Raw genomic sequence first — 57671 nt, forward strand, 5'->3', positions numbered from 1 at the left:
TGAATGTGGGAGGTGTTCGGATAAAGTCGATAATCAAGGTCGCCCTCGATGGCGAGCTTTGAGGCCTTGGAAGGCGGGCTGCTGCGGCGGCTATGGTTTATACTAAGGCGGTTGCTATCGAGTAATTCATACTTGGTTTGATTCGATTGTGAATGCGTAACTAGGATGGAAAGCAAAGGAAACTCTATGGAAACAGAGGATGCTGTTTGCTTGATGACTTCGATTGCCTTGATTGTCCTTTCAATCCAATACCGAAGAGGAAGATGGCTCTGCTCAATTGCTGGATATGATGTCACAAAAAGGGAGAGCGAGATTGATATACGCCCTTACGCAAAGCTGATTTCTTCTGTGACGTTATGGATGGGGCTGCTGTTTTTCTTGTGGGCGGTAGAGGGCTGGGTACGCGATTGGAATACCAGCGTTTTTGAAGTTTTGGTTCTACTTCTGTTCAGCTTGGCCTCTTTGTCGTTCGTGCGGCTCGTTAGGTTTGTGTTTATGAGGCGATAGCCAGCGGAAGTGGCTGGACGACAAAATGGACCAATGCAGCCAATTGTCAATAGAATTTGATAGGCTTGGCTTAACAGATTTACTCGAGGGCATATCCGTGGCGGGGGATAGGTTCTATCTTGTTGAGCACTTATTTGCATCAGGCAAAGTAAACCAAGAGTATCGAAACGGTGCCCCCGGGCCCCGGGAGGGACTGAGGGGACGTTCGGCTAACTGCGGGTACGACCTATTTGCCCAATGTGTTCGGTTGAGATCGGAAATTAACCATCATGCGCCCCATAACGCTAGTCCAGCTTGGTGCCCGGTACCTGCGGCGCCTCTTTAATCAGCGCATTAAGTTCGTTCAAAATGGAAACGGGCTGTCGGTCGACGGCGTCCAGATGAAGCGTCGCCACACGAAGGGGCGGCTGATATTCAAATGAGCCAAGGAGCACGGGCGATCCCAAGAACCGTTCGATTTCGTCTGCAACCGCGTCGGTCTCTTCGGGATCAAAGTCGTCGAAGAGCGCCACGAACATCGGTCCGGTCGAGCGGAACAGACGACCCTTGCCGCGCGAGCAATCCATGAGGCAGGCGGCGCTTTCTGCCAAAACGCGGTCGCCTGCATCAAAGCCAAAGCGGGCATTGACCTGTGCGATTTCGTCGATTTTAATGGCGATCAAGCCCGCGTTTCGTGCCACGCGACGCATCTCGCCAATGGCGTTGACCAGGGCGTGGATATCGCCCAGACCGGTCACGGAATCGGTCGTATCTGCCAAGCTTCGGTTGGTGACAATGCCCACATACATGTTGGGCTCGGTATCGGTGCCGTCCAGGCGGTAACCCGTGCAGTCGCAAAGCGCGTATTTTCCGGCGGTATTCATGACGCGATACTGCATGCAGTGGAAGTGCCACGTGCCGTTTACCACCATATCGAGCTCGGCACGTACGTTGTCGCGGTCCTCGGGGTGAACACGGGCAAGCCATATATCGAGCGAGTTGTAGGGATGCTGGGAGGGTAGGTCAAAATCGCGCACGGCATTAACCGACCATTGCGATTCGCCGGTGTCGAGGTTAATGATGAACGGATAGCGTGTTTCGGAGCTCATGGAGATCGCTTGAAACACTCGGTCGTTGCAGGGGGGGGGTTGTTCGGTGATCGGGCGTTGCAGCGCATCGCCTTCTTCCGGTTGTTGCACACGGTACATGAGCTTGTAGCGATACATTTTGCGGTCGGCGTCCTTTGTCATCTGGCGACGCGTATCGCCTGCAAGCGGGTCGACGCGCGAGCAGCCAAAGCTAAAGCTGGCGATCATGGGCGCCTTGCCGTCCGATGTTGCCTCGATAAGATTGGCACGCGTCCACTCTAGGCGCTGCTCGAGCTCGGCTTCGTTTGTCGTGGGGGATATAAGTACAAATTCGTCTCCACCGATACGGAACAGCAACTCATCGTGCTCCATTGTCTCGGTGAGTGCGCGGCAGATGCTCAGAATGTAGCGATTGCCCTCGGCGTGGCCAAACTTATCGTTGCAATGCTTGAGGCGATCGATGTCAATATAGGCACAGGTGAAGGGGGTGCCTTTGCGCCAGAGCTGATCGACATGGCGGTCGAGTCCGCCACGGTTGCCAAGATTGGTGAGCGAGTCGATATAGGCGCCGTGCTCAAGCAACTCACGTTCTTGTTGCAGGATGGCGAGCGTTTTCTGCAGTTGCTCACCGATGGCACGCAGCTCCGGGGGCAGCGCGGCAACATCGAGCTCGGTGGTTGAGGCCCCGTTCGCAAGTCGCTGAAGATGAGCGATGATTGATTGCTCGCCCAGGCGATACGACTCGTTCATGATGGATTGCCTCCTTGGATGGAACAATGGTTTGTATCTTACTCCCAATTCGGTTTAGATTGGAGTATTAGTTAGCTCATGGGAACAAACGCTCCCCTCGACGGTGGCGTTTTGCGTGCGAGCGTATTAGTTGTCGTTGCCACCATCGAGCAATGCCTCAAAATCCTCCGCCTGCATGGGGCGGTAGTAGAGGAATCCCTGAGCGTAGCGGGCGCCCATGTGGCGCAGCATGTTTGCCTGCTTGTCCGTCTCGACGCCTTCGATCACAACGGGCAGATGGAGTGACTGCGCCATCTCGAGCATTGATGAGATGATTTGCACGCTGCGGCCCTCATCGCCGTTATCGGGCACAAACGTGCGATCGAGCTTGATGACGTCGACGTTGACGTTCTTGAGCATCGCGAGCGTGGACTGGCCGGTGCCAAAATCGTCCATATAGGTCGAGAAGCCGCGGGTGTGCAGGTCGGCCGTTAGTTTATCCACGGCCTCGGACTCTCCCGTATAAGCTGTCTCGGTGATCTCGATGCGCATGAGCTCGGGCGGCAGGTTGTATTGGGCGGCGAGCGCTCCCATATGCTCGGCAACGTTGCAGGCGAGGATATCCACGCGCGACACATTAAGCGAGATCGGAACCACGCGAAGCCCCCGATTGATGCGCTCGCGCAGCCACAAGGCAACGCCCTGCCAAACGTATTTGTCGAGCGTCACCACAAAACCGCTTTCTTCGAGAGCGGGGATAAAGGTGGCGGGCGAAATGAGGGAGCCATCCTTGTCGATCCAGCGCGTGAGCGCTTCGGCGCCAATGATCTCGCCGGTTTCCATGTCGACCTGGGGCTGCAGGTAGTAGGTAATACGGCCGTTGGAGAGCGCGTACTGGAATTCGGTCAGCGTGCGGTGGAACGCGATTTCGCGCTCGTACTCCTCGGGGCGGAAAATGGCAATGCGCTCCTTAAAGTCGTTTTTTGCGCGCCGATTGGTAAACATGGCCTTGGCCTGCGCATCGATGGTGATTTTCTCGTTGGAGTCGATGGGGTAGACGCCCATGGACGGCCAGAATCCCACGCCGTCATCATACTTGGCCACGGCCTGGCGAACGCGGCTATAGATCTGATGGACGGTGTCGTGTTCAAAGGGGATGAGTATGCAAAAGTCGTCTTGGCCCCAGTACCCTGCGACGCCCATGTTGGCATTCTCGATGTCCTTGAGGACCGTGCCCACATCGGCGAGCATGCGGTCGCCCTCGGCCTGTCCGTGCCATTCGTTGAACAGTCGCATGTGTCCCATATCGACGGTGGCGATACACCAGGCGCCGTTGCGCCTTGTCTCGAGAAATTCGTTGGCGCGGCGCATAAACACGCTGGGTCGATAGAGACCCGTGAGCGGATCGATGCGTTCGGCGATGGCGCTTTTGCGCTCCACCTCGGGTATGGGGAGGCTGTCGTTGGGAACAAGCCCGCCGGCCGTGCGAATGCGACGGTCGAGTTCGCCTAAAACGGCGGCCGTTTGATTGGTCAGGTGCTCGTAAAAGGCCGGAACGACAAGACAGACGGGGGTAATGGTGTCGTCCGCGATTCGAACGGGAGCGAAAACGGCCTCTTTGAGATGTTGGATCAGTTGCTCGAATGCTTCGTGATCCAAATTGTTGCTAAGCACGACGAACTGGGCGTTGCGTGAGCGGAAGACGCGACTCCTGCCGCGAGTAATCGACAGCATGCGGCCTGCGTATTCGGCGAGCATGTTGTCGACGGCCTCGGCCCCGTAGAGCTCGTTGAGCTTTGCCGTGCCGCGAACGCGCACTGCTATAAGCCCCGTCTTGCAACGGTCGCGACGGCAGGCATCGATAGCGTTGATCAGCGTGCGCTGCGTTCCGAGGCCCGTGGCGGCGTCGACGGTCTCGGCAAGCGAGTGGTTGACGAGCTCGCCGACATAGAGCGAGGGGACATTTCCGTCGCCGTCGATACGAAACCCGCGAGCACGGCCGAGGATGTAGTCGCCGGCGGCGTTGCGCACGCGGTACTGCATGACGTGGCGATGTTTGGAGCCGTCATAGATTTGGTCGATGTCGTTGGTATAGGCCTCAAGGTCATCGGGATGGACACGCGTTTTCCAGTAATCGTGGCAGTTGTCTATATGCTCCGAAGGAAGACCAAGATCGCGCAAGGCGCCTTGTGACCAAAGGGTTCGATGTTTGTCCAAGTTCTCGATAAAGAAATATCGGCCTTCGTTGAGCATCGAAAGGGCGTCGAAAATGCGATCGCTTATTTCGAAGTCGTCGGTGTGGGCTTGTGCGATATTGCGTCGATCAAGGTGCACGGCATGACGTAGCTTGTAGTCGTACATGCGATGATCGGCATCGTTCGTCAAGCGATTGGGGGCTTCGCCCAGGGCGGGGTCGGCGTGTGCCACTCCGTAGCTAAACGAGTGAGGCATCTTGGAAGCGTTGTTTTCGAGCAGTACCGTTCGGCAGTGTTCCAGACGTTCGGCAAGGTCGTCCTCGGTCGCAATCGTAGATAGGATGGCGAACTCGTCGCCCCCCAGACGAAATGCCGCCTCGTCCACCTTCATATACAGTTTGAGATAGAGGCTCACCTGCAAGATATAGCGGTTGCCCTCGTCATGTCCAAAGATGTCGTTGCAGTGCTTAAGGTTATCGATGTCGATAAACGCCATGGTCACGGGCAGTTCCTGCTCCCAGAGTTCCTCTAAGGAACGGGTAAAGCCGCCGCGGTTGCCAAGTCCGGTGAGCTCGTCGGTAAAGGCGGTCCTGATCAGATCGTCCTGACGCTCCAGAAGGTCACGGATGGTCTTTTCGAGCGTTTCGGTATTATTGCTGGCGTTATCCATACTGTAAGCGGCTTTCTGAGGTCGGGGCGGATTGCGTCGGGCGAGCTCGTTGTGCACATGCGTTGCTGCTCAACGCCTTGCGTGTTTCCAAGCCCCCGCCTTGCTGCGTCGTTGGGTTTATTTGTCGGCTGACGTTCGTTGCTGATAACTACTGAGTAGTATAAACAAGTGTATGGAATTATGTAGGGGTGCCCATGTTGCGGGCGGCCATTATTCGCCATTATTCGCCAAACGGTAACGCGACGATGTTCGATGAAAATGCGACTGAGGCGATATATGTTGACGGGTATACTTGTTTCGTTTTAAAACGCAGGAACGGAGATGGTCGCATGGCACAGCCAGATACGACGCCCACGGTGGGGCTTGCGCTCGAGGGAGGCGGCTACCGCGGTATGTATACGGCGGGCGTGCTCGACGTATGGATGGAGTGCGGCCTGACCTGTGACCATATGGTGGGCGTCTCGGCGGGCGCGGCGTTTGGCTACAACTTTAAATCGCGCCAGATCGGCCGTGCCATTCGCTACAACAAGGCCTATTGCGCCGACAAGCGCTATGCGAGCGTGACGAGCTGGCTGCGAACCGGCGACATGTTCAATGCCGAGTTTGCCTATCACGAGGTTCCCATCGATCGCGATCCCATCGACCTGGAGGCTTATCGTGCCTGCCCCATGCGGTTTACCTGCGTGTGCACCGATCTTAAGACGGGGCGGGCCGTCTACCATGACCTGCCTTACGGTGATGAGCATGATATCGAGTGGATCCGGGCGTCGTCGGCGATTCCCGTGGCAACACGACCCGTTGCCATTGAGGGGCACAAGTACCTGGATGGCGGCGTTGCCGATTCCATTCCCAGCGCATGGCTGTTTGCGCAGGGCTATGACCGCAACGTGGTGGTGCTGACGCAGCCGGCGGGCTTTGTAAAGCAGCCCAATAGCGTGATGCCTATGCTGCGTCGCGTGTATCGTCACTATCCGGAGTTTGTTGCGGCGCTTGAGCACCGGCACGAGGTATATAACGCCACGCTCGACGACCTGGCGCGTCGCGAGGCCGCTGGCGAGATCTTTGTGGTGCGGCCGAGCGAATCGGTGAAGGTGCCGTCGCTGTGCCGCGAGCCCGAGGAACTCGAACGCATCTATCAGATCGGCCGTCGCGATGCGGAGGCGACCTTGCCGGCACTGGAGGCATATCTGGCAGGGTAGAGGCTGCTGCCGCCATCTCGGCGGAAAGCGCATCCCAGAATGGACGTCCAAACTGGGATGCGCTTTCCGCTGTCGAAGGTATGAGGCTGCGGAGCAGCTGCTCGGCATAGGCCTATGCCTGCTGCCAGGTGTCGACGAGCTCCTTGGCCGCGGCGTAGGGATCATCGGCGCTGCAGACGGCGCTCACCACAAAGAAGCCGTCGACGCCGGTGGCCTTAAGCTGCGGCAGGTCGGCCGTCTTGACGCCGCCGCCCACCACGATGGGCACGGGGCTTGCCGCGTGGAGTGCGGCCAGGTCCTCAAAGCTTTTGGTGATGATAGAGCCATCGGCCGCGCGTCCGCAGTCGCGCTTGGTCTCGGTCTCGTGGAGCGGGCCGATGCCAAGGTAGTCGACCAAACTCATGTCGGCGGTCTTGACGTACTCGAGCATCTCCTCGCAACGGGCCGAAAGGCCCACGATGGCATCGGGGCCCAAAAGTTTGCGGCAGACCTCGACGGGAATATCGCTCTGGCCCACGTGCACGCCGTCGACAGCAATGCCCTGCTCGCGCGCGGCGAGTACGCAGTCCAGGCGGTCGTCGATCAGCAAAGCGACCTGACCGGTCTTGCCAGCCTGTGCGATTGCCTGCGCGGCGCCGCCGGTCAGCGCGATGATCTCGCGGGCGCTTGCCACCTTGGAGCGCACCTGGATGCAGGTAAAGCCGGCATCGAGTGCCTGGGCCACCACATCGCCCACGGGGCGCCCGAGCGTGTTTTCGGGGCCGAGTACCAGATAGGCCGAGATATCAAGGTTGTCGCGGATGCTCATCGTGCTTCCTCCTGCTTTTTGATCTGTGCTTCCATGCGCTCGAGTTTGCCGGTCATGGTGTCGGTAAATCCGGGTCGAATATCGGCTTTGAGCACGACTTCGGTGCGGATGCCCTTGCTCGCCAACACAAAGGTCGCGTCGCGCACGACCTGCATGACCTCGTCCCAGTCGCCCTCGATCTCGGTGAACATCGAGGTGGTGCGGTTGGGAAGGCCGCTCTCGCGAATGACACGCACGACCTCGGCGACCTCGGCGGACAGCTCATCGCCGGTACCGCATGGGGCGATGGCCACGGCGACGAGTGTGTTCATGCCGGCATCGGTTGCGGGCTCGGACATGGCTTATGCCTCCTCGAGCTCGAGTCGGTTATCGGCAATGTCCTGGGCGGTCGCGCGGTAGAGCTCGTCGATAAAGGCGACCTTAAAGCTTGCCGGGGCATCGGCGACGGCGGCGGCACGCGTGCCGGCAACGTTGTAGACGGCGGCACCGCAGACGGCTGCCGTAAACGGATCGGCGGCGCAGGCATACACGGCCAGCACGCCGCCCTGCGAGCAGCCGCAACCGGTGATCTTGGACATGAGCGGGCTGCCGCCGTGGGACTTGGCCACGGTTGTGCCGTCGGTAATCAGGTCGACTTCGCCCGAGACCACAACGGCGCCGCCGGTGTAGCGGGCGAGCGCCACGGCGGCATCGCGGGCAGCGTCTACCGTGTCGGTGGTATCGACACCGCGCACGCGGCTCAGATCGGCCGCCTCACCCTCAAGACCCCACAGGCCGGCGAGCGCGATGATCTCGGAGGCGTTGCCGCGCACGATGGCGGGCTTGTACTGCTTGAGTTCGTTTACCAACTGGGTGCGCAGGCTACCGATGCCCAGGCCAACCGGATCGAGCACCCAGGGCTTGCCGGCGTCGTGTGCCGCCTTGGCCGCGCGGGGAATCGTCTGCTCGTAGATGGGGAAGAGCGTACCCATATTGAGATAGATGGCGCCGCCGCCGGCAACGAGTGCCTCGCCCTCGTCGGGCAGATAGACCATGGCGGCCGATCCGCCCACGGCGAGCTGTGCGTTGGCGACAAAGTCAATCGTCACCGTGTTGGTGATGGAGCCTGCCATCGGATTGGTGGCGTGAATCTCCTCCACGGCCTTGATCACGTTTTGCTTAAGCTGTTCCGAATCGATCACTGCACATGCCTCCTTGGCATAGAAAAGGGGCGCTGTGCATAGACAGCGCCCCTAAAAAGGCGGCATGCTCCCTACGCCAGCATTAACTGACAGGTTCAAAGGATTGGGCCCCATGCCCTCTCAGCCTTGTGGTTTGCACCGCCGGCACTCCCGCATCGAATCTGTTGTTCCCTATACTAGCGCATCGGTACAATGGTTACGATGAAAACGACTGGGGGACCCTATGATCAAACTTGTGCTGACCGATATGGACGATACGCTGATTCCGGCCGGGCATGACGGCGCCAGCGACTATGCCATCGAGGGCATTCATGCCATGCAGGCGGCGGGTCTGCACTTTGGTCCGGTTTCGGGTCGTCAGCCGTCTGCGATGGGCTGGATGTTTAAAAATCGTTCCGAGTGCTATTCGACCGGCGCATTCTGTAACGGCCAGGTCATGTTTGTCGACGGCGAGGCGGTCGCCTCGCGTGCGACCGATAGCGACGCACTAATGCGTTTAGCCGCCTATCTGGAAGAAGAAACCGACGATACCTATCTGAAGGTCTACAGCTTAGGTGATGACTTTTGGGATAACGATGCCTATTGCGTGACACGTGATGCCGAGCGTGTGCGTCGCGCTATGGAATCGGGCGGCAATGCGTGGCTCAAGGGCGAAGAGGCCCCGTGCCGCCCTGTCGTCGATGATGCGCCGGTGTTCAAGGCGAATATCTGGAGCGCCCGTTCGCGTGAGGAGCTCGCGGAGCTACGCGAGCGCGTTGCCGCCGAGGTGCCGGAGCTCTCGCTTGTGTTTCCCAACAACCGTGTGCGCCTGTTCGACATCCTTCCGGCTGGTTGGGACAAGGGCTGCGCTGCGCTGGAGCTGGCGCGCGCTTTGGGCCTAACGCCCGACGAGGTGGCCGTATTTGGCGATTCCGATAACGACCTGCCCATGATCGATGCCGTTCCCAACTCCGTTGCGGTCGCCAATGCCAACGAGGCCGTCACGGCTGCCGCACGCTGGCATATCGGCGCTGCGGCAGACGATGCGGTTGCCGCAGCGCTGCATCAGATTGCCGCCTGCGCCGCGACGGGGGAGATGCCGTCGTTTATGCGTCAGATGAGCACGACGGGTTTCGACGTCACGAACGTCTAGGGAGAAGGCTATGAAGCTTCAACAGCTCAGGTATGTCGTCAAAGTTGCCGAATGTGGCAGCATCACCGAGGCCTCGCGCCGGCTCTTTGTGTCGCAGCCTTCGATTACCGCGTCGATCCGCGATCTCGAAAACGAGATGGGTGTGCACATCTTTGAGCGCACCAACAAGGGTGTCATTGTGTCCGAGGAGGGCGAGACCTTCTTGGGCTACGCGCGCCAGGTGCTCGACCAGGCGGATCTGCTCGAAGGCAAGTACAAGGGCGCGTCCGAGCAGGTGCCGCACTTTAGTGTGAGCTGCCAGCATTATTCCTTTGCCGTCAACGCGTTTGTCGACGTGATCCGCGAGTTCGATGCCGCGCGCTACGACTTTACCCTGCGCGAGGAGCAAACCCACGAGATTATCGAGGACGTCGCGCACATGAAAAGCGAGCTGGGCATCCTATATCTGTCCGAGCACAACCGCGAGGTCATCGAGCGCATGCTGGTGGCCAACGAGCTCGTGTTCGAAGGGCTCTTCTGCGCCACGCCGCATGTCTTCGTCTGCGCCGACCATCCGTTGGCGGACCGCTCCAGCGTGACGCTAGAGGATCTGGAAGACTACCCGTTCCTGTCCTATGAGCAGGGCAGCTATAACTCGTTTTATTATTCTGAGGAGCTGACCTCGACCTTTGAGCGTCGCAAGAATATCCGCGTGCGCGACCGTGCGACGCTGTTCAACCTAGCTATGGGCCTTAACGGCTACACGGTGTGTTCGGGCGTGATTAGCCACGAGCTCAATGGCCCCGGTATTATCTCGATTCCGCTCGATGTGGACGAATACATGGAGATCGGCATTATCACGCGCAAGAACACGACGCTCACGCGCTATGGGCAGGCCTATATCGACGCGATTCGTCAGCACATCTAGACTGCTGCGTTCTGCGCGGGTCAAATCTCTTTATGGCAGTCCAAACTGATATAGGAAGCATCTATATCAAACTGTTATAAACATATATTTTACGATGTCCATATGAGCGCTCATACTCTGTCCCAGTAAAGCAACCAATGCAAAGGGAGATATCTATGAGCACTTCGATTCAACCGAACGCGCCGTTTCGCGCTGATATCGTCGGCAGCTTTCTTCGTCCGCAGGCCGTAAAGGACGCTCGTGCTGCCTATGCGGCAGGCACGCTTGATGCCGAGGGGCTTAAGGCCGTCGAGGACGATGCCATCCGCGATTTGGTGGCAAAGCAAAAGGCCGCCGGCCTGCAGGTCATCACCGATGGCGAGTTTCGCCGCAGCTACTGGCACCTCGATTTTATGTGGGGCCTTAACGGCATTGAGCGCCGCACCTCGCGTACAGGCTATATGTTCCACGATGAGGAGACTACCGCCGACACCGCCGTGGTAACCGGTCCCATTGGCGGCAAGAATCATCCGTTCGTCGAGCATTTTAAGTTCGTCAAGGCGCTTGAGGGGGAGGGCCAGGTCGCACGGCAAACCATTCCGGCACCGATCCAGACGTTCTCCGAAGTCACGCTCGACCGTTGCGATGGCCAGCAGGAGAGTCTGCGCGCCGTCTACAAGACCGACGAAGAGCTCGCCGATGCCATCGCGGCAGCATACCGCACCGTGATTGCCGACCTGTACGCAGCAGGCTGCCGCAATATCCAGTTTGATGACTGTACTTGGGGTATCTACTGCGACACCGATTTCGTGGCAAAGACCGGCATGAGCCCGGTCGACCTGCAAAAGGTAAGCGAGCTGGGCGTGGCGCTCAACAACGCCGCCATCGAGGGCAAGCCCGACGATCTGGTCATCAACACGCACGTGTGCCGCGGCAACTATCACTCCACGTATGCCTTCGAGGGTGGTTACGATCCCATTGCACCGTACCTGTTTGCGCACGAGGATGTCGACGCGTTCTACCTTGAGTTCGATACGCCGCGCGCCGGTGGCTTTGAGCCGCTCAAGTATGTTGCTCCCGGCAAGAAGGTCGTGCTGGGCCTGGTGACCACCAAGGCCGCTGAGCTCGAGGACGAGGATGCCATCGTCGAACGTATTCACGAGGCCGCAAAGTATGTGCCGCTCGTGAACCTGTACCTGTCGCCCCAGTGCGGCTTTGCCAGCTGTGAGATTGGCAACAAACTGACCGAGGACGAACAGTGGGCAAAGATCGCGCTGGTCAAGCGCATTTCCGAGCGCGTTTGGAAGTAACGCTACCGTTTGCAGGTGACGGCGCGTGCGAGACATGGCATATCACGTACAATGGTTCGGATCGTATCGTTCGGGCAGGTTATCCGATATGCCTGATCGCCCTTCCATCATGAAAGGACTTCCATGTCCCAATCCTCGACGCCCGCCGTCGCCGATGCCATCTACGATGCGTCGTCGCTCGGTCGCCCGCGCATGTTCCTACTCGGTCTGCAGCATCTATTCGCGATGTTCGGTGCCACGGTGCTCGTGCCTGTGCTCACCGGCCTTTCCGTTTCGGCGACGCTTCTGTTCGCCGGCATCGGCACGCTGCTGTTTCATTTTCTATCGCGCGGTAAGGTGCCCGCGTTTCTGGGCTCGTCGTTTGCTTTTATCGCGGGTTATGCCGCCATTGCACCCAACGGCGAGGCCGAGCTTTTGCCCTACGCCTGCCTGGGCGTTGCCTGCGCCGGTCTACTCTATCCGGTACTTGCGGCACTCTTCCGCGCATTTGGCGCCAAGCGTGTCATGCGCTTCTTTCCGCCGGTGGTGACCGGTCCCATCGTCATTTCCATCGGCCTGATCCTGGCGAGCTCTGCCATTGCCAACTGCCAGACCAACTGGCTTGTCGCCGTTATCGCTGTGGCCGTGATCGTCATCTGCAACATCTGGGGCCGCGGCATGATCAAGATCGTGCCGATTTTGCTGGGCGTTGTGGTGAGCTATGCCGTTGCGACTGCGCTCGGCGAGGTTGATTTCTCGGGCGTCGCAGCCGCTCCCTGGGTTGGCTTGCCCGTCGTGTGGGATAACACCGTGTTTGCGCTCTTTGGGCCGCAGTTCGATAGCGGTCTTGCCACGACGGCCATCATCACCATCATGCCGCTGGCCTTTGCGACCATGATCGAGCATATCGGTGATATCTCGGCTATCGGCTCCACTTGCGAGCGTAACTACATCGCCGATCCCGGCCTGCATCGCACGCTGCTCGGCGATGGTCTCGCCACGATTCTGGCGTCGCTCTTTGGCGCTCCGGCCAACACCACGTATGGCGAGAACACCGGCGTGCTCGCCCTGACGCGCGTGTTCGACCCGCGCGTGATTCGCATTGCCGCCTGCTGCGCCATCGTGCTTTCGTTCTGCCCCAAGTTTGCTGCCGTGATCGCCGCCATGCCAGCGTGTGTAATCGGCGGCGTGTCGCTCGTGCTCTACGGCATGATCAGCGCCGTGGGCGTCCGTAACCTCATCGAGAATCAGGTTGATTTCCAGAACAACCGCAACGTGCTGGTGGCGGCTCTGGTGCTCGTGCTTTCGCTCGGCATTGCCTACAGTACCGCCGGTGCCATCGTGCTGGAGCTGGGCGGCGTGACCATTTCGCTCTCGGGCCTTGCCGTGGGTTCGCTGGTGGGCATTGTGCTCAATGCCATCCTACCGGGCAACGACTTTGAGTTCGACGTCTCTGAACTCGAGGAGGCCGCCGAGTAAGGCCGGCTATCGATAAATCTAAAAAATGGCTCCCATGCGTGCAGCTACGCGTGGGAGCCATTTTTAGTGCGTGAGTATCCAGTGGATGCCGCGGGCCATGCGCAAGTCGGTTTGGGCAAAGTGATTGCCGGGGTTGAGCTCCAGCGTTGTTGGAATGTCGCGCTCGACGAGCAACGCTTCCATCGCGCGTGTGTCGTCGAGTACGTGCCGCATCATGCGGTTGGGCGTCTTGGTTTCCTTTTTGCCGAGTGACAGATAGACGGCTTGCGGGCTGCCGGCAAATGGCGCCGTGCTGGCGCGATCGACAAAGTCGGGAAACCATAGCGACCCCGATGCGCTCGCGGCGCGGTCAAAGGCGTCGGTTTGCCAGAGAGCCCAAAGCGAAAAGAGGCCTGCCAGCGAGTAGCCAGCAACGCCGTGCCAGGTGGGCGGCTGAGGAAGCGACGACTCGACCTGGGGGATTATCTGATTCAGCAGCTCATCAAGAAAACCGGCAGCTTGGCCGCCGAAAGGCTCGGCATCGCGCACGGTTCCGTCGCATGCCCAGGGGCTCAGCTCGCGATTCCAATCGAGCCCGCCAATGGTGACGAGGGCGAATGGCGGACAGTCGAGCTCTCGGCAACACTTATAAACCTCGCTGCCGTCGCCCACGACCACAGGAAGGTAGATGACAGGCGCGCTTTCCGTATGATTCGAATAAACGGTTATCTGCTTTTGATGCGCTTCCATGACGGGCTTCTCTCGGTGTTGTGATATCGACGGCCCCCATTGTCGCACGCCGGCTCATGCAGGTTGGGCTAGACCAAAGACAATCTCGTGCATACCCTGCGGACGCATATGGAAAACGCCACCGCCGGAGGGGGCTCGGCGGTGGCGTTGCTAAACGGTGCTCGGGCTAGGCGCTTTCATGGGTGCCGTCCCGTGCATCAAAAGCGTCTATGAGCGCTTGCGGCTCGCCACGGCGCCCGCGGCGATAGCGGCTGTTCCCGCAAGGACGGTTGCCACGATGGCCGCACCCGAGGTGTCGCCGGTTGCCGCGAGCACGCCGGTAGTCTTGGCTTTCGTGGTTGAAGCCGCAACGGCCTTGGTCGGCTTTGAGCCCTCAGGCTTGGGGTTCTGCTTGGACTCCGCGGGCTTGCTTTCTGCGGGCTTGGTCTCGTCGCGCTTGGGGTCTTCCGGCTTGGCTACCTCGGGAGGTGCGATGACCATGCTCTTGGCGACAGCTTCGTTATAGGGGGAGTCGATCACAGCGTCGCTCGTGCCGATGGCTTGGCCTGCCTCGTAGATGCCGTCACGGAGCTTGCGATAGTCAATGACCTTGCCGCCTTCGGGCGTCTGGATGGCGGCGTTCTCAATCTTGATGGTGCCGATTGTCTTGCCGTCAGCGCTCATGGCACGGGCAAAGATTGCCGCTGTATCTCCTTCGGCCGTTACCTTGCTGCGGATGATCGAGATGACTGCGGGTGTGACGCCCTCGCTGGTCTGGGCGATGATGCCGATGTTCTCGCCTTGGGGCTCGGGGCTCGTCTCACCATCTTGGTTTTCGCTGTAGGGGATGGGGCCGTCGCCGTTCTCGACATAGCGGGCTATGGCCTTGACAACGGAGTCGCTGATGTAGATGTGACCACCCTCCTCGTTGGGTCGATCGTTTCTGGTGGAGAATGCAGCCGAAACCTCGCCTCCCGCAAACGCGTCCACGGTGGAGCCGTTCTTGACGACGATGTCGTCCTGGTAGGTGAAGAGGGCGATGGCGCCACCGTATCTGCCTTTACCTGCACGGACCGTCACGTTTGCATGATCGAGGGTGATGCCCTTGTGGGCATAGACGCCATATTCAACACCGTTTGCGTTGAGGGAGGCGTTTGTGGCTGCGAGGCTGCCCTTGGCCTCGACGGCAGCGTCTTTCTCGGAGCTTGCCTCGACTGTGCCGCCACCCTTGATGGTGAGGTTCTTGTCGGTTCCGATACCCTTGTCCTTGGTAGCCCTGGCGGTGACGGCCCCGCTGTCGTCAATCGTGATATTGCCGTTTGCCCTGATGCCATCCGATACGCCCGTGGCGTTGACGTTGCCCGAACCTTTGATAGCGAGATCGCCCTCGGCGTCGATGGCATCAAACCCAGCGCTCGTGGCGTTGACGGATCCGGCTCCGTCGATGTTGATATTACCCGTGGAGAGGATAGCGTCCTCAGTAGATGTCACGCTGAGCGTGCTGCCCGCGTCGCCTTGGATATTGAGCTCGGCGTTCTCATTCTTGCCATGAGAAGCCTTGATGCCTTCGATCCAGTCGGCAGTGACGATGTTGTTTCCCGAGTAATTCACGTTGAGCTTGCCTGCGGCCTGGATCTCGCCGCCGTTATAGTTGTTGAGCTTCAAGTCGTCGGCGCCGTCCCACGACCAGGTGCCGGTCTCGTCGCCCGCCGCAGTGCCGGCGTTGTATTTGGTTTCGCCGACCTTGACCCATTCCGCCGCGAGCGAGACGCTCGGCATGAGCAGCGAGCTCACCGTGAGCGCGCACACGGCGCCTACGACGATGCGGCGCGTCACGCGGCGCCAGCTGCCGTGCGCGAGTCCTATGCGACGGCGAACGTCGGGTTCGGCAACATGGGTTCCGGCGGTAGTGTCATTGCGTTTGGGGGTCGTGAACAAGGCTGCCATGGTTGCTCCCGTTCTCATAGGGCCTATACGGCTAGGTTCAGCGTATCTGCTGGATGTTGCCGGCGGTAGTGCCGTTTGGAGGGCAAAATGGCCAAAATGGGGGAGAAATAGGCCGCACGCCGGCGCAGGGACCGACGCTAAAAGAAAAGCGCGGGGCCGCATGGCGACTCCGCGCTTTATTGTTCAGCTTTTGCAGCCTTGCCCTTACGCTACGAAGAAGTAGACGGGGAAGGCAAGGGCTGCGATCCACCCGTCCTGTGCGAAAAAGTGTTTACGAACGTTTGCGACTCGCCAGGGCGCCTGCGGCGATGGCGGCTGTTCCCGCAAGGGCGGCTGCCACGATGGCTGCGTTCGAGGTGTCGCCGGTTGCCGCGAGCTTGCCGACGGTCTTGGCTCCCTTGGCTGCAACTGCAACGGTCTTGGTTGTCTTCGTGCCCTCGGACTTGGAACCCTCGGGCTTGGTCTTGCCGTGCTTTTCCTCGGGCTTGGTCTCCTCGGGAGGCACGATGACCGTGCTCTTGGCGACAGCGGCGTCATAGGGGGAGTCAATCGTGGCATCGCCCGTGCCAATGGTCTGCCCCGCCTCGTAGACGATGCCGTCGCTGAGCTCTTCCTTGTTGCGATAGTCAATGACTTTGCCGCCTGCAGGCGTCTGGATGATGGCGTCCTTGATTTCGATGGTGCCGATCGCCTTGCCGTCCGCGCTCATGGCAAGGGCGAAGATAGCCGCCGTGTCTCCCTCGGCCGTGACCTTGCTGCGGACGATCGAGATGGTCGCGGGCGTGATGCCCTTCTCGGTCTGCGCGAAGATGCCGATGTTCAGGCCCTCGGACTCAGGGATGATTTCGTCGTTTTGGTCTCCACTGTAGTGGTCGGGGCCGTCGCCGCCGGTCTCGGCATAGCGGGCTATGGCCTTGACAACGGAGTCGCTGATGTAGATATGGCCACCCGCTTCGTCGGAGTAGAAATTACTGGTGGAGATTGCAACCGAGAACCTGCCTTCTGCGAGCGCATCCACAGTCGAGCCGTTCTTGATGACGATGTTGTCCTCATCGGTGAAGAGTGCGCTGGCTTCCCCGCCATCTGAGCTTGCGCGGACCGTCACGGTCGCGCCATCGAGCGTGATGCCCTTGTAGACATAGATGCCATACCCAACGCCACTTGCGTTGAGGGAAGCGTTCGTGACCGTGAGGCTGTTTTTACCGTCGATGGCGGCGTCTTCCTCGGAGCTTGCCTTGACCTGGCTGCCACCCGAGATCTCGATGTTGCCGTCGGCCCAAATCGCATTGTCTTTGGTAGAGCTTGCCTCTACCTTGCCGCCGCCCTTTATGATGAGGTTCTCGTTAGCATCGATACCCTGATCCTCGGTGGCCTTGGCGGTGACGGTTCCGCTGTTGTCGATCGTGATGTTGCCGTCGGCCCTGATGCCATCCGAATCGCCCGTGGCGTTAACGTTTCCCGAGCCCTTGATGGTGACATCGCCCCCGGCATCGATGGCATCGTGCTCGGTGCTCGTGGCGTTGACAGTGCCAGCGCCGTCGATGTTGATGTTGCCGACGGAAGTGATGGCGTCACGAGAAGATGTCACGTTGAGCGTGCTGGACGCGTCGCCCTGAATATTAAGCTCGGCGTTCTCGTTCGCGCCATCCTTAACCTTGATGCCGCGGCCGTTGTCGTTAGTGACGGTGTTGTTGCCCTCGTAGCTCACGTTGAGCTTGCCCGCTGCCTCGATCGCGCCGCCGTTATAGCCGTTGAGCTTCATGTCGTCGGCGCCGTCCCAGCTCCAGGTGCCGGCGGCGTCGCCCGCCGCGGTGCCGGCGTTGTATTGGGTGCCGCCGACGTCCACCCACTCGGCCGCGAGCGAGACGCTCGGCATGAGCAGCGAACTTACCGTGAGCGCGCATACGGCGCCTACAACGATGCGGCGTGTCACGCGGCGCCAGCTGCCGTGTGCGAGCAGCGTGCGACGGCGCACGTCGGGCTCGACAAAATGGGCTCCAGAGGTTTTGTCATTGCGCTTGGGGGTCGTGAACAAGGCGGCCATGGTTACTCCCATCCTCATAGGGCCTATGCGATTACGCCCAGCATATCTGCAGGATGTAGCCGGCGGTAGTGCCGTTTGGAGAGCAAAACGTCCAAAACTTGCGAAGCAATACATCGCGCGTCCGTGTGGCGCCTGGCTTTAAAAGCAAAGCGCGGAGCCGCTCGATGCGACTCCGCGCTTTGCTGTTTGGTATTGCGAATCTTGCGCCTACGCTACAAAGAAGTAGACGAGGAAGGCAAGGGCTGCGATCCACATGAGCGGCTTGATCTTGGATGCCTCGCCCTTAAAGAGCGCGACGACCACGTAGGCGATAAAGCCCAGACCAATGCCGGCAGAGATGGAGTAGGTGAAGGGCACGCCGGCGACAATCATGAACGCCGGGAAGCCCTGCGACACGTCGGACCAGTCGATCTCGGAGGCCTCGCTCATCATGAGGTAGCCGACGTAGACCAGAGCACCGCAGGTGGCGGCGCTGGAAACGATGGTGACGATGGGGGAGAAGAACGCGGCGAGAATGAACAGCACGCCGGTGGTGACGGAGGTGAGGCCCGTGCGGCCACCGTCGGCAGCGCCAGAGGTGGACTCGACGAAGGTGGTGATGGAGGAGACGCCCATAAAGCCACCGGCAGCAGCGGCCACGGAGTCGACGACCAGGATGGGACGGATGTCCTCGACATTGCCGTCCTCGGTCAAGAACTCGCCCTGCTTGGCGACGGCCATCGCGGTGCCCATGGTGTCGAAGAAGTCGCTCATGAGCAGCGAGAAGGCAACGACGAGCAGCATCGGGTCGGTCAGGACCTTCACGATGGCAAGGTTGCCGTCGGCAGTGCTGGCAAACGGGGCGCCGAAGGTCGAGAAGTCGAGCGGTGCGATGAGGCCCTCGGGCGCATGGGTGACGCCCAGCGGGATTCCGGCGATAACGGCGACGATGATGCCGATGAGCAGCGAGCCCGGCACGTTGCGGGAAGCCAGGGCAACCGTCACGACGATGGAGATGATGCCGACGATAAAGGTGGGGGAGGCGATGTCGCCCAGGCCGACGAGCGTACCGGCGCCAGCGGTGATGATGCCGGCGTCGCACAGGCCGATCATGGCGATAAACAGGCCCAGACCCACCGAGATGGCGTGGCGCAGGACCACGGGGATGGCGTCCATGATGGCCTCGCGCAGGCCGCAAAGGACGAGCAGCAAGATGACGATACCCTCGAGGAAGATAACGCTCATGGCGACGTGCCAGTCACCGCCGCACATGGTGGTGGTGATGCCCGCGATCATGGCGTTGATGCCCAGGCCTGAAGCGCAGGCGAGCGGGCGGTTTGCGAAGATGCCCATGCAGATGGTCATGATGCCGGCGCCCAGGCAGGTGGCGCAGGCGAGCGCTCCCGCATCAATACCAGCGCCCGAGAGCACTGCGGGGTTGACGGCGATGATGTAGGCCATCGCCAGGAATGTTGTCAGTCCAGCGCGAAGTTCGGTCCCGATTGTGGACTTGCGCTCACTGACGTGAAAAAGTTCGTCCATGCATACCCTTTCCTTGTTCGGCCCCGAGTTTAGGCCGATTGACACGAACTCATTTACTATATCGCCTTTACAACCTTGCTGTTCCTCGCATGTTGATGTTCGGCGCTTTGTAACAGACGGACGGTATTTATCGCATGAAAATGTGTGGGTACCGTATACTTAAGCGGTTACAACGACCCCTATGGAGGAACGTATGATTAAAGAGCTTTGCCACGACGAGGCTATCCTGTCCCAGCGTTGCGAGGTTGCGACCGTCGAGGACGAGTCGGTTGCTCAGGACCTGATCGATACCATCAAGTCGCTCGATGATGCCGGCTGCTTGGCCGCCAACCAGATCGGCGTTACCAAGAAGGTCTGCGTCTACCTGGACGACGCCGGCGAGCCCCACGTGCTCTACAACCCCCGTCTGGTGTTTGGCCTGGGCGCCAGCAAGATGGAGGAGAGCTGCCTGACGCACGAGGAGGTCACCAAGTCCACGCGCTATATCAAGTGCAAGGTTGCCTTTGACCAGATCGTCGATGGCAAGATGCGCGAGCGCAAGCAGGACTTTGTGGGCTTCGAGGCGCAGATGGTCCAGCATATGATCGACCACTGTCTTGGAAAGTTGGTCTAAGGGGACCAAAGCACCGCACTTCGTCTCTTTTGGTCCGGGCGTGACATTGTTGTCATGTCCGGGCTTTTGTGTTTAGCGCCTTTTTGTTTGGTGACAATAACCTTAGCAGGACCGTAAAGCTAGGAGGCGCTATGTGCACGAGCATTCGATTTACCGATAATTCTGGCCACATGTATCTGGGCCGCAACCTCGACTGGAGCTTTGACTACGGCCAACAGGTTCGCGTGATGCCGCGCGGGTTCCACATTCCGTATTCGTTTATCGACGATGCGTCGGCGGCACACGCGGTAATCGGCATGTGCATCGATTACAAGAACTATCCCATGTTTTTCGACTGTGGTAACGATGCGGGTCTGGCTGTGGCGGGGCTCAACTTTCCCGGCTATGCCGAGTATGCCGAGGGCCCTGTCGACGGCAAGAACAATATCGCGGCCTATGAGTTTCCCCTGTGGGTGGCAGCGACGTTCTCGACGGTCGATGAGGTCGAGGCCGCGCTGCGCGACACGGTGATTGTCGCCAAATCTGCCGGAGAGGGGCTGGGCGTGTCGCTGCTCCATTGGATTATCGGCGACAGCCAGCGCAGCATCGTGGTCGAGATGATGGCTGACGGCCTGCATGTATACGACGATCCGGTCGACACCCTTGCCAACCAGCCGACCTTCCCGTGGCACATGGAAAACCTGCGCACCTATATCACCGCCACAAGCGATTTTCCGCAGACGGCGACATGGCGTGGCGCCGAGCTTAAGCCCTATGGAGCCGGTGCCGGCATGCGCGGCATTCCGGGCGATTGCTATTCGCCGAGCCGTTTTGTAAAGGCGGCGTACCTCAATGCCAATTACCCGCAAAAGGAGAGCGAGACCGAAAACGTCGTTCGCATGTTCCGCTCGCTCGAGGGCGTGGTGATGATTGAGGGGGCGTCCAGGATGGGCGATGGCAAGTTCGAGAAGACTATCTATACCGGATGCTTTAGCGCGCGCACGGGCAATTATTACTACGCGATGTATGGGGATCCGTCGATTCGTTACGTGAGCCTGATGGATGCCGAGGGCGCGAGCCCCGATAGGCTCGTGGTTCCCGAGCCGCGTCGTTCGTAGCCCATAGCTTTACTGCAGTGCAAAGCGCCCCTGCATCTCCTGTGAGGTGCAGGGGCGCTGCGACCTGGGCTTTATCCCGCATGCGCCCCGAGAAAATGTCCCTTAAGCGCGTGCTGTCTGGGCGATGCCAGCCTTGGCGTTTGCGCGTTTGCCGGCGAGTTCGCAAAAAATCGCGCCGCCGATGATAAGCGCGGCACCCATCAGGCGGACCGGTGTTATGGCTTCGCCCAAAAGGACGGCCGAGAACACGACGGCCGAAAGCGGCTCGAGGTAGCCGACGACCGCGACGGTCTGGACGGGCAGCTTGGCGACGGCACTAAAGTAGAGCAGGCAACCGATGCCGGTGTTGACGACGCCGAGCATGACGACGGCGCGCCAATCAATACTGGCGGCGACGCCGGCGGACAGGAATGAGGGAGCGCCCTGCGTGATGAGCGTGAGGACCAGCGCGGTCACAAAGGCGGCGCTCACCTGGAGCGTGGAGTTCTCGAGGCCTTCGATGTGTGGCGCACCCTTGCTAGCGATGACCATCAGCGCATAGCAAAATGCCGAGGCGATACCGCAGACGATACCCGCAATGGGCATATTGCCGCCTAGACCTTGTGCTGCAATGAGAAAAGCACCGCAAGCAACGGCGATAAAGCCGGCGATTTTGCCGCCGGTCAGTTTTTCGCTAAAGATAAACGGCGAGAGTGCCATGACGATGATGGGGCCGCAGTAGTACAGCAGGGAGGATACGCCGACGCCGATCGTCTGGTAGGCGCGGAACAGAAAAATCCAGCTGGCGCCCAGCGCGGCTCCCGAGAGGAGGAGGGCTGCGGCTTCGCGGGGGCGAGACGGCGCCTGCAACTTATGGCGTTGGGTGATGACGAGGATGATGACAAGCGAAAGTGCGCCCAAAAACGTGCGCAGGAGCACGATATCGGAGCTGGGCAGCGCGATGGCAGCGGCGATGATGCCGTTGGAGCCAAACAATAGCAATGCTGCTAGGTACGTAAACAGTCCGTTGTTCATGCGCTGACATCCCCTCTATATCCGAGCATGTTCACTATGGGTGAACTGGCTTTAGAAGAAAAGCGAATATAATGCATGGATAACATGACAAAAACTCATGCAAAGGTGGGGACGTGCCGTGGAGACCAATATTCAAAAGATGCAGGTGCTGCTCGAGACCGTGCGCGCCGGCAGTTTTACGCGCGCTGCCGAGCGCCTGAGCTATTCGCAGTCGGGCGTGAGCCGTATGGTGGCCGATCTTGAGGCCGACTGGGGTTTTAAGGTGCTCGACCGCAGTCGCGAGGGCGTGGCTCTTTCTGCCGACGGGCGGCAGGTCATGCCGGCTGTCGAGGCGCTCTGCGAGGAATTCACTCGCTTGCAGCGACGGGTGGATGAGATGCGTGGACTCATGCGCGGCAAAATCTGCATCGGTACGTTTTCGAGCGTGGCGACCCACGTGCTGCCGCCGGTGATTGCGCGCTTTCGCGCCGATCATCCGGATGTCGATTACGAGCTGCTGATGGGTGATTACTCAGAGATTGAACAATGGGTGGCGGAAGGCCGCTGCGACCTGGGTTTTATCCCGCGTGAGCCCCGAGAAAACGGCATGGCATCGCGGTCTTTGGTGCGCGACGAGTTGATGGCGGTAGTGCCGGCAGATTCTTTGCTTGCCACGGCGGAGGTCGTTTCTCTTGCCGATTTAGCCAACGAGCAGTTTATTCTGCTAGAACGCGGCACCGATGACGAGATTACGCCGCTGTTCCGTCGGGCGGGGCTGACGGTGTGCTCCAAGCTGTCGACCTGGGATGATTATGCGATTATGGCTATGGTCGAGGACGGCCTGGGCGTTAGCATTCTTCCCGCGCTCATCTTGCGCCGTTGTCAGTTCGATGTTGCTGTGCGTTCGCTCGAGGGACATCCCCATCGGCAGATCAACGCCATATATCGAACGGCCGATGTTTCGCTTGCCGCCGCCCGTTTTCTCGAATACCTCTAAACGTGTACACGCCATTGTTTGCTTTGGGCAGATCTCGGAGTCCGATATATTTTCTTATGAAATTGAACTTTCGAATGAGGCGCCGCGTTATACTGCTTGCTAAATTGAACCATGGTTCAATTCGTGTTCTATAAATTGAACTTTGCCAGCAAGGAGGTTCTAGTGGCCCAAGAGACGTTTAGCGATCGCCTGCGACAGGCTATGTCCGATCGCGACGTTCGCCAGTCGGACGTGATCCGCGCATCGGAGATGCTCGGCAAAAAACTCGGCAAGAGTCAGATGAGCCAATATGTGAGCGGCAAGACGATCCCGCGGCGCGATGTGGCTGAGCTGCTCGCCCGTATTTTGGAGGTCGATGTTACCTGGCTGCTTGCCGGCGACGCCGATCAAGGCGAGGCATCATCACCCCGCAACGATTCCAAGCCCGAACCCCATCCCTCAGCTCAAATTGCAAGGAGCACCACCATGCGCACTTTTTCTAAATCCACCAAGCTCGATAACGTCCTGTATGACGTTCGCGGCCCCGTCGTCGACGAGGCCGCCCGTATGGAGGACGAGGGCGAGCGTATTCTCAAACTCAACATCGGCAACCCGGCGCCCTTCGGTTTCCGCACGCCCGACGAGGTTATCAAGGACATGCGCCAGCAGCTGCCCGACTGCGAAGGCTATTCCAACTCGCGCGGCCTGTTCTCTGCGCGCAAGGCGATCATGCAGTATTCGCAGATCAAGGGCCTGCCCAACGTTCAGATGGAGCATATCTACACGGGCAACGGCGTGTCCGAGCTCATTCAGCTTTCGATGAACGCGCTGCTCGACAATGGCGACGAGATTCTGATCCCCAGCCCCGACTATCCGCTCTGGACGGCGTGCGCAACCCTTGCCGGCGGTCATCCTGTGCACTATCTGTGCGATGAGCAGGCGGATTGGTATCCCGACCTGGAGGATATGGAGTCCAAGATCACGAGCGCGACCAAAGCCCTCGTTATCATCAACCCCAACAACCCCACGGGCTCGGTCTACCCGCGCGAGGTGCTCGAGGGCATCGTCGAGGTTGCACGCAGGCATCAGCTGATGATCTTTGCCGATGAGATCTACGACCGCCTGTGCATGGACGGTTACGAGCACGTCTCGATTGCCTCGCTCGCTCCCGACCTGCCCTGTGTCACCTTTAGCGGCCTTTCCAAGTCGCACATGATCGCGGGCTATCGTATTGGCTGGATGGTGCTTTCGGGCAACCAGCGTTGCATGAGCGACTTCATCATGGGCATTAACATGCTCTCCAACATGCGCCTGTGCTCCAACGTGCCGGCTCAGTCGATCGTCCAGACGGCACTCGGTGGTCATCAGTCCGTCAACGACTACATCCGTCCCGGCGGCCGCGTCTACGAGCAGCGCAACTTTGTGTATGAGGCGCTCAACAAGATTGACGGCATCTCGGTGGTTAAGCCGCGCGCGGCGTTCTACATCTTCCCCAAGATGGATGTGAAGAAGTTCAACATCACCGATGACGAGCAGTTCGCCCTTGACCTGCTGCACGAGAAGAAGATCCTGATCACGCGCGGCGGCGGCTTCAACTGGGCTGAGCCCGACCACTTCCGTATCGTGTACCTGCCGCGCATGGAAGTACTCAAAGAGTCCCTCGAAGACCTCGCCGACTTCTTCGATCACTACCGCCAGAGCTGTTGGGATAGAAGTTCCGCACTATGAAAAGCTCCCTGCAGTTGTTTTGCTGCAGGGAGCTTTCTTGAATCGGCGGAACTAAATAACGATTCCGCAACAGTGGTCGATTTCGTGTTGGATGATTTCGGCGGTGTAGCCCGAGAAGTTTTTGATGCGGTGGACGAAATTCTCGTCCAAATACTCAACCTTAATGCGGCGATAGCGAGTACAGGGGCGCTCGCCGGAAAGCGAGAGGCATTCTTCGCTCGTCTGATAGGAATTGACCTGCTCAAGAATTTGAGGGTTGTACATCAGCAGCGCCCTGTTGCCGTCCTTTACGCAGATGATGCGTTTGCGCACGCCAATCATGTTGGCGGCAAGGCCCACGCACTCGTGCTCATGCTCATGGAGCGTATCCAGGAGGTCCTGCCCGGTCACGGCGTCATCGGGGCCCGCGTCTTCGGAAGGCAGGCGTAAAAAGAACTCGGATTTCATGATGGGTTTGATCATGGCGGGCTCCTTAAGGTGGACACGTTTGGTTCAGGTCATGATACCGCGACATGTCGCATTAATGTGTGCACATAGATTCTGCAGCTAGATTGGATGGCGACACCATAAACTAATGGACGTTTTGCCGAGAGGCATGAATGTTTAAAGCGCAAAGAGTGCGCGACGGGCCCCGCGAATGGGGCGATGATGCCCGAGAGGGCCAAGAAGGAGTCTCATGTCCGAGAACGAAGAGATCATGAACGAGACCGAGAACGAGACCATGGCTGCCGAGGTTGAGGCAGTCGAGACCGTGGAGACCGAAGCTGCTGAGGTTGAGGCTGCTGATGAGGTTTCCGCCGAGGAGGAGGCCGAGGTTGTCGAGGCCGCCGCTGATTACGATGACGAAGAGCTGATGGACAAGATGCAGAAGGCCGCTCGCCTGCTGCGTAGCCGTCGCTTTGCTATTTCCAAGGAGGAGGAGGCCAAGGCCGAGCGCATGGCGAACATCGAGCGCGCCATCAAGCTTCTTGACCTCAAGCCCAAGATGGAGCAGAAGGAAATGTCCGACCTGCTGGGCATGCGCCTTCGTGAGCTCGATGGCCTGATGGCCGAGGCCGAGGCTGCCGATCTGGTCGGCCGCATCGACGACGCCGAGGGCGATATGCGCAAGATCGTCGTCTTCGCTGCCGAGGATGCCGCCGAGGGCCTGGTCGAGCTTGCCAACAAGAAGGAGAAGCTCCTGCCCGAGCTTTCTTACGAGGAGGCCACCGAGCTGATGGCCGCTCTCGATAAGGTTATCGCTCCGCTCGTCGCCATGGGCCTGGACGAGGACCGCGGTCCTCGCGGCGGCCGTGACGATCGCGGTGGCCGTGGTGGCGACCGTGGCGGCCGCGGCGGCTTTGGCGATCGCGGTGGCCGTGGCGGCGACCGTGGCGGTCGCGGTGGCGATCGCGGTGGCCGTGGCGGCTTTGGTGACCGTGGCGGCGACCGCGGCGGTCGCGGCGGCTTTGGCGGCAACCGTGGTGGCTATGGCGATCGCGGTGGCAACCGTGGCGGCTTCGGCGGCAACCGTGGTAACGACCGTGGCGGTCGCGGTGGCGATCGTGGCGGCCGCAACGGCGGCGGCTTCCGCGGCAACCGTTTCTAGGTTAGCTACGCCGTTCTACCGAACGGCGTAACAGCTCGACGCTGCGCACCCACCAGAGCGACAACTTGTCATTCAAAGAGGACGGCATGACCAGAAGGTCTATGCCGTCCTCTTTTCATGCCAATTTGTTCGCTCTGGTGGGCGCTCGCTGCCGTTGCCAAAACATCGGCGTCGCCCTGATCAAAACCTGCCAAAAAGGGACAGGTTTATTTTGGTCGGTTTTATCTGGGCAAACGTGGTCGTCTATCGCAATGTAGTCGTTGGGGACGTTCTTGTTTGACTAGTCGTTTAAGAACGTCCCCAACGACTACATAGCGTGAGAGTGGATAATCTCCCGGTTTGAGCCCATATTCATGCTCAAGGTGGGAGATTATCCGCTCTCGTTTCGTTTGTTGATTTCGATGCCTACATTTGTAGGAACAGTTCGTGGAGGCGGGTGTCTTCGTCGAGTTCGGGGTGGAAGGTTACGCCGAGCTGGTTGTCTTGGCGAGCGGCGACGATGCGCCCGTCGACTTTCGCTAGGGCCTTGGCGTCGCCGTGGACCTCGACGATGCGGGGCGCGCGGATAAACGTCAGCGGCACTTCACCGTCGATGCCGGCTACCTGCCCCTTGGTTCGAAAGCTGCCGAGCTGCCTGCCGTAGGCATTGCGCTCGACAACTACATCCATGGTTGCCAAACGCGGCGTGCCCTTATCGTCATGGGCGGCAAGGTCGCGCGCCAGCAGAATCAAGCCGGCGCAAGTTCCCAATACAGGCATACCTTCAACAATGCGGGTGCGAAGCCCCTCGAGCATATCGAGTTCGGCAAGCAGCTTCCCTTGAACGGTAGACTCGCCGCCGGGAAGTACCAGACGGTCAAAGTCCTGCTTCAAATCAGCCGCCTGCCTCAGCTCAATACAACGTGCGCCCAGCTCGGACAGCCTTGCCTCGTGCTCGGCAAAAGCACCTTGGACCGCCAGCACGGCGACCGTCTGGTCTGCATAATCGCTCATGTGCGATCCCTTCTGCTGGACTAGCGCCCGCGTTCCTCCATGATGATCTCGATTTCGTCGGCGTTGATGCCCACCATGGCCTCGCCCAGGTCTTCCGAAAGCTCGGCGATGAGTTTGGCATCGGTGAAGTTTGCCACGGCCTTGACGATGGCGGCTGCGCGCTTGGCGGGGTCGCCGCTTTTAAAGATGCCCGAGCCGACAAAGACGCCTTCGGCGCCCAGCTGCATCATCAGCGCGGCGTCGGCGGGGGTCGCTACGCCGCCGGCGGCAAAGTTCACGACGGGAAGCTTTCCCGTGGCATGGACCTCGCGCACCAGCTCGACCGGAACCTGCAGTTGCTTGGCTGCCTCAAAGAGCTCGTCGTCGCGCAGGGCAACAACGTCACGGATCTGCTTTTGGATCTTGCGCATGTGACGCACGGCCTGAACGACGTCGCCCGTACCCGGCTCACCCTTGGTGCGAATCATCGTGGCGCCTTCGGCAACACGGCGCAGCGCCTCGCCCAGATCGCGGGCACCGCAGACAAACGGGACGTCAAACTGGGTCTTGTCGATGTGGTAGACATCGTCGGCGGGGGAGAGAACTTCGGATTCGTCGATGTAATCGATCTCGATGGCCTGCAGGACCTGCGCCTCGACAATGTGACCGATGCGGCACTTGGCCATAACGGGGATGGAGACGGCCTCTTGGATGCCCTTGATCATCTTGGGGTCGCTCATGCGCGACACACCACCTGCGGCGCGGATGTCGGCCGGGATGCGCTCGAGAGCCATGACGGCGCAGGCGCCTGCCTCCTCGGCGATGCGTGCCTGCTCGGGCGTGGTAACGTCCATGATGACGCCGCCCTTGAGCATCTGCGCGAGCTCGCGATTGAGCTTGACGCGATCGGCCTTGTTGGTCTGTTCTGCCATGGTTGCTCCCTTGGTTGGCATGTGCATTGCTTGACGGAACATCCTATCGGGGAGCTGGGTATGGCGAAATAATCAGTTTTCGAGATAATTACAAGGTCAGACTAATACCAGATTGAATGACTTAATAAGGTCAGGTGACAAATTCATGCTTGACTACAATTTGGAAAACCGCGGCGAGGCATCGCTTTATGAGTATGTTTACCAGCAAATTCGAGATGATATCGTTGCTGGACGTATTGCGGCGGGGGAACATCTGCCGTCTAAGCGAGCCTTTGCCAGTCATCTGGGAATTAGTGTCATTACAATCGAAAATGCATATAGCCAGTTGCTTGCCGAGGGCTATATTTGCTCAAAGCCGCGCCGTGGTTACTACGCGTGCGAGCTTCCCGATGCACCGGTTTTGGCTTCGGCTGCGGAGGGCATCGACCGAGATGACGCCTCCGTGGGCCCCAGCGCGTATGATGTCAACGGACAGGTCGAGCGATTCGATGCGCTCTCTCCTTCCGCTTTGGAGGCGGCGCGGCTTTGGCAAAGCGCGCTACGGGCGACGCTGGCATCCGAAGACGAACGCGAAATCTTTTCGACCGCGCCGGCACAGGGCACCGCTCGGCTACGACGCGCAATTGCTCACCATCTGCGCGGGACAAGGGGCATGAATGTCGACCCCGACAACATCGTTATCGGTGCGGGCGCCCAGCTGCTCGATACCATGTTGGTTCAGTTGCTTGGCGCGGACAAGGTGTATGCCGTCGAGGATCCAGGCTATTTGCGCTTGACGCGCATCTATCAGGTCATGGGTTGCGAAGTGCGGCATGTCCCGTTGGATGCTGAGGGCGTGGACTTGAGCGCGCTGCAGAAAACCGGGACCGATGTCCTTCACCTGATGCCGTCTCATCAGTATCCGACCGGTCTTGTGACGAGCATTGCGCGTCGCTATGCGCTGCTGAGCTGGGCCGCCGAGCGGCCAGGTCGGTATCTCATCGAAGATGACTTTGATTGTGAGTTTCGCCTTGCCGGCAAGCCGATTCCCGCGCTCGCGTCGATCGATGCCGCCCAGTCGGTTATCTACACCAACACGTTTTCGAAGAGCCTTTCATCGGCGTTACGTTTGGCGTACATGGTGCTGCCCGATGAACTAATGGAGAGGTTTAAACGCAACCTTGGTTTCTACGCCTCGTCGGTAAGTTCTGTTGATCAGGTTGCCTTGGCGCGTTTGCTGGAATCGGGTGATTACGAGCGACATGTGAACCGCGTGCGCGTTCGTGCTCGTGGGGCGCGTGATGGCCTGGCGGCGCTTGTACGGAAAACGTTTCCGGCAGGGGAGGTTTCGATCGATCATGCAGACGCGGGCCTTTACTGCGTCGTGGCCGTGGAGCGTGACGCGGGCGGAAGCTCTTTTGCACGGGCCCTCACGCGCTCGAGCATCCCTTTTATCGATATCGGTGACTGTTTTTGGTGTGCCGATGGCGCATCTGTCCCTGAAAACTCAACTCAAATTCTTGTTCAGTATGACGATCTGAGTCCAAAAGTACTAACTACCTTGGAATTGCAGCTAATGGGGGCACTCTGCAACCTAAGTGAGTAGACTTTTAGCACTTTGGCGACCAGGCAGTTTTGTAACAAGCTATCTACCTGCGGTTTTGAAAAGCAGGATGACCGGCCTGCTCGGGATGTTCAAAAAAGTCTACTCACTTGCCGCGCAAAGCTCCTGCATGAGAAAAAAATGGGGTTTTCAACAGGGCTTCGTCCAGCTCTCGGCAAGCTTTTGGCCAGTTGGGGAGGGCTGTTGAAAACTTGGCAGTCCGTTCGGCGCCATTTTTGGTGCGTTCGCGCCAATGCGTGACTGACTGGGTTGAAATTCGGGTTTTCCTGTGCCTATGAAGGATCTACTTTGTGACATATCAGCTTTTAGGTACTGGCGTTTGCCTCCTCAAGTCCGCGCTTTGTGTCCGCCGCTTCCACGACCGGAAGAAGACCGGCAGCGATATGATCTCGCCCGCAACCCGACGGCTGCGGTCGCGCTCGGTTTTCCGTTGTATACATTGGTTCGGTCGAGAAACAAACGGACTTGTCCTGCCAGCATTAGGCAGCGGCTGTTTCTTGGTGAGCTTCCCAGGGAATCCGTGCTGGAAACGGAACATGGGTTTTTGGTTACGTCTCCTCTGCTGACGGCATTCATCATGTCGCGGCATCTGACGGATCTCCAACTTCTTTTGGTATTGGCGGAGATGTGCGGCTTGTTTGCGGTTTGTGCCTTGCCGGCAGCACTCGAGGCGGAGCTTTCGCGTGCAATTGAGTCAGGCGCGATTCCGGCAACCTTTGGTTGGGCACGTTGCCCGTCCGAGGACGGTGCCGCCTCAAATTTGTGGCGGCGCGACGCTTTGGTTTTGGACGGAGATCTTGACCGTTTTTGTTCAGATGTTTGCGGGATGCGTTACGGCAATAGATTTATAGCGGTATCGCAACTCGTTCCATTGGGTGCCGCGTCGCCTTTTGAGGTCGAGGCGTATTTGCTACTTGCACTGCCGCGATCCCTGGGAGGCGAAGGTTTTTGCGGCATAGAGCTTAATGTTGAAGTGATGCTAAGCACGAGTGCTCGAGCGATTGTGGGAAAGTCCCGTGTATATATCGACCTACTTCTTTCTTCGCCGGACGGCAGGCGACAGGTGGCCATTGAATGTCAGGGAAAGGCCTCGCACGGACGCACAGGGGATGGCTTGCGTGACGCTGACCGCATGACGGCCCTTCAGGCCATGGGCTACGATGTACTTCTCCTGACGCACAGACAGATATCCGATGAGGGTAGATTCCACGCGATCGTTAAGGCCGTATGCAGGATGCTCGATGCTGAATATCGTGATAAAAGCTCAGATGAGCAAAGGGCTGAGACATTACTCCGGTCTGAACTATTCGTTGACTGGACAAAATTGGGAGTAATTGACGGAAAGATGCCCGTTAGACACAAAACAGCTCGATCGTGGACGGCTGCGGTTCTAAGTGAGTAGGCTTTTGGCACTTTGGTGACCAGGCCGTTTTGTAACAAGGCATTTACCTGCGGCTTTATAAAGTGATATGGATGGCCTGCTCGGCAAGTTCAAAAAAGTCTACTCACTTAGTTTTGACGAGAAGCCGATGCCGAAGGCGGTCCTATTTCAGGGCGTTAACAAGTTCGTGAGGCACGAAAAAGGCCCGAACCATGCAGTCCGGGCCTTATGAAGCTAGAGATTATCTCTCAGGCGGTTGGCTTAGCCAAAGTAACGCTTGAGCAGGCCGGCGAAAGCCTTGCCGTGGCGAGCCTCATCGCGAGCCATCTCGTGCACGGTGTCGTGGATGGCATCGAGGCCAGCGGCCTTGGCGCGCTTGGCAAGATCGGTCTTGCCGGCGGTGGCGCCGTTCTCGGCCTCAACGCGCATTTCGAGGTTCTTCTTGGTGGAGTCGGTCACGACCTCGCCCAGGAGCTCAGCGAACTTGGCGGCGTGCTCGGCCTCCTCGTGGGCAGCCTTCTCCCAGTACAGGCCGATCTCGGGATAGCCCTCGCGATGAGCGACGCGAGCCATGGCCAGGTACATACCGACCTCAGAGCACTCGCCCTCAAAGTTGGCGCGCAGATCGGCAACGATGTCCTCGGAGACGCCCTCCATCTTGGCGACGCCCACGACGTGCTCGGCAGCCCACTCGAGCTGGCCCTCCTCCTGCTTCAGGAAGCGAGAGCCGGGAACGCCGCACTGGGGGCACTTGAAATCCTCGGGCAGCTGGTCGCCGTCGAACTCTTCCACATAACCGCAAACGGGGCAAACAAACTTCATGATTCGATCCTTTCGATCGATGGCGATGGTGCGCTCGTCCGGTCCCGTAAGGGCCCTCTCCGGACGTGCGTCTTGACGAGTTCTATTATCCATAAATGAGACCGAATGTGAAGCCTATTAGGAATGATTTTTAATAAAACAATTTTGGGCATGTGTAGATGTTGATTGATTAACGATTGCTAGACCTCGTGCGACCTCCGATGAGTACAATCGGTCGAGCAAATGTTGACCTATCAACAAATGAAGGAGTTTCCTTTATGCATCTAGCCCGTCGTGCCTGGTGCCGAACATATCAGACGGTTTTTCGCATCGCATTGCCGATCCTGCCCTATACCGAGCCGCGCATTTTGGAGCATGCCGAGGACGTGCCCGCGGTGCTTCAAAAGCGCTCGATACAGCGGGTTCTTATCGTGACGGATCCCGGCATTGCCCGTCTGGGGCTCACGGCGCCGCTCGAGACGGCGCTCGCGTTCAAGGGAATTGGCGTTACGGTCTATGCCGAAACGCGTGCGAACCCCACGGTCTCAAACGTGGAGGAAGCGGCGTCCCTGTATCGGGAGAACGCCTGTCAGGCCATTATCGGCTTTGGCGGCGGCTCGGCCATGGACTGTGCCAAGGGCGTGGGCGCACGCATCGCACAGCCAAACAAGCCCATCAACAAGATGCGCGGCCTGCTGCGCGTTCATCGTCGCCTGCCGCTGCTCATCGCCGTTCCCACCACGGCAGGTACGGGTAGCGAGGTCACGCTCGCAGCGGTCATTACCGATGACGAGACGCACTACAAGTACCCCATTAACGACTTTGTGCTGATCCCGCGCTTTGCGGTACACGACCCCGAGTTTACACGTGGCCTGCCCGCCTCCATTACGGGGCAGACGGGTATGGATGCCCTGACGCATGCCGTCGAGGCCTTTATCGGGCGCAGCACCACGCCCTACACGCGCAAGATGGCGCGCCAGGCGGTGCAGCTCATCCACGACAATTTGCTCGAGGCCTATGAGTATGGCGACGACATACGTGCGCGTCGCAATATGCTTTCGGCGGCGTATAAGGCGGGCGTTGCGTTTACCCGCTCCTATGTGGGATACGTTCACGCCATCGCGCACAGTCTGGGCGGCCGATACGGAATTCCGCACGGTTTGGCCAACGCGATCATCCTGCCGCACATGCTTCGCGCTTATGGTGACGCCGCCGCCCCCATGCTTGCCGATCTTGCTCGCATGGCAGGCATTGCGCCGGCTAACGCGCAGGACAGTCTTGCGGCCGAGGCATTTATCGATTGGGTCGATCGCATGAACGTTGCCCTGGGTATCCCCAAATATGTGACAGGCATTCGCCGCTCCGACATTCCCGAAATGGCGGCACATGCCGACGCCGAGGCCAATCCGCTATACCCCGTTCCGCTTTTAATGGACCGTCTGGAGCTCGAGCATATGTACGAGGTCGTTGCGGGTGGTATGTTTGAAGACGAGAATTAGGAGGGTCCATGAACACCGAGGAAATTGCGCGCATCGTTGCCGATCAGCGCGCCTATTTTAAGACGCACGCCACGTTTGATGTCGACGCTCGCCGCCGTGCGCTCGTGCGCCTGCGTGATGCGGTTCGTGCGCACGAGGCCGATATCGCCCATGCGCTCAAGACCGATTTGGGAAAGTCGCATGACGAGGCCTATATGTGTGAGATCGGCACCTCGCTTTCCGAGATTCGACATCAGATTGCGCATGTGGCCCGATGGAGCCGTGCCCACTTGCGCCCGTGCGACCTCGCCAATGCTATTAGTGTGTGCAAGACGCAGTCCGTGCCCTATGGCGTCACGCTCATTATGGCGCCCTGGAACTACCCGTTTTTGCTAACGCTCGAGCCGCTTGCCGGCGCCCTTGCCGCGGGCAATACCGTGGTCATCAAGCCGAGCGCTTATGCTCCGGCATCGAGCGCGGTGCTCAGGCGAATCTGTGAAGAGGCATTTGATCCGCGTCTGGTAACGGTTGTCGAGGGCGGCCGCGCCGAAAACGAAGCGCTGCTCGACGAGTGCTGGGACAAGATCTTCTTTACCGGCAGCGTTCCGGTCGGCAAGCTCGTCATGGAGCGCGCGAGCAAAAACCTTACGCCCGTGACGCTTGAGCTGGGCGGAAAGAGCCCCTGCATCGTGGATGCGACGGCAAACTTGAAGGTCGCAGCACGCCGCATCGCCTTTGGTAAATGGCTCAACGTGGGGCAGACCTGCGTGGCGCCCGACTATCTGTTGGTCGATGCGCGCGTGCACGACGAGCTGTTGGGCCTCATCAAGGAGGAGGTCCGCCGCATGTTTGGCGAGCATCCGCTCGACAACGAGGATTACGGCCACATCGTCAACGCCAAGCATTTTGCGCGCGTGCGCGGGCTGATCGATCCCGACAAGGTTGTGCTGGGAGGCACGGCGCGCGAGTCGTCGCTCAAGATTGAGCCGACGATCCTAGACGGCGTGGCGCCTGGGGACGCCGTAATGCAGGAGGAGATTTTCGGCCCCATCTTGCCGGTGCTGACGTTTGAGAGCCTAGACGAGGCCGAGACATTTATTACGGATCGCCCGACACCGCTGGCCTTATATATCTTTAGCCAGGACCGCGCAGTTCAGGAGCGCTTTGTGCGCTATGTGCCCTTTGGCGGCGGCTGCGTCAACGACACGATCATGCATCTGGCTACGAGCCATATGGGCTTTGGCGGCATGGGCGCGAGCGGTATGGGGCAGTACCATGGCCGCGAGAGTTTCGATACGTTTAGCCACAAGAAGAGCATCGTGAACAAGGCAACCTGGCTGGACGTGCCATTCCGCTATGCCCCTTATGCAAGCTGGAAGCACAAGTTCGTGCGTATGTTTGTGCATTAGAAAAGATCGCGGGTAATACGAACAAGTGTTCCTATTACCCGCATTTTGCGTTAGACTACTGCTATGGAGCACGGATGGGCCAACTCCCTTTAGAAGGGATTTGGTATGAACGTAAGCGATGTTATTTCGTTATTGGCGTTGTTGATCGCGGCTATCGAACTCGGCCTGTTTATCGGCCGAATGAAATAGCCGCCCCCGCGTAAGCGAAGACGGCCACTTCTCACGATGAAAACGTGTATCGGAGTTGGCAAGACCCGCTGCCACGGGTGCCATCCGTGTTCCTATCTTATCTGCAAGCGTCCCGTCGCGCAAGCGTTGCGGCAAGCGATTGAAAGACGCAGACAGGATGAATTTGTGTCCGCACGGGCCCGTAGACTTCTCAATAAGGTTAAACGCCGGGTATTCCGGCCGGTAGAGGAGCTGCCATGTACGAGCCTTCACGTGTTCTTTTGTCGTTTCATATTGCAGGATTTCAGTATGCCGATGGCGCCTTGGTCTTGGGCGATCTTAAAGCGGGCGATAAGCTGACGCTGTGTGCCGAGCGCGATAATCCCCATGATCCCGAGGCGGTTGCGATCTACTACGGCAACACCAAGCTCGGCTATGTTCCGGGAAACGAGGCCGGCCCGCTGTCCTTGATGATGTATTACGGCCATGGGTACGTATTTGAAGCCCGTGTGCAGCAGGTTGCTCCCGAGCGCAGCCCGTGGCATCAGGTGCGCGTTGGCCTCTATGTGGTGGATGCCCGCTAATCGGTGAGGGGGGCTGCCATGTTTGATGACGATGATCTGTTTAATCTGACAGATGATCCGTTTGAGTGGGATCTGCTGCTCGATGACGATGAGCTGGTGCGGGACCGTAAAAAGCGGCAGGACAAGAACGCCCAGGGTGACGCGTCGAAAAAGAAAGACAAACGCCGCCGAGGTCCGTTCGGTGGGCTCTTTGGCTAACCGACGCGCCAAAGCGTCTGTATACTAGGCACGTGTTAGACACGTTGCGAAATGAGGATACAGACGATGATGTGGTTTACCGCCGACCTGCACCTGGGCGATACGAATATCTTGCACGATATGGATCGGCCGTTTGATTCGGTCGAGGAGATGAACCGCAAGGTCATCGATGCCATCAATGAGTGCGTGGCGACGGACGACCGCCTCTATATTCTGGGTGACTTTACCTATCGTTTGCCCCTGGCGGAGGCGGTTCGCCTGCGCGAGCGCATCGAATGCCAGAATGTAACGCTCATCCGTGGTAACCATGACGGCGATTGGGAAGATCCGGACGCGCCGCACATTTGGGATGAGGTGCGCGATTACCTGGAGGTTGCCCCGGGCTATGCCAAGGGCCATCGTCTAGTTATGAGCCACTACCCCATGCTCAGCTGGAATGGCAAGGCGCGTGGCGCCATCATGCTGCACGGGCATATCCACAGCAGGGGAGACCGCGCCAACGCGCGCAACCGCGATCGCGAACGTCCCATTTACCGCTACGATGTGGGCCTCGACGCCAACAACTACAAGCCCGTAAGCCGAGACCAGATCCTGAATTTCTTTGGCCTGTAGCTCGCAAACCGCCACAAAGGGGACAGTCGCCTTTGTGGTGGTTCTGGCGCCGTTGCCATTATGGCGGCGGCGTCTTTTTTGTCCGTGCGGCGCGGTAGAGTGTAGGCGGTTGAAATTTGCGTCCATCGAGGAGCTGCCATGAACGAGATCAAGTGCCCGCATTGCGGCGAAGTTTTTAAGGTCGATGCGTCCGGTTATGCGGATATCGTCAAGCAGGTGCGCGATGCCGAGTTCTCGCGCGACCTGGATGAGCGCGTGAAGGCGGTCCAGCGCGAGGGCGAGCAGGCACTGGAGCTTGAGCGCTCGCGCTCGACGGCTGCTTTGCAAAAGGCAGAGTCTCAGCGCGACGCTCAGCTTGTCGAGCAGAAGAATGCTGCAGCTCAGCAGCTGGCGCAAGAGGTTGCCAAGCGCGACGCTGAGCTTGCCGAGCTGCGCGCCAAGCTCGAAGGCGCTGCCGCAGAGCGCGAGAGTGCAAGTCAGCGCGCGGCGGTTGAGGCCCGCGCCGATGCTCAAAAGGAGAATGCCGAACTGCAGCGCGAGATCGACAACCTGCGTGCGCAGTTGGGGCGCAAAGATGATGAAGCCAAGCTTGCCGAGGCAGCGGCACGCAATGCTGCTCAAAACGACCTGTCCGCACGTGATGCCCAGATTGCCGAGCTGCAAGCCAGGCTCGCCGCGGCGGACAAGGCCCAGGAGATGGCGCTTGCTGCTGCTGCGGCCGAATCGCAGCGTGAGCTCGAGGCCGCTCGCAGCGAGGCCGAACGTACGCTTGCTGACTATCGCGCGAAGGTTCAGGAGAAGTTTTCCGTCGCAAAGGCTCAGTCCGAGCAGGAGGCCGAGGGTCTGCGTGCTCAGCTGCGCGAACAGGAACTGACGGCCAAGATGAACCTATCGGAGGCGGTCGCCGCGGCGGAGCGTGAGCGTGACGAGGCCCGCGCCAAGCTCACGAGTGAGCTGGCGGTGCGCGATTCACGCGAGGAGCAGGCCAAGGCGGCACACGAGCTCGAACTTGCGCAGACCAAGCGCGCGAACGAGGAACTGATTCGCTACAAGGATGAAGAGATTGAGCGCCTTAAGGACATGAAGGTCCGCCTGTCCACCAAGATGGTGGGCGAGTCGCTCGAGCAGCACTGCGAGACCGAGTTTAATCGTCTGCGCATGACGGCGTTTCCCAACGCGTACTTCGAGAAAGATAACGATGCGTCCGAGGGCACCAAGGGCGACTTTATCTTCCGCGAGTGCGACGCGAGCGGCAACGAGATCATTTCGATCATGTTCGAGATGAAAAACGAGAACGACGAGACCGCGACCAAACACAAGAACGAGGATTTCTTTAAGAAACTCGATCACGATCGCCGCCAGAAAGGCTGCGAGTATGCGGTGCTCTGCACCCTGCTGGAGCCCGAGAGTGACCTCTATAACGCGGGTATCGTCGACGTGAGTTACCGCTATGAGAAGATGTACGTGATCCGCCCGCAGTTCTTCATCCCCATGATTACGCTCCTTCGCAACGCCGCTATGGGTTCGCTTCGCTATAAGCAGGAACTGGCGGAGTACAAACAGCAGAATATCGATGTCACGAACTTCGAAGCCAAGATGGAGAAGTTCAAGGATGGCTTCTCGCGCAACTACAACCTGGCGAGCAAGCAATTCGAGTCGGCAATCAAGGAGATCGATGCCGCCATTAAGCAGCTCGAGAAGACCAAGGACGACTTGCGCCGCAGCACCGAGAACCTACGCTTGGCCCACAACAAGGCCGATGAGCTTACCATTCGCAAGCTCACATGGGGCAACAAGACCATGAAGGCAGCGTTTGACGAGGCGCGCGAGGCTGCGCCAGAGACAAACGAGGAGCCAGCCGAGGCGGATTCGTATGAGGTCGAGGATGCCGAGTAAGGCATAGCGGATAGTGAAAAAGCGGGGCTGCTGGCGATGTTGCCAACAGCCCCGCTTCGTTTCGTCCCAATATGCTTGGCTAATCCTCGAGCAAATCCTCGATAAAACCGACGCGGTAGTTCTTGAAGATGACCTCGCCACCGTCTTGCGTGGCGTCCAGATCGACATCGCCCATGATGCCAAAGTCGTGGTCGCCGTCCTCGTCGGCAAAAATCTGGTGCACGTGCCACACGTGGAGCGCCTTCTCGTCGGACTCGTCGATCGAGAACATAGCAGAGGAGCGCGCGTCGCCGTCGGTGAGAATCTCCTCGTGCTGCTCGTGGTAAGCGTCGAGTGCTTTTTGCCAGCGGATCTCGCTCATGCCCCAGTCGTCGTCGAGTTCGCCCAGGTCGCGCACATGCTCGCGGGCGGCAAGAGTCACGCGGCGGAAGAGCGCGTTGCGCACCAACAGCGTGCAGCCGCGACGGTCCGCCACGACCTCGTCGATGCCCTGCGGCGGCGTGGCGTCGAGGGCTGCCGGGTTGCCAGCGTTCTCCCACTCGTCTACCAAGCTCGAGTCGACCGAGCGCACCACAAAGCCCAGCCACGAGATAATGTCGCGCAGGCGCTCGTCGCGCTTCTCGATGGGTACGGTGCGGTCGAGCGAACGGTAAGCCTCTGCCAGGTAGCGCAGCAAAATGCCCTCGGAGCGGGCGATGCCGAGCTTTTGAATGTAGCCCTTAAAATCGCTCGCGCTCTCCAGCATATCGCGCAGAACGCTCTTGGGAGAGAGTTGGTAGTCGTTTGCCCAGGGTACTTCCTGGCAGTACTTGTCAAAGGCGGCGTCGAGCAGGTCCTCAAGCGGCTTTTCGTACGTGACGTCCTGAATACGCTCCAGGCGCTCCTCATACTCGATGCCGTCGGCCTTCATCTCGGCCATAGCGCGATCGCGCGCGGCACGCTCCTGTGCGCGCAGCACCTGTTTGGGGTCCTCGAGCGTGGCCTCGACCATCGAGATCAGATCCATGGTATAGGTCTCGCTCTCGGGATCGAGCAGCTCCAGCGCGGCAAGCAAAAACGGTGAGAGCGGCTGGTCGAGCGCAAAGTCCTCGGGCAGGTCGACCGTCAGCGCGTAGTCGATGTCCGGCGCGGCATCAGCCGGAGCGTCGGGTGCGGGCGGTACCTCGGTGCGCACGACGACGCCGGAGTCGATGAGCGTGGCGAAGATTTCGTCGGCGCGAACCTCGAGCTTAGCCTTTTCTTCGGGAGTCTGCAGGCTCGTCTCGATGAGGTCGTGTACGCGGGCGCGGGCGTCGCCGCCCTGCTCGACCACGCTAATCACCATGGAGTGTGTGATGCGAAGGCGCGGCTTGAGCGTTTCGGGCTGCGTCTCGATCAGGCGCTCAAAGGTCTGCTTGTTCCAGGTGACAAAGCCCTCGGGGGCCTTCTTCTTTTTAATCTTGCGGAGCTTCTTGGGGTCGTCGCCCGCCTTGGCCATGAGCTTGGCGTTCTCGATCTCGTGCTCGGGTGCCTCGGCAATCACCATGCCCTCGGTATCGAAGCCCGAGCGGCCGGCGCGACCGGCAATCTGATGAAACTCGCGGGCGCGCAGACGACGCATCTTGTAGCCGTCGAACTTGGTGAGCGCGGTGAGCACCACGGTATGGATGGGCACGTTGATACCGACGCCGAGCGTATCGGTGCCGCAGATGACGGGCAACAGGCCCTGTTGTGCCAAGCGCTCGACCAGCAGACGATAGCGCGGCAACATGCCAGCATGGTGCACGCCGACGCCGCATCCGAGCAAGCGCTTAAGAATCTTGCCAAAGGCCGTCGAGAAGCTCGTGCCCTTGGCCGCCTCCTTGATGGCCCCACGCTGCTCCTTGCTGGCAATACCAAAGTTGGCGAGGGATTGCGCCGTCGCAAGTGCGGCGTCCTGGCTAAAGTGCACGATGTAGAGCGGGGCCTCGCCGCGGCGCATTGCGAGCTCGACCGTGCCCTCGAGGGAGGTCGTCACGTAGTCGTAGCTCAGCGGCACGGGGCGTGGGGCATCGACGACCAGATCGCACGCGGCGCCGGTGTGCTCCTCGAGTGAGGCGGCGATCGCGGTGACATCGCCGAGCGTGGCGCTCATGAGCATGAATTGTGTGTGAGGCAGGGTGAGCAGCGGTACCTGCCAGGCCCAACCGCGATCGGGGTCGGCAAAGTAGTGGAACTCGTCCATGGCGACGCAGCCCACATCGGCATCTTCGCCCTCGCGCAGTGCGTCGTTAGCAAGGATCTCTGCCGTGCAGCAGATGACGGGCGCTTTAGTATTGATATGCGTGTCGCCGGTGATCATACCGACGTTATCGCGGCCGAGCACCTGTACCAGGTCGAAGAACTTTTCGCTGACCAAGGCTTTGATGGGGGCCGTGTAATAGCAGCGCTTGCCCTGCGCCATGCCCATAAAGAGCATGCCCAGCGCGACGAGCGATTTGCCCGATCCGGTCGGTGTGCCCAAAATGACGTGATCGCCGGCAGCCAGGTCCATGAGGGCCTCTTCTTGGTGATCCCACAGCTCGATGCCGCGGTCGCTCGTCCATTCAAAGAAGCGTTCGAAGGCCTGATCGGCCGTGAGCCACGGTTCGGGCTCACTGCCGTCTTCGGGCTCCCACCAGGTGGGGGAGAGCGCGCCGAGCGAGCCGAACTCGGCCTCGGTTCCCGTGCCGCCCGAGAATGAGCTGGCGGCGCCGGCGCCCGAGACGGTGCTGGCGGCGGTATCTGTCGTGGTCTGTGCCATGTGTGGTTGCTTTCTCTCGCGATTGTCCGCCAACTATTATGGCGTAGCGGCGGCGCGGGGTGCCAGCGCGCGAGAAAATGCAGGAAATGGGCGTTCTGCCCAGCCGTTTGGTGCAGTAGCCAGCTAAGTGAGTAGACTTTTTGCGATATCGCGAGCACATGGCTTTTGCGCAAGGGCTCTACCTGCGGTTTTAGTTTTCGCTATGCGGGTTGTGCTTGGCTATTGCTAAATAGTCTACTCACTTAGGTTTGAGGACCGTTCGCTGGCGCTTATTTGCGCTTGTTTGCCGATGCCGCGACCATCAGAAGCCCCTAGGACTTCTGCGGTAAGCGCTTCTTGCCCTTGCGGGCGCGGTTTCTAAAGTTCTCGACGGCTTCTTCCATGCCCAGAGGCACATAGGTGAGCTCATCGAGGTTATCGGGCAGGTAGCAGGCAAGACTTTGCTCCTGCATGTGACCCGCCGTGAGCACATCGTCACTGGGATGTGCGCCGGGTGTGGCGCAAATGCCATAGACGACGGCACCCATCTCGCGCGTGCGGCGCTCGTATTCGGTCTCGGGGTGCTCGGGATGGTCGCGGCGGACGTCGTCGCTTACCCAAAGCGTGTCGTAGCCTGCCGCAGCAAACTGCCCCAAGGCGTAGTCGCGCAATGGCTTACTGTCGGTTCGCAGTGTGACGGTGGCACCGGCTGAAAAGAGCGGACGGTACAGCATTAGGTGGTCGACATGGACGAGTCGCTTTTTGGCGTACTTGGCCTTGGGCTGCGGCGTGGGAAAGTTGATGGTGATGGCATCGAGCTCGCCTGCGGCAAATAGCTGCGACAGCGATGCGGCACCTCGGGGCAGGACGAGTGCGTTGGACAGCCCCTGCTCGCAGATTTTCTGTGCGGCATAGGCGATGCAGATGGGCTCCTGGTCCATACCGATAAAGAGCGTGTCGGGCTCGTGGGCCGCGCGCTCTACAAGGTACGTTCCCTTGCCACAGCCAAGGTCCAGGTGAAGGTGTTCGAAAGGCTTGCTGCCTGCGGGCGCACAGGCCTTGCGCCAATCTCCGGCATAGGCCTCGGGGTTCGTCTCAATCGCATCGGCATAGCGCTCCAAGCGCTCCTCGAGCACAAAGTTCTTAGGGGTGCGAGCGTGGACGGCTCCCATGAGGCTCCTTGGTCATAAGTATGGAACGCATGGCTGCGCGTTCCGGCGATGGGTTAGAAGGGGGCGATTTGCCCGAACGCTGCGGTGCGGCTCGGCGGCGAGTCGTCGGTGCCTACAGACGCTTGAGAATCACATAGCGGTTGAGCTCGCCGCTGCGACCGTCGGCGTGGAAACGCTCGAGCTCGCGTACGGGAACCTCGCCGCTCTTGTAGAACGTACGGACGCCGCGCACCAAGTCGGTGATCTGCTGATCGTCAAAGTGATGGCAATAGCGGTAGGCGTGGCGGTCGTTTTGCCAGCCAATGAGGTGGTCGCCGGCTTCAAACTGCGCGGAATCGTAACCCTCAAACGGCGGGGTGAGCTCGGCGCGGGCTTCGGCTCGAACGGCCTTGCGCGCCATGCGCTCGTCATTCATAAACTCCCAAAAGCTGATGGCGATGATGCCGCCCGGGTGCGTCTGGCGCACCAGGGCGTCGAGCACGCGTACGCGGTACTCGCATGACGGCACGTGGTGCATAAAGCCAAAGCAGACCGAGATGTCGGCGAGCGGGGCGTCGAAAAGCACGTCGGGTGTCTCGGCGGGGTTGAGCTTCATGAGGGCGTCGAGCACGTCGAGTTCCTGGAAGTGCAGGTTGGGAATGCGCAGGGCGTGGCCGTGGGCGTCTATTGCCAGATCTTGGCACGAGTCGACACCATAGAACTCAAACGGGCAGCTGGCATCTGCCGAGGGGTTTGCGCCGTCGACGCCCTTGGCGGCAAGTGCCCCGCCGGCGGCAAAGTTCTCGAATCGCATATTGCCGCAGGCAAGGTCGAAGACGCGGACGGGATGCTCGATCGTGGCCACATCGAGCTGATCAAGCGCGATGTCCATGGTGCGCACCCAGCCGGGCCACGGGGCCTGGCGCGTATCGGAAAAGGAAGCGGAGTGCTCGCGATAGAACGTATTGTTGAGCTGGATGAGCGATGATGCGAAATCGCGGTTCACGGCGCGGAACTCCCTCCGTTGGCGGTGCGGAATAAACAGTACGACCATACTACCGTTAACGCCGCAACGGGGACAACCGAGCTGCGGGTCATTGCTTTGTTTGGACACATTTCCGCAGCTCATATGCGCCCGCAACCTCCGGCTGTCAAAAATCTCACTAGAATAGGTGGCATGCTTTTGGCGGTGGCGGATAGATTTTTAACTGTGCAAGGCGCCTTAAGAACAAAAACGGTCCGGCGGCACGGCTGGCATCGCATAGGAGGAACCATGAATGTAGAAACTGCTCAGCGGCTCGCCGACCTTCGCCGCAGCAAGGGCTTTAGCCAAGAAGGATTGGCGCGAAAGCTGGGACTGTCGCGCCAGGCGGTCAGTAAATGGGAGCGCGCGGAGAGCTCGCCTGATACCGAGAACCTGATCTCGCTTGCCAAGCTCTATGGTGTGAGTCTGGACGAGCTACTCAATCCGAGCGACGAGATCGAGGACGATATCGAGTTTGAGAACGAGGACCGTGCTCGCCAGCGCGAGGCCGAGGCGGCCGAGCGCGCCCGTACCCACGAGGCGGCAGCGCGCGCTACCGAGGCGGCAACACAGGCGAGTGATGCTGCGGCCAAGGCGGCGCAAGCTGCAAGTTGGAGCGCACAGGCGGCTAACGCCGCGACGGCGCAAGCGACGAGCGCTGGCGCGGTCAATCCGACTCCAGTGAAAGGTCCGTTCCAGTCGTTTCCGTATTGGGCCGTGTGCTGGCTGCTGTTCTTTTTACTGATGTTCCTGTTTGGTGGTGCCCCCTTTGCCGCACTGATCTTCTTTACGATCCCCATCTATCACTGGGTGGCGCGTGCGCTCGACGGCGATTGGGCGCGCGGGAATATTCAGGTTGGTCCGGCGCCGGTGGCATCCAGGGCTCAGGATGATTCCCCTGCGGTTGATACCGACGTGGCTACCGCGACCCCCGTTGATCCGAGCGCCAAAGAAGGTGATGAATAATGAAACTCTCGCATGAATCGAAGGTGCGTCTGGGCGTTGGCATCGGAGCGTTTGTGCTTATTGTTGGGCTTGTCTTTGGCGCTTCGCGGACATGGATTCATTTTGATGGTCCGTGGGATCTCGGCACTATTGCATCCGGCTTGTCCGGTAGGGACGATGCGGTTGACGCCGATGTTTTGAACGATGGCGGTAAGTATTCCGCTCAGCCTCAGCAGCTTTCGAGCACGACTTTTGATGCCGATGAGTTCCGCTACCTCGATTTCGATATCAATGCGGCTTCGGTGGACGTCAAGGTTGTTGATGGCAACAAGGCTCGCGTTATCGAGCGGGGGCGCGTTGCCGAGGGTATGGATGCCTCCAAGGCCGCGACGCAAAACATCGCATCCGTCGAGGACTCGACGCTCAAGGTTTCCCAGTTTGGAAGTGACGACGGTAAGGCAATCGATCGCTCAGTTACGGTCGAGCTGCCGCGCCGTGTTGCCGAACATCTGAAGGGAGTCAACGCGCACGTGGGCTCGGGCGATCTGCAGATTGCCGGTGTCATCTGTGATGGTTTCGATCTTTTCCTGGGTGCGGGAGATGTAGAGTTTACGGGCAGCGTGACTGATGCGCTCAGCGCTGAGGTCGGTTCGGGTGATGTGACGTTCGAGCTTTACCAGGCCCCCGCGAAGTCGATGGACGTGAGTGTGGGCTCGGGCGATGTGGAGATGACGGTTCCGAACTCTACGGGCTTTAAGGCGAGCCTCACCGTGGGCAGCGGTGACTTTGAGAGCGATTTCCTTCCGCTTGGCTACGATGGCGAGACCATATTGAATGCTGAATTCGACAACGGTGACAAGTCTGCAACGTATCGTTTTAAGGTCGGTTCGGGCGACATGTCGTTCGAATCGGTGTGACATGCGGTTTTCGGAGATCGGTGCATATAGGCATGCTCTTTGATGGAGGCGTCGGGGCCGTGACGGGTTCCGGCGCCTTTGCCTTTACAATGGGGGCATGGAACAGATTATTTTGAACATACTCGAGGCTCTGCGTCGCGGCGAGACCGTGGACGACAAGGCACTCGTCAAGCTGATACATGCCGAGGCGCGCCGTGAGGGCGCCGACAAACGCGATTTGGCCAAGCGCCGCCTGCTGCCGTTTTACCAGCGGGTGAAGCGCGAGGAGCCGGCTCGTTGGGCTGGATGGAATGTCGATGCCGATCTGGAACGCCAACTGCTGCAGGTGCTGCGTATGAAGCCGCGCCGAACGGCCTCGGGCGTGGCGACCATTACCGTCATCACCAAGCCCTGGCCATGCTCGGGCGATTGCTTGTTTTGCCCCAACGATCTGCGCATGCCCAAAAGCTACCTGCACGCCGAGCCGGCGTGCGCCCGTGCAGAGCAAAATTGCTTTGACCCGTACCTGCAGGTGAGCGCCCGTTTGACGGCGCTTTCGCAGATGGGGCATGCGACCGACAAGATCGAGCTCATCGTGCTCGGCGGTACCTGGAGCGACTATTCGCAAGGGTATCAGGCATGGTTTATGTCGGAGCTCTTCCGTGCGCTCAATGATGATGCGGTGGCGGGCGTGGCGGCAAACCCCATGTTGGCGCGTCCGGGCATCAGCCGTGCCGAGGCGGGGCGCCTGCTCGACGATGCGCCCGCCGATGCCCTGCCGCCGGTGGTGGCGGAGCGTCGCGAGCGCTATCGGGCCGCCGACATTGCGACCGATGAGGCCGAGCTCGCTGCCGGCGCTGCCGACGAACAGAGGCGTGTGGATGCCGCCGTGGGCGGTTATAACCGTGCGGTGCGTCGTCTGTACGGCCCTGGCACGCCGTGGGGTGAGGTCGCCGAGTGGCAGACGGCGACGATGGAAGAGCTTGAGCGGCAGCAGCGCATCAACGAGACGGCGAAGCATCGCGTGGTGGGACTCGTTATCGAGACGCGCCCCGATGCCGTAACGCCGCAGGCGCTCACGCTCATTCGTCGCCTGGGCTGCACCAAGATCCAGATGGGTATCCAGAGCCTCGACCAGCACCTGCTCGATATCAACGAGCGTCGCATTTCGGTGGCGCAGATCGAGCGGGCGTTTTCGCTTGCGCGCCTGTTTGGCTTTAAGATCCACGCGCATTTTATGCTTAACTTGCTGGGCGCCACGCCCGAGGGGGACAAGCGCGACTACGAACGCTTTATGACCGAAGGGGCCTTTATGCCCGACGAGGTCAAGGTCTACCCGTGCGCGCTCATCGAGGGCTCGCGTCTGGTGGGCTGCTATGAGCGTGGCGAGTGGCGCCCCTATACCGAGGAAGAGCTGCTTGATGTGTTGGCCGATGACATCGTGGTGACGCCGGCGTTCTGCCGCATCAGTCGCATGATCCGCGACTTTAGCTCCGACGACATCATGGTGGGCAACAAGAAGCCCAACCTGCGTCAGCTCGTCGAGAATCGCTTGGCGGCTCGTGGAGAAGGCGCAGTGGTGCGCGAGATTCGCTATCGCGAGATCAGTACCGCGGGTGCCGACTTGGATGAGCTTTCTCTTGATGAGGAAGTGGCGTACGAGACGCCGGTGACTTACGAGCGCTTTTTGCAGTGGGTGACGCCGCGGGGCAAGATCGCGGGCTTTTTGCGGTTGTCGCTGCCCGACCATTCGTTTGTTGCCGCGCATGCGGACGAGTTGCCGACGACGCCGGACGAGGCGATGATTCGCGAGGTGCACGTGTATGGCATGGCGGCACGCGTGGGCGACCAGGGCCAGGTGGCGCAGCATCACGGGTTGGGGCGTTTGCTCGTAGAGCGTGCGTGCGAGATTGCCCGGGATGCCGGCTATGCGCGCATCAACGTGATCAGCGCGATCGGTACGCGCGAGTACTATCGCCATCTTGGTTTTTATGACCATGGCCTTTATCTGCAAAAGGAGCTCTAGATGAACAAGCCGAGTGTTTCTGCCGGCGTCGTTGCCGGCGTTGCTCTGGGAGCCGCGGCGCTTGGTGCGGCCGCTGTCGCTGTTCGTGCTGCCTGTCTGCAGGTTGCGCGAACCCGCAATGGGTTGGCGCGCGTGAAGCGCATGTACGACGAGAGCGGTGACGAGGTCCGTGTGCTCGTGCAAGGCGGCGTCTACCAAAGTGCGAGTTACGTTGGCGAGCGCTGGGCGGAGCCCGTCTTTGCGTACTATCGCGCGTTTGACGACGTGTTTGAGGCCGAGGACGCGATGCGCGACGTTTATGGTCACGGTATCAGCCGCATGCTCATGCTGGGCGGCGGCGGGTTTGCCTATCCCAAGTTTGCGCTGATGTCGCACGAGGGCTTGCGCATGGACGTCATTGAGTACGATGCCGAGATTACGCGCCTGGCGCGCCGTTGGTTCTACCTGGATGAGCTGGAGCACGCGGTGAGCGATCGCCTGCGGGTGATTACCGCTGAGGCTCGCTCATATCTGGGTGTGACGAGCGTGGGTCATCGTCGCTACGACGTGGTCGTGAGCGATTGCTTTGGCGGTGCCGAGCCCGTACGCGAGCTGGCGACGGTTGAGGCGTTGCGTTTGGTGCGGGGTAGCTTGAACTCGGGCGGCATCTACGTGGCTAATATCGTGAGCTCGAACGAGGGGAGCGACGTGACGTTCCTGCGCGACTGCGCTGCCACGGCACTCGAGGTATTCGCCCACGCTTGGGTGGTCCCATGTGGCGATGCGGAGTTCGGCGGCGAGGAGAACTACCTGCTCATCGCCAGCGACGGCGACTACGCTTTTGCCGAAGCCGTGCCCTTCGACACCGACTTCCTCGGCACCGTCCTCCACGACAAGTAAGTCTCCCCGTCCCAAAAAGACTGGTTTTATGTGTGGTCGCGCCAGCTGCGGACACGCTGCTTCATGCCCTCTATGTCGAGCACGCCTTCGGCGAAGCCCTTGCGCACGAGCTCCTCGGGAACGTACTCGTCGTAGCGATCAAAATAAGGCACCTCGCCGGGATAGACGAGCTCGATGGGATTGAAGTCCTTCTCGGCCTCGGCGGCGAGCACCTCAAAGAACGTCTCCTCGTCGGCCTTCATCTTAAACTGCATAAAGTACGGGCGTGACGGGTCAAGTCCGCGAAGGCCCAGTTCCGCGGCACACTTAATTTTGAGCATGCGCTCGAGCGCCAAAAAGGCGTAGCTGCCCAGCCAGGGGAAAAGTGCCCAGGTATCGCCGCCCAGGTTGATGAGCGGCTTAGTTCCCGCACCCGAAATATCGGCCGTATGACGAGCCTGCGCCAAGCGGGCTCTCGCGTTGCCCATAAGGTACGGATATGTCGCGTGCTCGTTGAGCGCCTTGCGCATGCGCTCGAGTACGTGTGTATTGATGTCACCGGGGCAGTCGCCAAAGTAGGCCGGCACCCGGCCCTTGACCTGCGTGGCAAAGACGGTATGACGCTTCCAGTCCACTTCCTCGACAATCCAGCAGTGTCCGGCGATGGCGATGCGCTCACCGGGCGGTGGCGGATTGACGATCGTGCCCAACTCGGCCGACTCGCTGCGAACGGTGAACTCCTCGTTTTCCTGGAATACGGCGTAGAACTTAAAGTTGTTAATGATGCGCTCGCCCGCGAGACCCACGATGAGCCCGCCACCCTCGGTGACTTGGATATGGTCGATGGTAATGAGGTGACGCAGCAACACGCGATAGTCATCGGCCGAGATGCGATGGAAATAGCTGAGTGTGAGCACGCGCTGGGCAAGCTCTGCCGGCGTGAGTTCGCCGGTGCTGGCAAGCGTCGACATAGTCTGGTGATAGAGCAGACTGTAGGGGAGTCGATCGAGCTCGGGCGGCTCGACCCACTTTTCCTCGCTATAGAGTTGTACGAGTGCGATGCCCTGGAGGAGCTTCCAGGGAATGGTCTCGGGCATCATCGTGCGCGGCTCGGGTTCTTCCTCGCGCATGACGAACCACATCTCGGGCGGAAGATCGCGGCGTCCCGTGCGGCCCATACGCTGCAAAAAGGAGCTGACGGTAAACGGCGCATCGATCTGGAACGCGCGCTCCAGACGGCCGATATCGATGCCGAGTTCCAGCGTAGAGGTGGTGACGGTTGTCTGTGCCTGCTCCTCATCGCGCATGAGTTCCTCGGCCGTCTCGCGCAGCGATGCCGAAAGATTGCCATGGTGGATGAGGAAACGGTCGGGCTCGTGCCGGCTCTCGCAGTAGCTGCGCAGCATGGAGCACACGGCCTCTGCCTCCTCGCGCGAGTTGGCAAAGACCAGGCATTTGCGGCCGCGCGTATGCTCAAAGATATAACCCATGCCGGGGTCGGCGTTGTCGGGCGCCGTGTCGGTGGGGTTGAGAAGCGCCTGCTCGGTCGCACGTGGGATGTCGACTTCGCCCTCGGGGGCCGAGGAAGTGCGACGGTCTTTGGGAGCGGCCTTGCCCCGCGCCTGCTCACGACGTTGACGGTGTTCTTCCTGTGTAAGCTGTCCGCTGTGGCACATGTCTTGTCCGGATGCGGGCAGCGCCGCGGGCGCCGCCGTCTCAATACGCTCGCAAGCAAGCACCTCGGCTTCTTGTGGACCTGTGCCTACGAATCCTCGCTGCTGAGCCTGGGGGCCCGAGTTGTAGAAGTGCTCCATGGAGATGCGCCACACGCGGCGCGGTTCCTCAAAGCGGGGGATGATGCAACCGCGTCCCGTTCCCTGTGAGAGAAAGGCGCCCGTGCGCTCGGGGTCGCCGATGGTGGCAGAAAGGCCAATGCGGCGAGGCTGCACGCCGGCCATGCGCGAGAGTCGCTCGATAAGACAGAGCGTCTGACCGCCGCGGTCGCCGCGCATGAGCGAATGAACCTCGTCGATAACCACATAGCGCAGGTCGCAAAACATGCGCGGGATTGCCATGTGCTTATGGATCAGGAGCGCCTCGAGCGATTCGGGCGTAATCTGTAGGATACCGCTCGGCTTTTTGATGAGTTTGGCCTTGTGTGATTGTGAGACATCGCCATGCCAGTGCCAGACGGGGATATCGGCTTCTTCGCACAGGTCGTTGAGGCGGACGAATTGGTCGTTGATGAGCGCCTTGAGGGGGCCAATGTAGAGGGCGCCCACGCTTGCGGGCGGGTTCTCCCAAAACTCGGTCAGGATGGGAAAGAAGGCTGCCTCGGTTTTGCCGGAAGCCGTTGACGCCGTCAGGAGCACATTGTCCTGTGTGTTGAAGATGGCATCTGCCGCCGCAACCTGGATAGAGCGCAAGCTCTCCCAATCGTGGGAGTAGATGAAGCCTTGGATAAACGGGGCGTAGCGGTCAAAGGCGTTCACGGGGCCTCCTTTCAACAACGAATTTCTCAACGCGGCTGGCAACGGCTTGCTGCATTACTGCTTCAACGTTTGCCCAGATAAAACCTGCCAAAATAAACCTGTCCCTTTTTGGTAGGTTAGATGGTGAACTCGGCGAAGTTGCGGTCGCCGCCTGCGGTGCCGGTGTCGCCTGTTGCGGCTGCCGGCGCCAGCGCGTCGCCGCCGACGCTTTGCAGCAGCTCGGCCACGTTGGCGTCGGGGTTTTGGCATAGGATGTCGAGCAACTCGATAAAGTCACGAATGACCTCGCGCGGCGTCAGGTGCGTGTCGGCTCCCACACGACCGAACTCAATCTTGAGGAAGTCAACCAAGTCGTTTTCGGTCAGCGTGGGCGTCCAGCCAAAGTAGCCGGCGTGAATTTGCATGAGTTTTTCGATCAGCACCAGCAACTCCTCGTAGGTGAGTGGTTGCAGGCGGATGATGGGCGCAAGCATGTCCTTAAGGTCCTCGCGCGCAAAGCGGCCCTGGGCGAGTCGGCTGCGTAGGGCCTCGTAGGAAAACACACCGCGGCGGCGGTCCTCGATGGAGGTCGGCGTGCCACCCATGATCATGCCCAGGTACTGCGCCTTGCCCTGAAGTGTGTCGTTGTACATGGTCAGGATCTTCTCGTAGTTGTACTGGCGCGTGATGGCGTTGGGAATCTTATACAGATTCACGAGCTCGTCGATGAGCACCAGCATGCCCTTGTAGCCACTGCAAACCAAAAAGCGCGCAATGAGCTTAACGTAGTTGTACCAGTCGTCATCGCTGATGATGGTCGAGGAGCCCAGCTCGGCGCGTGCCTCGCTCTTGGTGCGGTATTCGCCGCGAATCCATTTGGTCACGCGGCTCATGGTCTCTTCGTCGCCCCCGGATGCGGCCATGCGATAGCGGCGGAGCATGCGGGTGAAGTCGAAGCCGTGGACCATCTCCTCGAGCGGGGCCAGTTGGGCATTGACGACCGACTCGTCGACGTCGGCACACGAGGCGACCCAGCGATCCAGAATAAGGTTGAGCGCACCGCCCTCGGGGCGCGTCTTGGTCGATATATTGCGGATGAGCTCGCGGTAGGTGGCAAGGCCCTGTCCCTGACCGCCCTGCAGGCGGCGCTCGGGCGACAGGTCGGCATCAGCGACGACGAACCCCTCGCCCATGGCGTGCGTGCGGATAGTCTGGAGCAAAAAGCTCTTGCCGGCGCCGTAACGACCGACCAGAAAGCGGAAGCTCGCGCCACCGTCGGCGATGAGACTCAGATCGGTGAGCAGGGCGCGGATCTCGACCTCGCGCCCTACGGTGATGTAAGGAAGGCCGATGCGCGGGACCACGCCGCCCTTGAGCGAGTTGAGAATGACGGCAGCGACGCGCTTGGGCACGCGAGGTGCTGCGGATGCGGTATCACTCATGGTCTAGGTATCCTCTCACGTCTGCTTCGTAGTCCTCGATAATCTGCGGCCCTGCTGCGCTAAATTCAATTACGGTGTCGCCCACCAGGTCAAAGAGCGCCTCGTTGATGGTATCGACGAGCATGTCCTCGCTCTGCTCCGATTGCACTACCGCCGATTCCGCCTGTACTGCGTTGTGCTCGAGCAGAGCGCGGAGATAGGCGTTTGCGGCGGGCGCGAGTTCGTTTGTGGCGTCAGCGGGCGTAGCAGCTGCGAACGCGGGCGTCGGCGCGAGAAGCGGTGCCACGACACCAAACTGTTCGGTGGATATGGTTGGCTCGTCGGACTCGTCCTGCCCTGCGGCCGCCGCGACCGCCTCGACCATCGCGTCGGCTACGGGCTCGGCTTCCGGTTGCCCTGAGTCCGCTGCCTCGGCTTCTGCGGACGCGCCGTCCTCGCGTTCCTCGTCGATCAAAAGCGCTTCGCGCGTTTGTGCGGCAGCGCTCCGAATGTGCCCCAGCTGGCTCAAATCGATATCGATCTTGACGGGCTGGTGTGCGGCGTCCCACGAAAGCCATGCCACAATCTCGTCATCGATAATCTTGGCCAGATATTTGGGGACCTTTTCTTCCTTAAGGGGATGGGCGGGGTCCAGCGCCAGGCGCAGGCGTTGGTCGCAGGCGCGCATCATTTCACCGAGCTTGCTGCTCTTTTGCCTGCTACCGTGAATCCGCATGCATTCCCAAAAACCGTTTTGGCAACGGTAGATATGGATGGGGTCCAGACGGTATTCGCAGTCCTCGTGGCGCTCGGGCGCAAAGAATACGGCCGAGGCAAACATGGTGTAGGGCATGGCCGTCTCCTCCCCAAATAAACTTGCCACGATGCCGGTCTTTCGGTGCGTGTCATAGTAGCGCGCCATGCGGACATACACGGCGCACGCCACGTGGCGCAGATCACGGTGGTGGCTGCGGTCGAGCCGCGAGCTACTTAGGTTGTACGTGGAGAGGGCGTTGATGGCGGCCATGAGTCGCTCCTCGCGCACCTCATCGGGCGGAAGGGGGAGCGTGGGCTCGGAGGTTTTGCGACGCTTAGGGGTCTGGCCGGACGGTGCCGGTACAAGGTCTCGTGCCGCGCGCCGCAGTTCGATAAGGGCGTTATCGAACATGACGGTTTTAGAGTCGCGAAGCAGCTTGGGGTCGAGCCCGTGGAACACGGCGTAATCTTGCAGCCACACGCGCGCAAACCGGTCGATGCCGGGCTCGAAGGCGCGATAGACATCCCAAAAAGCCTTGATCTTGTTAAAACCATCGAGTGGATTATCTACGCCAATGCCGCAGATCAGCTCATAGAGATACAGAAAGGCAAAGGACGTAGACGTTTCCTCGACGGTTCCGCGGCGCACTTGGGCACGCCAGGTAAAGTAGCCGCGCAGTTGCCGGTCGCTCATGGCGTTGTAGGTGGGAAAGTACGACTTAAAGGTGCCGTTGTAGGGACAGTCGTCCTCAAAGTCGGCCATCAGCAGGCCCTGGCGGTAAAAAAGCTCGGCTTCCGAAAGCCAGCGGCCCGCACCGCCCTTGGGGTCATCCTGCCAGCGCGATATCTCGCGCATTTTACGGTACTGGTCGGGGAGGAAATTCTGCATCTGTCGGCCGGTTTTGAGAATCGGCTCGTCTGCGTAGGTTTCGTTTGAGAAGCGGGCGGACTGATGGGTCCGGGCCTCGGCCATAATGCGCTCGATGAGCATCTTGATGTCCTGGTCGGCCACCGCTCCTCCTCTCGAACGCAGCTACGGTGACCTCATATCATAGCACAGCATCAAACAGATGTTCGAGATACCGCTGCGTTGCTAGATTTAGAACAGGAGGGCGTATATGACGGCGATGACGACGGAGGGAAGCATATTGGCCGTGCGGAAGGTCTGAGGACGGATGAGGTTGACGCCGACGCAGAAGATGAGCATGGAGCCTACGAGCGAAAGGCTGTTGAGGGCTGCTGTGGTCATGATGGGGGAGAGCGCGCCGGCAAACAACGTGATCGTCCCCTGGAACACGGCGACGGGCAGGGCGGAGAAGATGCAGCCGCGGCCAAGCGAGGCCGTCATGGTGCAGACGATGATGCAGTCCAGTGCGCCCTTGAGGGCAAGCGTTGACCAGTCGCCGAGCAGGCCGTCCTGGATCGATCCCACAATGGCCATGGCGCCGATGCACACGGTGAGTGAAGTCGAGACAAAAGCGTTGGTGAACTCGTTATCGCCCTCACTGCCAGTCTTGCGCTTGAGCCATTCGCCAAGGTTCTCGATGGCGGCCTCCAAGTTGATGGCCTCGCCGATGAGCGAACCGAGCGCAAATGAGACGATGAGCATGGTGGTACCGGTGGTCGCTAGCGCCTTTCCATCGATGATGAGCATCTTTTGCATGGTGCCGCCCAGGCCGATAAACAGGACGCACAGCCCCGATGCTTTCATGAGCGTGTCTTGGATGCGCGGTGTAATGAAGCGGCCGCCCGCTAATCCCAAAAGACCGCCCGCAACTAAAAGCGCAACGTTGATGATTGTTCCCAAGCCCGGCATGAGCCCTCCTGTATTGATGCCAACGTGGCAATCGTAGCAGAACGAAATGCGAGGCACATCGCGACTCATCTAATACGTTATATAAGTGGTATTAGGAATGATGCGCAGCATTTAAGCCTCAGGTGGTTGTCGGGACATAGGGGTAGTAGTCAAAGCGCAGTGTCATAAGCCGCTGCGGGGATTCAATAGCCGCGGCGATGATATTGGCATCGCGGGCACGATCAAACCCTTCGAGTTCGATCTGATACGAGACGTCTTGCATAATGTCCAGACGTCGCCAGGCTAGAAGTGTGTCGCCATCGAATTCCAAGGTCTTGCCTCCGTCTGGGGCAACGGCGTATAGACGCAGTTTAGCGGTGGTTGCAGGGTCGACAACCGTGACCTTTTTAATTTCGTTTCGAGTATTCTTGGCGCCCAACAAGGTGAGCAGTGTTGGGGCCACGACCTCGCCCGATGGCAAAAAGACGACTTCGATGGATTCGGGAAATGCGATGATGGCCGACTTGCGGACGGGCTGATTGGCGGCGGCAACTTCGATGTTTGCAGCATCGATGACCTCTGTGTGGTCGAGGGCGGCAAGCACGCAGCAGTTACCTTCATCGATCTCCTGAGGATCAGCAAGTCCCAGACTGTCCGCGAGCTCGGGATCGTTTGGACCGGTAGCGGGCTCATTCGGTGCTTCGAAAGAAGCTGGGACGCTGTTTGTCGGCGACGGCGTGTCGCCCGCACCTGCTTCTTTGTCCGTGCTCTCTTCTTGTATGGTTGCGTTGATGGGTTCGTCGTTTGAGGGGAGCGTCTTGGCGTCAAGCGCGGAGGGGACAATCCCGATGGCTCCGGATCCGTTCCACTCCATCTCGAGAAGCGCCGGGTCGGCAAGAATGCGTTGCCTGCCTAGCGTGTGGGTATCGATCGCAATAGGGCCTGCCTCCGTCCCGCGCGTAAGGCTGAGCGATCCGGCCGGCTTCTCGAAATGAATGTCTGTGTCTTCGGTACTGGCGGCGTAGAACAGCAGGGATGCTTCTCCCGCCGCGATGGCATCGGTGCCCGCCTTGGTCAGCCGCAGCGATGCCGTGAATGAGAGGGTGGGCTGCACATCGTCTGCATTCGCGGCGGCGCAGCCCAGACATATACCGCCTCCTTTCTCGAAAAACGCACCGTCGAAGGCGACCTTCGCTCCGTTCGCCGAGTCATCGACCGAAGCGATATCGATGCGCAACCCCAAATCGCACGGATCGCCATCTGCATCGAGCACAATCGAGCGCCATGTGCAGACGGCGCACCCCGCCTGGGAGCCGTTTGCCTTGTTCGAACGATTGATATCCACGACTATCGAGCCGTCCGTATTACGACGAAGGCATCCCGAGGTTGAGATTGCGGCCTGTGCGAACGAAAAACGCTTGCACGCAATGGCGCTCGACGGATTTGGTGCGGAGCTTAGGGCTGCTGGTAAGGAGTCTGCCATGACGGGAGTCGCCCAAGCGGCGACAGGCGTTCCGGTTGCGAGCGCGCCGCAGAGTGCGACGACGGGCAAAAGGTTCTTCGATGCCATGGGGTCTCCTTAGCTAATTTAGTGCGGCCTGTCCGTGTTTCGTTTCTGGCTGCGTTTGATGTGCAGACCGAGGCCGGCGGTTCCCGCACCTGCTGCCGTGGCGCCTGCTGCCAAGAGCCATCGTCTGTCGTCTGTCTGTGCCAACGGTTCCTTGCAGTTGCCGCGGTCGAGCTCCGAGAGGTCGACCGTCACTTGCGTGGCGGCCTGCGCCTGTTCTTGCTGGGCAAAGGCCATGGCTGGCCCAAACGCTAGGATACTGACGGCGGCCAGGGCGACGGCCTTATGCCGTGTGCGCACCGGGCTCGACCGTCCAGGTGATCGTTGCAACCTGATCGCCTTCGCCGGTTACGCGGAAGATGTCGCGCGTGACGCGGGCGACGTTTCCGCTTGTCTTGAGCTTAATTTTGTCCGTGCCGCCGGCAATGCCCTGGTAGCCCATGTCGAAGGCTGCATTCTTGGAAAGATCGAGGCCCGTCTCCTGCATTGCGGCGCTGGCGTTCTGGAGTGCGCCGTCGGGGCCGACCTTAAAGTCGATGGAATTCTGCGCGGTTCCGGCCTTGGCGTCGGCGGCAATGGTCCAGGTGTTCATGGCGTCGATCTTCATGTTGGTGACATGGATGCCGTAGGCCGAATGATTGTCGATGGTGGTCGCGTCTTCTGAGGGGCCCTGAAGCGTGCCGTCGGCCTTGGCGACGAAGGGAATAACCGTCGGAACTTTGAACTCTACGTTGTCGATCTCGGTCCTGACCATTACTTTCGTGGTTCCAACGCGCCCGGCTGCCAGAGCTGGCGTCGGGGCGGCGCCCATTGCGAGCGCGAGCGCGAGCCCTGCGCCCACGACGAGCGCTCTGGCTCCGTTCATGTTCCTGGTGATGTCCATGGTCGTTCCTTTCTATTCGCCGCGGGCCGTCCCCGCGATGATTGGACGAATGCTGGTGAATTGCGTGCGGTGTCGCGTCGGCCGAAAAAGCTAGTTCTCGGCTTGCTCAACCCGTACCTTGACACGTGTCGGATTGCCGTGGCTGTCGAGGGTCTTGGCATCGAGTGCCTGGATCTCGATGTATGCCTCTCCTTCTTTGATGTCGCCGGCGGGGCACGTCTCGATTGTCTTGCCGGTCTCGACCACACCGGATTCGTACATGGTCTCGTCGTTTTGGATGACGCGGAATCGCTGGGGAAATTTATTGTCTTGGACGTTTTGCACGTTGACGCGCAGCTTGCCGTCCTCCTGTAGCTGAGCGACCGGCGCGACCGAAATCGTCATCATGTTGTCGCGGACGATGGCATCGAGCTCATCTTGGATTTCTTGTCGCGATTTACCCTCTGCCGTCGTGACTGAGGCGCCCGCTTCGGGCACGGGCTGCGACTGCCAGGCGTATAGCCCTACGGCGATGAGGGCGCAGGCGATAGCCAGGCAGACAACGACGAGTTTCTTGCGACGCCCCAGTCCTGCGAGGCGGGGCGGCTTCTTCGCACTCATGCGGCGTCCTTGGTGGTGTAGACACGTGCGAACGTGGACGGGTCCGCTCCAAAGAGCATGTGAAGCATCAGGCGGCGCGAGTAGATGAGCTCGTCAAAGTCGTGAGGGAGCTCGATGTCGTGGATACGCGCGATGTGGTGGGCGAGC

General features: G+C 59.8%; 49 protein-coding genes and 1 riboswitch (1 of these 50 running past the window's edge). Of the genes, 23 read left to right on the forward strand and 26 right to left on the reverse strand.

Annotation, left to right across the window (positions count from 1 at the left end):
* Positions 1-186 precede the first annotated feature (186 nt).
* Positions 187-507, forward strand: coding sequence for a DUF3784 domain-containing protein (locus DWV20_RS04430; RefSeq protein WP_117635527.1), 321 nt, complete (start codon positions 187-189; stop codon positions 505-507).
* A 284-nt stretch (positions 508-791) separates the two neighbouring features.
* On the opposite strand, the gene DWV20_RS04435 is transcribed toward DWV20_RS04430, so the two are convergent.
* Both DWV20_RS04435 and DWV20_RS04440 read right to left on the reverse strand, forming a co-directional pair.
* On the reverse strand, positions 792-2324 hold the full coding sequence (locus DWV20_RS04435; protein WP_117636887.1) for a diguanylate cyclase domain-containing protein: 1533 nt from the start codon (positions 2322-2324) through the stop codon (positions 792-794).
* A 126-nt stretch (positions 2325-2450) separates the two neighbouring features.
* Positions 2451-5168, reverse strand: coding sequence for an EAL domain-containing protein (locus DWV20_RS04440; protein ID WP_118256464.1), 2718 nt, complete (start codon positions 5166-5168; stop codon positions 2451-2453).
* A 329-nt stretch (positions 5169-5497) separates the two neighbouring features.
* On the opposite strand from DWV20_RS04440, the gene DWV20_RS04445 reads away from it, so the two are divergent.
* Positions 5498-6367, forward strand: coding sequence for a patatin family protein (locus tag DWV20_RS04445; protein WP_118256465.1), 870 nt, complete (start codon positions 5498-5500; stop codon positions 6365-6367).
* Positions 6368-6479: 112 nt separating this feature from the next.
* Here the strand turns inward: DWV20_RS04445 and DWV20_RS04450 are convergent, their stop codons facing one another.
* The 3 genes from DWV20_RS04450 to thiM are packed head-to-tail and all read right to left on the reverse strand — an operon-like array spanning position 6480 to position 8356.
* Complete coding sequence (locus DWV20_RS04450; protein ID WP_118256466.1) at positions 6480-7175, reverse strand: thiamine phosphate synthase; 696 nt, start codon at positions 7173-7175, stop codon at positions 6480-6482.
* The gene (locus DWV20_RS04455) at positions 7172-7513 is read right to left on the reverse strand and encodes a thiamine-binding protein (protein WP_233503104.1); all 342 of its coding nucleotides are present in this window, start codon (positions 7511-7513) and stop codon (positions 7172-7174) included. The genes DWV20_RS04450 and DWV20_RS04455 overlap by 4 nt, the downstream gene beginning before the upstream one ends.
* Positions 7514-7516: 3 nt before the next feature.
* Positions 7517-8356, reverse strand: a complete 840-nt coding sequence (thiM, locus tag DWV20_RS04460) for a hydroxyethylthiazole kinase (protein WP_117636883.1) — start codon at positions 8354-8356, stop codon at positions 7517-7519.
* A 51-nt stretch (positions 8357-8407) separates the two neighbouring features.
* Positions 8408-8518, reverse strand: a riboswitch (TPP riboswitch).
* 61 nt (positions 8519-8579) lie between these two features.
* Between thiM and DWV20_RS04465 the strand changes: the two genes are divergently transcribed.
* From DWV20_RS04465 to DWV20_RS04480, 4 genes are all read left to right on the forward strand, one after another.
* Positions 8580-9488: an HAD-IIB family hydrolase gene (locus DWV20_RS04465; RefSeq protein WP_117636882.1), complete on the forward strand. Its 909-nt coding sequence runs from the start codon at positions 8580-8582 to the stop codon at positions 9486-9488.
* A gap of 10 nt (positions 9489-9498) precedes the next feature.
* Entirely contained in the window at positions 9499-10395 is an 897-nt protein-coding gene (locus tag DWV20_RS04470; RefSeq protein ID WP_117636881.1) for a LysR family transcriptional regulator, read from the forward strand.
* Positions 10396-10550: 155 nt separating this feature from the next.
* A complete protein-coding gene (locus tag DWV20_RS04475; protein WP_233503103.1) occupies positions 10551-11684 on the forward strand; it encodes a 5-methyltetrahydropteroyltriglutamate--homocysteine S-methyltransferase in 1134 nt (377 codons plus the stop codon).
* Between the two features lie 123 nt (positions 11685-11807).
* On the forward strand, positions 11808-13142 hold the full coding sequence (locus tag DWV20_RS04480; protein ID WP_117636879.1) for a uracil-xanthine permease family protein: 1335 nt from the start codon (positions 11808-11810) through the stop codon (positions 13140-13142).
* Between the two features lie 63 nt (positions 13143-13205).
* Here DWV20_RS04480 and DWV20_RS04485 read toward each other — a convergent pair whose 3' ends face one another.
* The 4 genes from DWV20_RS04485 to DWV20_RS04500 form a co-directional block, all read right to left on the reverse strand.
* Positions 13206-13871: an alpha/beta hydrolase gene (locus tag DWV20_RS04485; RefSeq protein ID WP_117636878.1), complete on the reverse strand. Its 666-nt coding sequence runs from the start codon at positions 13869-13871 to the stop codon at positions 13206-13208.
* Positions 13872-14078: 207 nt separating this feature from the next.
* Positions 14079-15797, reverse strand: coding sequence for a hypothetical protein (locus tag DWV20_RS04490; protein ID WP_118256467.1), 1719 nt, complete (start codon positions 15795-15797; stop codon positions 14079-14081).
* A 271-nt stretch (positions 15798-16068) separates the two neighbouring features.
* A complete protein-coding gene (locus tag DWV20_RS04495; protein ID WP_118256468.1) occupies positions 16069-17841 on the reverse strand; it encodes a carbohydrate-binding domain-containing protein in 1773 nt (590 codons plus the stop codon).
* A gap of 207 nt (positions 17842-18048) precedes the next feature.
* Positions 18049-19362, reverse strand: a complete 1314-nt coding sequence (locus DWV20_RS04500) for an NCS2 family permease (protein WP_117640610.1) — start codon at positions 19360-19362, stop codon at positions 18049-18051.
* Positions 19363-19555: 193 nt separating this feature from the next.
* Here DWV20_RS04500 and DWV20_RS04505 point away from each other — a divergent pair, with 193 nt between their 5' ends.
* Both DWV20_RS04505 and bsh read left to right on the forward strand, forming a co-directional pair.
* Entirely contained in the window at positions 19556-19975 is a 420-nt protein-coding gene (locus DWV20_RS04505; RefSeq protein WP_117563534.1) for a peptide deformylase, read from the forward strand.
* A gap of 131 nt (positions 19976-20106) precedes the next feature.
* Positions 20107-21072 carry a choloylglycine hydrolase gene (gene bsh, locus DWV20_RS04510; RefSeq protein ID WP_117629622.1) on the forward strand — a complete coding sequence of 322 codons (966 nt, stop codon included), beginning with the start codon at positions 20107-20109 and terminating at the stop codon, positions 21070-21072.
* A 102-nt stretch (positions 21073-21174) separates the two neighbouring features.
* On the opposite strand, the gene DWV20_RS04515 is transcribed toward bsh, so the two are convergent.
* Positions 21175-22086, reverse strand: coding sequence for a DMT family transporter (locus DWV20_RS04515; protein WP_118256469.1), 912 nt, complete (start codon positions 22084-22086; stop codon positions 21175-21177).
* A gap of 118 nt (positions 22087-22204) precedes the next feature.
* On the opposite strand from DWV20_RS04515, the gene DWV20_RS04520 reads away from it, so the two are divergent.
* Together DWV20_RS04520 and DWV20_RS04525 are read left to right on the forward strand one after the other, a co-directional pair.
* On the forward strand, positions 22205-23062 hold the full coding sequence (locus tag DWV20_RS04520; protein ID WP_233539774.1) for a LysR family transcriptional regulator: 858 nt from the start codon (positions 22205-22207) through the stop codon (positions 23060-23062).
* A gap of 201 nt (positions 23063-23263) precedes the next feature.
* Positions 23264-24769 (forward strand): aminotransferase class I/II-fold pyridoxal phosphate-dependent enzyme, encoded by a 1506-nt coding sequence (locus tag DWV20_RS04525; RefSeq protein WP_118256495.1) that lies wholly within the window; start codon positions 23264-23266, stop codon positions 24767-24769.
* 51 nt (positions 24770-24820) lie between these two features.
* Here DWV20_RS04525 and DWV20_RS04530 read toward each other — a convergent pair whose 3' ends face one another.
* Positions 24821-25231, reverse strand: a complete 411-nt coding sequence (locus DWV20_RS04530; RefSeq protein ID WP_118256471.1) for a peptide deformylase — start codon at positions 25229-25231, stop codon at positions 24821-24823.
* Between the two features lie 214 nt (positions 25232-25445).
* On the opposite strand from DWV20_RS04530, the gene DWV20_RS04535 reads away from it, so the two are divergent.
* Complete coding sequence (locus tag DWV20_RS04535) at positions 25446-26357, forward strand: hypothetical protein (protein ID WP_117734540.1); 912 nt, start codon at positions 25446-25448, stop codon at positions 26355-26357.
* 405 nt (positions 26358-26762) lie between these two features.
* Here the strand turns inward: DWV20_RS04535 and pdxT are convergent, their stop codons facing one another.
* Positions 26763-27350, reverse strand: coding sequence for a pyridoxal 5'-phosphate synthase glutaminase subunit PdxT (pdxT, locus tag DWV20_RS04540; RefSeq protein ID WP_118256472.1), 588 nt, complete (start codon positions 27348-27350; stop codon positions 26763-26765).
* A 20-nt stretch (positions 27351-27370) separates the two neighbouring features.
* Positions 27371-28261 carry a pyridoxal 5'-phosphate synthase lyase subunit PdxS gene (gene pdxS, locus DWV20_RS04545; RefSeq protein WP_118256473.1) on the reverse strand — a complete coding sequence of 297 codons (891 nt, stop codon included), beginning with the start codon at positions 28259-28261 and terminating at the stop codon, positions 27371-27373.
* A 145-nt stretch (positions 28262-28406) separates the two neighbouring features.
* Between pdxS and DWV20_RS04550 the strand changes: the two genes are divergently transcribed.
* On the forward strand, positions 28407-29846 hold the full coding sequence (locus tag DWV20_RS04550; protein ID WP_118256474.1) for a PLP-dependent aminotransferase family protein: 1440 nt from the start codon (positions 28407-28409) through the stop codon (positions 29844-29846).
* Positions 29847-30384: 538 nt separating this feature from the next.
* The gene (locus DWV20_RS04555; protein WP_147346309.1) at positions 30385-31266 is read left to right on the forward strand and encodes a hypothetical protein; all 882 of its coding nucleotides are present in this window, start codon (positions 30385-30387) and stop codon (positions 31264-31266) included.
* Positions 31267-31506: 240 nt separating this feature from the next.
* Here the strand turns inward: DWV20_RS04555 and DWV20_RS04560 are convergent, their stop codons facing one another.
* The gene (locus tag DWV20_RS04560; protein WP_070097113.1) at positions 31507-32070 is read right to left on the reverse strand and encodes a ferritin family protein; all 564 of its coding nucleotides are present in this window, start codon (positions 32068-32070) and stop codon (positions 31507-31509) included.
* A 254-nt stretch (positions 32071-32324) separates the two neighbouring features.
* Between DWV20_RS04560 and DWV20_RS04565 the strand changes: the two genes are divergently transcribed.
* The 6 genes from DWV20_RS04565 to DWV20_RS04590 all read left to right on the forward strand — a co-directional run bounded on the left by DWV20_RS04565 (position 32325) and on the right by DWV20_RS04590 (position 38391).
* On the forward strand, positions 32325-33545 hold the full coding sequence (locus DWV20_RS04565) for an iron-containing alcohol dehydrogenase (protein ID WP_118256476.1): 1221 nt from the start codon (positions 32325-32327) through the stop codon (positions 33543-33545).
* Positions 33546-33553: 8 nt separating this feature from the next.
* Positions 33554-34933, forward strand: coding sequence for an aldehyde dehydrogenase (locus DWV20_RS04570; RefSeq protein WP_118256477.1), 1380 nt, complete (start codon positions 33554-33556; stop codon positions 34931-34933).
* A gap of 425 nt (positions 34934-35358) precedes the next feature.
* Positions 35359-35685 (forward strand): HIRAN domain-containing protein, encoded by a 327-nt coding sequence (locus tag DWV20_RS04575; RefSeq protein ID WP_118238333.1) that lies wholly within the window; start codon positions 35359-35361, stop codon positions 35683-35685.
* Between the two features lie 18 nt (positions 35686-35703).
* Positions 35704-35883, forward strand: a complete 180-nt coding sequence (locus DWV20_RS04580) for a hypothetical protein (RefSeq protein ID WP_117862410.1) — start codon at positions 35704-35706, stop codon at positions 35881-35883.
* Positions 35884-35949: 66 nt separating this feature from the next.
* On the forward strand, positions 35950-36495 hold the full coding sequence (locus DWV20_RS04585; RefSeq protein ID WP_233539775.1) for a metallophosphoesterase: 546 nt from the start codon (positions 35950-35952) through the stop codon (positions 36493-36495).
* Positions 36496-36633: 138 nt separating this feature from the next.
* On the forward strand, positions 36634-38391 hold the full coding sequence (locus DWV20_RS04590) for a DUF2130 domain-containing protein (protein ID WP_118256479.1): 1758 nt from the start codon (positions 36634-36636) through the stop codon (positions 38389-38391).
* 79 nt (positions 38392-38470) lie between these two features.
* Here the strand turns inward: DWV20_RS04590 and DWV20_RS04595 are convergent, their stop codons facing one another.
* The 3 genes from DWV20_RS04595 to DWV20_RS04605 form a co-directional block, all read right to left on the reverse strand.
* A complete protein-coding gene (locus DWV20_RS04595; RefSeq protein ID WP_117765956.1) occupies positions 38471-41152 on the reverse strand; it encodes an RNA helicase in 2682 nt (893 codons plus the stop codon).
* Positions 41153-41463: 311 nt separating this feature from the next.
* Positions 41464-42303, reverse strand: a complete 840-nt coding sequence (locus DWV20_RS04600) for a tRNA (guanosine(46)-N(7))-methyltransferase TrmB (RefSeq protein WP_118256480.1) — start codon at positions 42301-42303, stop codon at positions 41464-41466.
* Between the two features lie 112 nt (positions 42304-42415).
* Positions 42416-43288: a hypothetical protein gene (locus tag DWV20_RS04605; protein WP_117765960.1), complete on the reverse strand. Its 873-nt coding sequence runs from the start codon at positions 43286-43288 to the stop codon at positions 42416-42418.
* A 267-nt stretch (positions 43289-43555) separates the two neighbouring features.
* On the opposite strand from DWV20_RS04605, the gene DWV20_RS04610 reads away from it, so the two are divergent.
* The 4 genes from DWV20_RS04610 (at position 43556) to DWV20_RS04625 (ending at position 48052) form a co-directional block, all read left to right on the forward strand.
* Positions 43556-44272 (forward strand): helix-turn-helix domain-containing protein, encoded by a 717-nt coding sequence (locus DWV20_RS04610; RefSeq protein ID WP_118226442.1) that lies wholly within the window; start codon positions 43556-43558, stop codon positions 44270-44272.
* Positions 44272-45168 carry a DUF4097 family beta strand repeat-containing protein gene (locus DWV20_RS04615; RefSeq protein WP_118256481.1) on the forward strand — a complete coding sequence of 299 codons (897 nt, stop codon included), beginning with the start codon at positions 44272-44274 and terminating at the stop codon, positions 45166-45168. The genes DWV20_RS04610 and DWV20_RS04615 overlap by 1 nt, the downstream gene beginning before the upstream one ends.
* A 97-nt stretch (positions 45169-45265) precedes the next feature.
* Entirely contained in the window at positions 45266-47173 is a 1908-nt protein-coding gene (locus DWV20_RS04620) for an elongator complex protein 3 (RefSeq protein ID WP_118256482.1), read from the forward strand.
* Positions 47174-48052 (forward strand): spermidine synthase, encoded by an 879-nt coding sequence (locus DWV20_RS04625; RefSeq protein WP_118256483.1) that lies wholly within the window; start codon positions 47174-47176, stop codon positions 48050-48052.
* Positions 48053-48078: 26 nt separating this feature from the next.
* Here the strand turns inward: DWV20_RS04625 and DWV20_RS04630 are convergent, their stop codons facing one another.
* From DWV20_RS04630 to DWV20_RS04670, 9 genes are all read right to left on the reverse strand, one after another.
* Entirely contained in the window at positions 48079-50523 is a 2445-nt protein-coding gene (locus DWV20_RS04630; protein WP_118256484.1) for a DEAD/DEAH box helicase, read from the reverse strand.
* Between the two features lie 116 nt (positions 50524-50639).
* Positions 50640-51944, reverse strand: coding sequence for an ATP-binding protein (locus DWV20_RS04635; protein ID WP_118256485.1), 1305 nt, complete (start codon positions 51942-51944; stop codon positions 50640-50642).
* On the reverse strand, positions 51937-53691 hold the full coding sequence (locus DWV20_RS04640; protein ID WP_233539776.1) for a TerB N-terminal domain-containing protein: 1755 nt from the start codon (positions 53689-53691) through the stop codon (positions 51937-51939). Before DWV20_RS04640 ends, DWV20_RS04635 begins: the two co-directional genes overlap by 8 nt.
* Positions 53692-53778: 87 nt before the next feature.
* The gene (locus DWV20_RS04645) at positions 53779-54495 is read right to left on the reverse strand and encodes a DUF554 domain-containing protein (protein ID WP_172622415.1); all 717 of its coding nucleotides are present in this window, start codon (positions 54493-54495) and stop codon (positions 53779-53781) included.
* Positions 54496-54613: 118 nt separating this feature from the next.
* Complete coding sequence (locus DWV20_RS04650; RefSeq protein WP_117842914.1) at positions 54614-56044, reverse strand: hypothetical protein; 1431 nt, start codon at positions 56042-56044, stop codon at positions 54614-54616.
* An 18-nt stretch (positions 56045-56062) separates the two neighbouring features.
* Positions 56063-56341 (reverse strand): hypothetical protein, encoded by a 279-nt coding sequence (locus DWV20_RS04655; RefSeq protein ID WP_117629647.1) that lies wholly within the window; start codon positions 56339-56341, stop codon positions 56063-56065.
* Positions 56325-56924: a hypothetical protein gene (locus DWV20_RS04660; RefSeq protein WP_089573324.1), complete on the reverse strand. Its 600-nt coding sequence runs from the start codon at positions 56922-56924 to the stop codon at positions 56325-56327. Before DWV20_RS04660 ends, DWV20_RS04655 begins: the two co-directional genes overlap by 17 nt.
* Before the next feature lie 90 nt (positions 56925-57014).
* Entirely contained in the window at positions 57015-57524 is a 510-nt protein-coding gene (locus tag DWV20_RS04665) for a hypothetical protein (protein ID WP_117629648.1), read from the reverse strand.
* A protein-coding gene (locus DWV20_RS04670; RefSeq protein WP_089573322.1) for a hypothetical protein crosses the window boundary here: on the reverse strand, positions 57521-57671 show its 3' portion. 146 nt of this gene lie beyond the right edge of the window; the window shows 151 of its 297 coding nt (coding positions 147-297); its start codon lies beyond the right edge, outside the window; its stop codon occupies positions 57521-57523. Before DWV20_RS04670 ends, DWV20_RS04665 begins: the two co-directional genes overlap by 4 nt.

This window comes from Collinsella sp. AF02-46-1 (genome assembly GCF_003465825.1).
In the GTDB taxonomy this organism is placed as follows: Bacteria; Actinomycetota; Coriobacteriia; order Coriobacteriales; family Coriobacteriaceae; genus Collinsella.

Excerpts from the sequence above, each read along its gene's own strand:
- DWV20_RS04450 (WP_118256466.1), bottom strand. The coding sequence starts at position 7,175 with ATGAGCATCCGCGACAACCTTGATATCTCGGCCTATCTGGTACTCGGC.
- DWV20_RS04625 (WP_118256483.1), top strand. The coding sequence starts at position 47,174 with ATGAACAAGCCGAGTGTTTCTGCCGGCGTCGTTGCCGGCGTTGCTCTG.
- DWV20_RS04565 (WP_118256476.1), top strand. The coding sequence starts at position 32,325 with ATGCATCTAGCCCGTCGTGCCTGGTGCCGAACATATCAGACGGTTTTT.
- DWV20_RS04550 (WP_118256474.1), top strand. The coding sequence starts at position 28,407 with ATGCTTGACTACAATTTGGAAAACCGCGGCGAGGCATCGCTTTATGAG.
- DWV20_RS04600 (WP_118256480.1), bottom strand. The coding sequence starts at position 42,303 with ATGGGAGCCGTCCACGCTCGCACCCCTAAGAACTTTGTGCTCGAGGAG.
- pdxS (WP_118256473.1), bottom strand. The coding sequence starts at position 28,261 with ATGGCAGAACAGACCAACAAGGCCGATCGCGTCAAGCTCAATCGCGAG.
- DWV20_RS04575 (WP_118238333.1), top strand. The coding sequence starts at position 35,359 with ATGTACGAGCCTTCACGTGTTCTTTTGTCGTTTCATATTGCAGGATTT.
- bsh (WP_117629622.1), top strand. The coding sequence starts at position 20,107 with ATGTGCACGAGCATTCGATTTACCGATAATTCTGGCCACATGTATCTG.
- DWV20_RS04645 (WP_172622415.1), bottom strand. The coding sequence starts at position 54,495 with ATGCCGGGCTTGGGAACAATCATCAACGTTGCGCTTTTAGTTGCGGGC.
- DWV20_RS04455 (WP_233503104.1), bottom strand. The coding sequence starts at position 7,513 with ATGTCCGAGCCCGCAACCGATGCCGGCATGAACACACTCGTCGCCGTG.
- DWV20_RS04435 (WP_117636887.1), bottom strand. The coding sequence starts at position 2,324 with ATGAACGAGTCGTATCGCCTGGGCGAGCAATCAATCATCGCTCATCTT.
- DWV20_RS04635 (WP_118256485.1), bottom strand. The coding sequence starts at position 51,944 with ATGAGTGATACCGCATCCGCAGCACCTCGCGTGCCCAAGCGCGTCGCT.
- DWV20_RS04610 (WP_118226442.1), top strand. The coding sequence starts at position 43,556 with ATGAATGTAGAAACTGCTCAGCGGCTCGCCGACCTTCGCCGCAGCAAG.
- DWV20_RS04490 (WP_118256467.1), bottom strand. The coding sequence starts at position 15,797 with ATGGCAGCCTTGTTCACGACCCCCAAACGCAATGACACTACCGCCGGA.
- DWV20_RS04525 (WP_118256495.1), top strand. The coding sequence starts at position 23,264 with ATGTCCGATCGCGACGTTCGCCAGTCGGACGTGATCCGCGCATCGGAG.
- DWV20_RS04580 (WP_117862410.1), top strand. The coding sequence starts at position 35,704 with ATGTTTGATGACGATGATCTGTTTAATCTGACAGATGATCCGTTTGAG.
- DWV20_RS04650 (WP_117842914.1), bottom strand. The coding sequence starts at position 56,044 with ATGGCATCGAAGAACCTTTTGCCCGTCGTCGCACTCTGCGGCGCGCTC.
- DWV20_RS04585 (WP_233539775.1), top strand. The coding sequence starts at position 35,950 with ATGATGTGGTTTACCGCCGACCTGCACCTGGGCGATACGAATATCTTG.
- DWV20_RS04475 (WP_233503103.1), top strand. The coding sequence starts at position 10,551 with ATGAGCACTTCGATTCAACCGAACGCGCCGTTTCGCGCTGATATCGTC.
- DWV20_RS04620 (WP_118256482.1), top strand. The coding sequence starts at position 45,266 with ATGGAACAGATTATTTTGAACATACTCGAGGCTCTGCGTCGCGGCGAG.
- DWV20_RS04515 (WP_118256469.1), bottom strand. The coding sequence starts at position 22,086 with ATGAACAACGGACTGTTTACGTACCTAGCAGCATTGCTATTGTTTGGC.
- DWV20_RS04615 (WP_118256481.1), top strand. The coding sequence starts at position 44,272 with ATGAAACTCTCGCATGAATCGAAGGTGCGTCTGGGCGTTGGCATCGGA.
- DWV20_RS04440 (WP_118256464.1), bottom strand. The coding sequence starts at position 5,168 with ATGGATAACGCCAGCAATAATACCGAAACGCTCGAAAAGACCATCCGT.
- DWV20_RS04530 (WP_118256471.1), bottom strand. The coding sequence starts at position 25,231 with ATGATCAAACCCATCATGAAATCCGAGTTCTTTTTACGCCTGCCTTCC.
- DWV20_RS04505 (WP_117563534.1), top strand. The coding sequence starts at position 19,556 with ATGATTAAAGAGCTTTGCCACGACGAGGCTATCCTGTCCCAGCGTTGC.
- DWV20_RS04665 (WP_117629648.1), bottom strand. The coding sequence starts at position 57,524 with ATGAGTGCGAAGAAGCCGCCCCGCCTCGCAGGACTGGGGCGTCGCAAG.
- DWV20_RS04570 (WP_118256477.1), top strand. The coding sequence starts at position 33,554 with ATGAACACCGAGGAAATTGCGCGCATCGTTGCCGATCAGCGCGCCTAT.
- DWV20_RS04470 (WP_117636881.1), top strand. The coding sequence starts at position 9,499 with ATGAAGCTTCAACAGCTCAGGTATGTCGTCAAAGTTGCCGAATGTGGC.
- DWV20_RS04485 (WP_117636878.1), bottom strand. The coding sequence starts at position 13,871 with ATGGAAGCGCATCAAAAGCAGATAACCGTTTATTCGAATCATACGGAA.
- DWV20_RS04660 (WP_089573324.1), bottom strand. The coding sequence starts at position 56,924 with ATGGACATCACCAGGAACATGAACGGAGCCAGAGCGCTCGTCGTGGGC.
- DWV20_RS04480 (WP_117636879.1), top strand. The coding sequence starts at position 11,808 with ATGTCCCAATCCTCGACGCCCGCCGTCGCCGATGCCATCTACGATGCG.
- pdxT (WP_118256472.1), bottom strand. The coding sequence starts at position 27,350 with ATGAGCGATTATGCAGACCAGACGGTCGCCGTGCTGGCGGTCCAAGGT.
- DWV20_RS04445 (WP_118256465.1), top strand. The coding sequence starts at position 5,498 with ATGGCACAGCCAGATACGACGCCCACGGTGGGGCTTGCGCTCGAGGGA.
- DWV20_RS04495 (WP_118256468.1), bottom strand. The coding sequence starts at position 17,841 with ATGGCCGCCTTGTTCACGACCCCCAAGCGCAATGACAAAACCTCTGGA.
- DWV20_RS04500 (WP_117640610.1), bottom strand. The coding sequence starts at position 19,362 with ATGGACGAACTTTTTCACGTCAGTGAGCGCAAGTCCACAATCGGGACC.
- DWV20_RS04430 (WP_117635527.1), top strand. The coding sequence starts at position 187 with ATGGAAACAGAGGATGCTGTTTGCTTGATGACTTCGATTGCCTTGATT.
- DWV20_RS04595 (WP_117765956.1), bottom strand. The coding sequence starts at position 41,152 with ATGGCACAGACCACGACAGATACCGCCGCCAGCACCGTCTCGGGCGCC.
- DWV20_RS04535 (WP_117734540.1), top strand. The coding sequence starts at position 25,446 with ATGTCCGAGAACGAAGAGATCATGAACGAGACCGAGAACGAGACCATG.
- DWV20_RS04465 (WP_117636882.1), top strand. The coding sequence starts at position 8,580 with ATGATCAAACTTGTGCTGACCGATATGGACGATACGCTGATTCCGGCC.
- DWV20_RS04590 (WP_118256479.1), top strand. The coding sequence starts at position 36,634 with ATGAACGAGATCAAGTGCCCGCATTGCGGCGAAGTTTTTAAGGTCGAT.